Raw genomic sequence first — 57671 nt, 5'->3', positions numbered from 1 at the left:
GAATTAAGGCAATTAAAATTAATAAAAGTAGTATTACCATATCGACAACTCTTTCAATTACAACTGACCCAAAAGCCTTTTCGAAAGGAATTTTTTCATAATTTGATAAAAAACTAGCTCTAATGACCTCTCCAGACCTTGGGACACCTAAATTTGCTAAATAAGCAATAAAAACACATAAAACGGTATTTATTAATCTGGGATTATAGCCCATAGGTGAGAGTAAGAATCTCCAACGATAAGCCCTTGACAAATGGCTTAAAATAGCAAAAAACAAACCAAGCACAACAAACCTTAGATCAGCATTTTTAATTGATTGAATTATCATCTCTCTATCTCTATCAGTTGTTATACTGATTGACAGATAGATAAAAAATGCACCTAAAAGAAGAGGTAATACAACTTTTAAGAATGATTTAAAATTCATAAAGCGGTAAGTTATCTATAAGTCTTATTTTTCCAAGTTTAACTGCAATAAATGCTCTGACTTTATTTTCAGATTTATTTTCAGCATTTAATAGGTTTTTTTCATATCGAATATCAAAATAGTCTAATTTAAAATCATGATTGTTTGAAAATGAATTTTTTATTTTTTTTATTATGAATTTTGAACTTTCAACACCCCAAAGAGATTTAGCTATTTTTAATTGTTCGAATATAAATGAAGCTTTTTTTGTTTCATTTTTGGTTAAAAAGCTATTCCTAGAACTTAAAGCAAGTCCATTATTGTTTCTACAAGTTGAACAACCTACAATAGTTGAAGAGAGATTTTTTTGACCTACTAGTGATCTTATAATTTGTAACTGTTGAAAGTCTTTTTCTCCAAAATAGGCGTTTGTGGGTAAAAAAATAGTTAATAATTTTTCTACCACAGTCGCTACTCCTTGAAAATGTCCAACTCTAATTTTTCCTTCCATAACATTTTCAATACTCCCAAAACTATATGACGATGATTTAATAGACTTAGAATATAAGTCACTAGATTCTGGCGCATAAACTATAATTTTTTGAGATATATTTCTAATCATTTTAATATCACTGTCTAGAGTTTTAGGGTATTTTTTTAAATCATCAGAATGCTCAAATTGAGTTGGGTTTATAAAAATGGTAACAATTACTTGATCGTTTTCAGCTAACGCCCTTTCTATTAAAGAAGTATGACCCTGGTGTAAAGCTCCCATCGTGGGGACTAGTCCAAGGGTTGAATTTTGATCGATAAAAGCATTCAATGTTGAATACTGACGAAAAACATTCATTTTAGGAAAATAATAACGTCGCAAAATAGTAATATTTTCATTCATTCATTAGATTTTTTGTAATTTCGCAAGACTTATAAATCATCGGCCTATACTTTTTTTATGAAAGACAAGCGCGTACTTATTATTTCACCTGAAGTTGTTCCTTATTTACCTCAATCAGAGCAAGCAATAAATTCATTCAAAATCCCAAAGAGTATAAATGACAGTGGAGGACAGGTTAGAATTTTTATGCCTCGATACGGGCTTATAAATGAGAGACGTCATCAACTTCACGAAGTCATAAGATTGTCAGGAATGAATTTAGTTATAAACGACATGGACACTCCTTTAATAATAAAAGTTGCCTCTATTCCTAAAGAACGTATGCAGGTATACTTTATAGATAATGAAGATTATTTTAAAAGAAGAGCTGCTTTAAGAGACGCCAAAGGAAAATTATTCTCAGATAATGATGAAAGAATGATATTTTTCACCAAAGGTGTTCTTGAGACAGTCAAAAAGTTAAATTGGTCTCCAGATATTATTCATTTACAAGGATGGTTCACGTCACTATTTCCCTTGTATCTAAAAACTTATTTTAAGGATGATGCAATTTTTTCAGAAAGTAAGATAGTAAGTTCTATTTACCCAAAAGACTTCGATGGAGCTATATCAAAAAAGTTTAAACAAAAAGTAGAATTTGATGGTATTCCAGAAAATGAAATTTCTGAATTGTCAAAATCTACTTACACAAACTTAACAAAGCTATCTATAACTCACTCAGATGGTTTTGTGTTGCATGGTGATTCAATTGAAACAGAAATAATCGATGAGATTAAAAACAGTAAAAAACCATATTTAACTCAAATAGACGGTGAAGAAGAAAAATCATATGTAGATTTTTACACAAAAAACCTTAGTTAATTTAAAAATGCCTATAAAACCTTTTAGTTTAATTTTATTGTTAGTTTCATGTCTTTTTATGTCATGTGATCCAGAGTACCATAGTATAGGAACGAACCTTCTGATTGATCAAGTTTTCGAAACAGATATTTATAAGGCTCCCGTATTTACGTACCAGCAAAAGCTAAAAAAAATTCAAACAGATGGTTTGCCCCTTGGACAAATAGGAAAGATAAACCATACTTTTTATGGAGAATCAAAAGGAAGTATAACATCGCAACTGGTTATAAGCAATGATCCTTTTTTTGGAATTTACAGTCAGGATGTTGAAACCTCAGAGACCAGTGATTTGACTATAATACCTGAAAATGAAACCGTTACTTCGGTTTATTTAGAAATCCCATTTTACAGTAATCAGAATGATAAAGATAATGATGGTGTGATTGATAAATTAGATTTAGACCCACTAGACTCATCAAGTGATACTGATGGTGATGGATTGACTGATTTGTCAGAGAGCGCTGTTGGAACAAATCCTTTAAGTAGTGATAGTGATAATGACGGTATTTTAGATAATGAAGACACTGACAGTTCTAGTTATGATGCAGAAAATAGAATATATGATATTGACTCTGTTTATGGTAATTCAAATGCAAGGTTTACAATGAAAGTAAATGAGTTAACTTATTATCTTTCATCATTAGATCCTAATAATAACTTTGAGTCAATTCAACAGTTTTATTCAGACACAAACTATTATGATCAGGGGTTTTATTCTACAGAATTATTTAATGAAGAAATCGGGCTAAACTTTGAAGAGTTAAGGTTTAATTATATCGAAGATGATCCTTTAACAGAAGAGGTTGAGGACTCAACGACTGTTCAATATCGATTTTCTCCAAGAATTAGAGTAGAATTAGAACCTTCTTTTTTTCAAAAAAACATTATTAATGCTGAAGGAAGTTCCAAATTAAAAAACTTGGATAATTTTCAAAACCATATTAAAGGAATTATAATTAGTGCTGAAAACTTCACAGACGACTTGTATTTACTTTTAAATTTTAACGCTGCTGGTATTAAAATAAATTATGATTATGATTATTATGAAGGTTATGAAACATCAGATGCAGCAGATGATGAAATATTAAAAAAATCAACTAGTTATGACATAGCTCTAGGAGGAATTATTATAAACTCATTGGAGAAATCTGGATACGATCCAATAATATCAGATGCTATATTTCAAAGTAATTCAGGAACTCCTCAAGATAATTTAATTATTCAAGGAGGACAGTTTTATTCTAAAATAGATTTATTTGACTCATCAAACCTGAATGATAATGACGAACTACTCCAATTAAGAAATAAAAACTGGTTAATCAATGAAGCTAGTCTTGTTTTTTATGTTGACCCAAATCAACCCTTGCAAGTCAATGAAAATATATATCCTGAGAGATTATATCTATACAATTTAGATTCAGGACTACCCATTAACGATTTTCTTATTGACAATACCATAAACACATTATCAACCAATGCAGGGAAAAAAGTTTTTGGAGGCATGTTAGAGTATGACTCTGAAAATAAACCTTGGCGTTATAAATTTAGAATCACTGATCATATTAATAAAATCATTAGGAAGGACTCTGTAAACTCTTCATTAGCGCTTATATCTGGAGCTAATATTTCAGCCCTAGCTATTAAAAAGGCGGTTAATTCTAAAGATCAGCAAATTAAACTTCCAGCAACAGGAATTTTAAATCCTTTTGGAATTAAATTAATTGGGTCTCACCCAGAAGAAGCCTTAAAAGAAAAAAAGGTTGAATTAGAAATTTACTATACTAAGTATTAGCTTAAAGTATCACAAGTAAATTGTAGATAATCAATAACAAAACAATACCAATTAATCCTTGAATTAAAGTTGCAATCGTATGAGTTTTATATGCGGTTTTAACGTCTAAACCGCCCATTTGAGAGACTATCCAGAAGTACGAGTCATTAGCGTGTGATATTGTCATTGAACCAACACCAATTGCTAGAATTGCACCAACTTTACCGATTTCGTTTTCCAAACCAAAAACTGCAAGCATAGGTGCTATAATTGAAGCGGTAGTTATGATTGCTACAGTAGAAGACCCTTGAGCTGTTTTTAGAGTAGCTGCAATTAAAAAAGGAATTATAATTCCTAAAGAGGAAATGGAATTCATTTCTTTAAACCAGGAGACAACGTCTATGTTTTGAATTACACTACCTAATGCCCCTCCCATCCCAGTTATAGCAATGATAGGAATGGCTTGTTTAATTGAAGTAGTTAATAAATATTTAAGATTTGTTTTTTTTGAAATATATAATGAAATAACGACTCCAATAAAGAGAGCGAATATTGGAGAGCTCAAAAAACTAAACTTTGTGTTAATCAATGGTCTTAATGACATTAATAAAATTGGAACCCAAATAGGAGAACTTGCCAATTTAAAACTCAAAAAACTTTCTGATTGTGATTGACTTAATAGTGATTGTATATTTTCTTTAGAAAGAACATTACTTTTTTCAATAAAATTTTCAGAATAAAAAGCACCAACAAGCGCAAGAATTAAAGCTAAAATTCCTCCGCAAATAAAAAGTAAAAAAATATTTTCTAAATCTAAAGTAGCAGCAGCAGCTAAGGGGCCAGGGGTGGGGGGGACAAGAACATGTGGTGCAAATAGCCCAGTTGAAAGAGCAACAGTTAATGTAGTTTTAGAACTTTTACTTAATTCAGATAGTTTTTTGTTTAATGTTGAAAGAATAACAAAAGCAGCATCACAAAAGACTGGAATAGAAACAATAAAACCAGTTAAACTGACTACATATGTCAATGGAAGTTTTGAAAATTTTTTCAATATTCCTAATGAAATTACTGATGTGGCTCCACTTTTTTCAAGCGAAGTTCCTATTAGTGTTCCAAACAATATGAGTAGCCCTATTTTTTTTGAAGTTAAAGCAAATCCCTCAAAAATTTCAAACGTGATATTAATAAGTTTAATTTCCAGACAAACTCCTAAAAATAAAGATCCAATTAAAAGTACCAGTACAGGGTGCAATTTTAGAAAAGAAGTTCCAAGGATTATCCACGCAACAGTAAGCGTAATAAATAAAATTTCTATGTGCATTTTTGTTGACTTATATAATGTTTAATGGCTTTTTCAGTACTTTTTTTAATTAAATCATAAGCATTATCCATGGATTTTTTTAAAGTATAACTATCAGGTCTACAGGTCCATGCATTACTTATTCCAATAGCCTTACATTCTTCGGTTTTTAAACTAACCTTACCTGCAATGCATATTAATATTTTTTTATTTTTTTTTGCTAATACACCAACTTGGCCAACTAATTTACCAAAAGAACTTTGGTGATCTAAATGACCTTCTCCACTAATAATTAAATCTGTACTAGAAATATGAGATTCCAAATCAATTAATTTATCTAAAATTTCAAACCCACTTTTAATTTCAGCATTTATTAATCCATAAAGTCCAGCAGCAGCACCACCAGCAGCCCCGCCTCCTTTAATTTTTGATATATCTTTAGTTGTAGTTTTTTGAATAAGTTTTGCAAACTTGATTGATCCACGTTCAAGTTTTTCAACCATCTTAGTATTAGCTCCTTTTTGAGGAGAATAAGTTTTAGCAGCTCCATTTGGTCCTAACAATTTATTATTTACATCAACAGCTAAAATTATTTCACAGTTTTTAATTTTTGGATTTAGAGTATTAAAATTAATTTTTTCACAATTTAAAAGACCTTGTCCACCTCTTAATATTGGAAGAAAATTTTTATTTAATAATTTTCCACCAAGAGCCATGAATACTCCACTTCCAAGATCATGAGTGGAGCTTCCTCCAAGTCCAATATAAATTTTTTTACATCCATTTTTTAAGGCATAATCTATAAGAATTCCTGATCCAAAAGTACTTGTTTTCATAGGATTCATCTCTTTTTTACTAAGAGAGCTTAGTCCAGAGGCTTGAGATAGTTCAATCCAAGCTGTTTTATTTTTTTCCAACCAATAAATAGGGGCTTTTATTTTTAATCCTATAGAGTTTTCAGTATTAACATACTCAACTTCACCACCCCCAATTTGGTTTAGTAGGTCAATAGCTCCCTCGCCTCCATCAGAGAATGGAATTTTTTTTATAGAAGAATTGGGTAATATTTTTTTAACTCCATCATATATTGCATCTGAAACTTTAACTGACGAAAGACTTCCTTTGAATGAGTCTGGGATAACTAAAATATTCATTTATTCGAGGGTTATTTATATGATCAAATTTTATAAATTTAATAACATTTTTAAATTATGGAACCACAAAGATCAATTTTACAACACAACAGAAAAATTTTCTATAAAATATTGAACAGTTATACGTTGGATCAGCTAAATAATATTCCAGAGGGGTTTAATAATTCAATTTTCTGGAATTTAGCTCATTGTATTGTTGTTCAGCAAAGATTAATGTATTCGCTTTCAGGAAACAATATTCATATTGATCAAAAATGGGTAATCAATTATGACAAAGGGACTTTTCCTAAAATTCCAGCTACTGATAAAGACTTAGAAGAGATTAAAACTTTACTTTTTTCTACATTAGACTTTTTAGATGAGGACATCAAGAATTCTATATTTAAAAAATACTATTCTTTCACTACTTCAACAAATCAGGTGATTGATAGTTTTGAATCTGCCTTTACATTTGTCTTGTTTCATGACGGTATTCATCTTGGGAGTGTCTTGGCAATAAGAAAATTTGTCTAGCCTTTGAATATATTTTGAATTATTTTTGGAGCATGTTCTCTAGAGTTCTCTATAAACCATTTATTTGTTTTCAGCCCTCCACAAACTACACCAGCTAAATAAACTCCTTTCACATTTGACTCCATAGTTTTTTCATTATAAACGGGAGTTCTATATTCATCACTTTTAAAATTCACTCCTAAGTCTTCAAGAAGTTTAAAGTTAGGTTGATAGCCAGTCATGGCTAAAATAAAATCATTTTTAATGGAAAACTCTTTTTCTGGAGATCTAATTAAAATATCTTCTTCAGTTATTTTCTTAACATTGGAGTTGAAATACGCCTTTATGCTTCCTTCTTTAATTCGATTTATAATATCAGGTCTAGCCCAATATTTAACATTTTCTCCAATTTCTTTTTCTCGAATTATCATAGTAACACTTTTGGCCCCCTTTCTGTGAGTTTCAAGTGCAGCATCAACTGCTGAGTTTGCTGACCCTATAATTGCAAGATCCATTCCAAAATAAGGATGAGGTTCAGAATAATAGTGTTTTACCTTTTGAAGACTTTCTCCGGGAATATTTAACAAATAAGGAAAGTCATAAAACCCTGTAGCAATAATTACTGCTTTTGATGAATACTTGTTTTTCGAGGTAATAACATTAAAACCCACATTTGATTTTGTTATGCTAGATATTTCTTCATATAGATTTATTTTTAATTTCTTGGATGAGGCTACTCTTCGGTAATATTCAAGAGCTTCAGATCTAGTTGGCTTGGGCTGTTGAGAGATAAAAGGGATAGTTCCTATTTCAAGTCTGTCTGAAGTTGAAAAAAATGTCATATTTAAAGGGTAGTTAAATAATGAATTAACCAAAGTACCCTTTTCAATTATTATATAATTTAAACCTTCTTCTTGTGCGGAAATACCACAAGCTAATCCTATTGGGCCCGCGCCAATGATTATTAAATCTTTCATTTTTTAAAGTTACAAAGACTAAATATAACAATATTAATAGTTTTAATCTATTATATAAATTATATTAATAGTTTTAATCTATTTTATTAATATTATCTTAAGTTAATATTGACAAAATAAAGATCTATATAGTTTTTATTTATTAAAAATTATATTTTGATTGTTTTGTCTTATGTATAAACAAAAAATAGCTATAAAAACTGATAGTATGGCATATTTTAATCCTATAAAAGAAATGATAAACAGCATAAAAAGCCACCATAATGGGAGTAAAAACAGACCACAATATAATTTTATAGTGCTGTAATAAACTATATCTTCAAATTTTGATAGAATACTCTTTGTGATTAAAAGAACTGGAGCATTTAAAATATACCCAAGGCTCCCAAATATTTTTTCAAGTAATGTTAAAGATCTTGATATTTTAAATTCCTTTGATTCCTTAACCCGGTCCCTTATCTCATTAAAAGATTCATTTCCTTTCAAATTATTGATCACAGAACATTGATTTAAATAGCCTTCACTTTTATTTGGAAGCCACAAACATTTTTTCATTCTATCACATAAGAGGTCTCTTAGATTATTTATTTGTTTTACTTCTGAAAGACTTTCATCTAGATGATCTTTAACTAGGATAGGCTCTCCATAAACAAGATGTATAAAAGATAAAGGATTTCTCCGATTGCTATAATTAATTCCTATTGGTAAGATGTATATATTTTGTTTTGGATTTTTTTTCTGGGCAGTTAAAGCCAGCCTACTGCTTCCCTTTGAAATAGGCATTAAAAAATAATTCTCATGCTGTTTTCCTTCAGAAAAAACTTGAACAGGGTTACCTTTTCCTAAAAGCTCATAACATTTTTCAAAAATAGAATTATTGTTTTTTAAGCTAGCATATCCATCTCTAATTCTATATACGGGGATCATATTCATTGCCGTAAACAGCCAATGAAAAGACCCTCCAAAAACATCAGCGCGTGTTAAAGAAGTTATTGTTCTTCCGAAGTTTACACCAACTATAAAAGGATCAATAATACCATTTTGATGATTAGGAGATAATATTATACCGCCATTTTTAGGAATTTTATCTTTTCCGTAAACGGTAATTTTTTTAAAGTAAAAATAAAAACCAAATTGCATTATAGACCTCATAAATATGTAAATACTTTTTCTCATAGATCTATTTATAAATTAATTTTTATATTATTTCAAAAAGTCCAGCAGCACCCATTCCTCCTCCAATACACATTGTTGAAATAACATATTTTGCTCCTCTTCTTTTTCCTTCAATTAATGCATGACCTACCATTCTTGATCCAGACATTCCATAAGGATGTCCAATTGAAATACTTCCTCCATTTACATTTAATAGTTCTTCTGGAATACCTAGCTGGTCTCTGCAATATATAACTTGCACTGCAAAAGCTTCATTTAGCTCCCAAAGACCAATATCATCCATAGTAAGACCATGCTGTTTTAGTAATTTTGGAATTGCAAATATAGGTCCAATACCCATTTCATCAGGTGCGCATCCTGCTACTGAAATTCCTCTATATATACCTAAAGGTTTCAGATTGTTTTTAGCTGCTGTTTTCCCTTCCATGAGTAAACACGCAGATGCACCATCAGAAAGCTGACTCGCATTTCCTGCTGTAATATATCCATTTTCAATTACAGGCTTCAGGCTATTTAAGCCATCTATTGAGGTAGTAGGACGATTTCCTTGATCTTTATCTAGCGTAATAATTTCATAGGATGTTTCTCCAGTCTCTTTGTTGTAGACTGCCATTTCAGTTGTTGTTGGTACAATTTCATTTTGAAATTTTCCAGATTCTTGAGCTGCTGCAGTTTTCATCTGACTTTGTAATGCATATTCATCTTGTTTCTCTCTTGAAATATTATATCGCTCAGAAACAACTTCTGCAGTTTGAAGCATAGGCATATAAATACTTTTATGCTTCTTGACTAATTCCTCATCAATCATTCTGTTTGTATTCATAGTCTTATTCTGAACAAGACTTATTGATTCAAGACCTCCACCTATAACAGTATTCATCCCATCAACAATAATTTGTTTTGCAGCTGTAGCTATCGCCATCATTCCAGAGGAACATTGCCTGTCTATACTCATTCCGCTAACTGAATACGGGAGTCCTCCAGACAAAGCAGCTAACCTAGCAATATTTCCCCCAGTAGTTCCTTGTTGCATTGCACATCCCATTATTACATCATCAATTTCTTCAGGATTTATTCCTGCTTTTTCAACAGCATTTTTAATTGCGAATCCACCTAATTGTGGACCGTTAGTATTATTATATGCTCCTTTGTATGCTTTTCCAATAGGGGTTCTTGATGTTGAAACAATTACTGCCTCTCTCATAATTATTTTTATTTATTTAAATCGTTTAAAAACTCTTTGTACCCATCAATTCCTTTAGGAGTTAAGTATGGCGCTAAAAGACCATAACACGCTTTTAGTCCTTTATTTACAATATTTTCTTTTTCATGTTTGAAATGAGACTGAACATACCAAAAGTGACAAGTCATCCATATTTGATTGGAAAGTTCTTCATAAGTGCTCTCAACAATACCGGGTCCATGAACCATGTCGCCTTTTCCCACTCCAACATAAATCATATTCTTGAATAATTGAACCGCTTCATGTATTTGAAATTCCATTTCTTTATCAAGAGCCTTGTAAGATTTAAGAATATTGTGAGTGTCTAAGTAAAAAAATTTAAATTTATTTTCAAATTCTAAATAAATTCTAGCTACATCTAGGGGGGTCGAGTCATTAATAAGAAGTTTGTTCTCAGCTATTCTCTTATTTAAAGTAGATCTCATATATTCACAAACAAATAAGACTAAATCTTTTTTTGTTGGAAAATGATAATTAAAATTACTAAGGCTAATTTCTGAGGCTTTTGCAATTTCCTGATTTAGAACATGAAAAACACCTCGTTCATTAAACAGACCTATAGAGGTGAGTAAAATTTTTTTCTTAGTTTTATTTAATGAATTAAGCAAAATATAGCATTTATACTACTAAAATATTAAAAAAAACTGTATATCAGATACAATTTTTTAAAAATTTTCAATCTCCTTTCTATAAATCTAAAAATCAAACCTTATAAAGCCATCTAAAAGATTAAAAACTCTTTAATGTTTTAGGTTTTGGTGCTCAAGGAATTAAAGATGCTATTTTTCAACTTTTTATATTCTTTTATTTTAGTTAAGCTTTGGGGTTGGATACATCACTTAAAAGTTTAGCTCAATTATATAAAATCCTTATATTGTTAACCCCTAAGATATCCCTATGTGTTTTAGCATACTGATGGACAACATTACCTGCTTTATACAGGTGGAGGGTGGCAAGCAATAGGAATAGTAAAACTTAAATACCAACCAAAAAAATGACTGCACAAACACATTTTGATTTCAAATTTTATGAACTAGAAAAAACACAAAAAGACAAAACTTTTTTAAGGCAACCTTTTGGTGATCAATGGGAAGAATATACATGGGGAGAAACAGGACAGATGGCAAGAAAGTTAGCTACAGGAATTAAATCTCTTGGACTAAAGCCGAATGCTCACATAGGGTTAATTTCTAAGAACTGCAGAGAATGGGTTATTGCAGATTTAGCAATAATGATGGCAGGATATATTTCTGTTCCATTTTTTCCAACACTAACTGGAAAAGAATTGGGAGGACTTTTAGATTTTGGAGATGTAGATGCTTTATTTGTTGGTAAAATAGAAAATTGGGAGGATATAAAATCTTTTATTCCACAAGAAATGCCTGTTATTGCTTTTCCAACCTACAAAGATCATTCTTCAATTGATAGAGGACATTCATGGTTTGAATTCATAAATAAGCATGAACCGCTTTCAAGCCCCCATATACCAAAATTATCAGATACATGGTCAATAATCTTCACCTCTGGAACGACCGGAAAACCTAAGGGAGTAGTTTTATCCTATAGGGCAAATGAAGCAACTAAGATAATTTCAGAAAACACAAATCCTCTTAAGATTGATTATAATGGTAATAATCATTTCTTTTCATATCTACCCATGAATCATATTGCAGAAAGAATTGTTGTAGAATTTACTGCGTTTAGATTTGGAGGTACAATTTCTTTTGCAGAATCTCTGGATACCTTTGGAGCAAACCTAGGTTCTGTTCAGCCTACAGTCTTTTTTGCAGTCCCTAGAATTTGGACAAAATTTCAAATGGGAATATTAGGAAAGTTCTCACAAAAAAAGTTAAATATACTTTTAAGTATTCCACTTGTTAGATCGCTAATAAAAAAAGTTCTCACTAAAAAACTAGGCTTGAGTCGAGCAAGAGCAAAAGTGTCTGGAGCCGCCCCCATGCAAACCTCTCAAAGAAATTGGTATCGAGCTATCGGTATAAATATTGTAAACGGTTACGGTATGACCGAAAATTGTGCAATCAGTAATCAGCTAGCAGATGATGTTTGGGACAGGCCAGGTTCTGTTGGAATTCCTCAGGAAGGAGTTTCTATTAAAATTAATACTGAAAATGATGAAATTTTAATGCAAGGTACTTTCCTAATGGAGGGATATTACAAAGCTCCCGAGGCAACAAACGAATCTCTTATTGACGGTTGGCTTTACACAGGAGATCAGGGCTATGTTGATGATGACGGCTTTTTATTTATCACTGGAAGAGTTAAGGATAACTTTAAAACATCTAAAGGCAAATATATAGAGCCATTGCCTTTGGAGTATTATTTTGGAAAGTATAACGAATTCGAGCAAATGTGTATTGTAGGATTAGGAAATTCCCAGCCTATACTTTTAGTACACCTATCAGAAATAGGAAGTAAAACTGATAAGTCTGAATTTGAAAAATTATTTACTGAGGATTTGAAAAAGATTAATTCAGAACTGGAGTCGTATAAAAAAATATCGACTATTGTTATAGTTAAAGATCCATGGACTGTTGAGAATGGATTAGTTACTCCAACTTTAAAAGTTAAACGTCCTGCGATTGATAAAAAATATATGGAAAACTATTTGAAATGGGATGAAAATCCTTCTTCAATTGTATGGGAATAATTTGATTTTTTCATACTTAATTATAAGTAAATCTCATCAATTACTGAATTTGATGATTTAAAATTCAATGAATCACCAAAATTAATAGTTAAAAATACTGAATACCCATACAATGAAAAAACCGTGAAATCTAGAATTCAAATTGCTCAATTGGGGCAAGAGAGGATTTCCAATGGATTTGAAACAAATGATTCAAGTTGTTTGTTATGAAATTAAACATCATAATGGTTTCAATCCACCAGTAAAAACCACCATATTCATGCAATAAAATTGTCTAAATAAAGATTACACAGGCCACATGAAATAAAAGCACAAACTATTGTAATTCATTGAGTTAACGACCCTTTGACTCCAATTACACATGCGAAAAATCACTTAAAATTTCATTTGAACGCTAAAAAATACTATATTCGGGCAATGGGTCATGACATGTCAAGCCCAATATTAAAACCAATGATAAATAAAATACTTAATTTTTTATCGTAATTAAAAAATCAAACTTTATATAAATAAATCATGAAAACAACGTTTATTAAGACTTTATTAGCCTTTACCTTTTCATTAATTGCCCCTTTTGCTATTGCGCAAAACACAATAAATGGAACAGTAGTAGATAGCAATAACGACCCTATACCAGGTGTTAATATTGTAGTTCAAGGCACAAATCAAGGTGTAGTTTCTGACTTTGATGGAAATTATACAATTACAACCAGTCAAGCATTACCATTTAATTTAGTGATTAGTTCCGTAGGTTTTGGATCTCAAACTATAGAGGTTACTAGTGCTGATCAACAAGTTAATGTATCTATGGCCTCAGGGACTAAGTTGGATGAAATTGTCGTTTCTGCCTCTCGTAGACCAGAAAGTGTTCAAAACTCTCCTGCTTCTGTTTCAATATTAAGTTCTGCGGACATTCAAAACTCTCCTTATGTACAGGATCCAGTTGCTGGATTGGTTAATGTTCCTGGAGTTCAACTTCAGCAACAATCTGCAAACTCATTAAATTTAGAAATGAGAGCTGGTGCTGGAGTTTTTGGAACAGGTACATTCGTTATGATGGATTACAGATTTTTAGTATCACCATCTGCAGGAACATTTTTAACATATCAGTCTGGAATTTCTGGTCTTGATTTACAACAAATAGAAGTTGTAAGAGGTCCAGCGGGTGCTCTTTATGGACCAAATGTTACCTCAGGTATCGTTCACTTTATAACTAAAAGTGCGATTGATTATCCAGGAACTTCTGCTGAAATCTTTGCTGGAAGTCAAGCCAGAACAGGTGGAGCAATTAGACATGCTCAGTCAAATTCTAGTGGAACTTTTGGATGGAAAATAAATGCTAGATATGCTAAAGGAGATGAATTTAAATTAGATCCAGTTGCTGACGCAGGTGTGATTTCTGACCTTTTTAAAACTGTTAGTCAACCGGCTATTAAAGACGGAGTAGTAGATGGAAATTCAGCTGGAACGCTATTGTTAGGGGAGAGTGACTTAGACCCTGATGGAGATGGAAACCCACTTTTAAATGAATATTCTAATTATTCAGCAAATATTCATATGGAATTTCGTCCTAGTTCAACTACAACAGGATTCCTTGCCGCTGGTATGGCAAATGGAAATGGACTGTTTTTTAACGCACAGGGATACGGTCAAATTAATGGGAATGACTATTGGGCTCAAGCTCGTATAAATAGTGGAAGATGGTTTATGAATGCTTACTATAATACTAATGATGGTGGAGATGAAAAAAACCCAACTTTCTTATATGGAACAGGTTTTCGTCAAGTAGCGAAAAGAACAGCTTTAGAAGCACAGGTTCAATATAATTTTGAAATCCCTTCTTTAAATTCAAGTTTTATTGCTGGATTCGACTATCGTAATAATGGTTCTGATACTGCAAACACTCTTTACGGAAGAAATGAGGCTGATGATGATTTTCTGATAGCTGGGGCTTACCTTCAAGGAACTACTGATTTATCAGATCAACTTACACTGACTTACACAGGAAGGTACGACAAACTTAACTTTATAGACGAAGGAAAATTTGCTCCTAAAGTTGCACTTGTTTTCAAACCTGATCCAAGAAATTCATTTCGTGCTTCATATAGTGTAGCGACTTATGGTCCTTCTGCTCTTCAAACATTTATTGATTTTCCAGTTGCTATACTTTCACCTGGTGTGTATGATGTATGGTTATCGGGTCAAACTTCAGAACAAACTTTTGCTCCACCAGCACAACAGGTATTTGAACTTGCTGGATTAGGAATTAGCCTACCCGTTGCTACACCTGGACTGCCAAATGCAGTTATAACTGGGGGTGTTGGAGCTTTATCTGCTGCAGGAGCCGTAGGAGCTTTATCTGTTCCAAACGCTGCTTTAGGATATGATGGTTCTGCTTTAGCACCGTTTGCTCCTATTCTTGAAGGCTTTTTATCAGGTTATAATGCTGCTGGAGGCCCAGCGGGCGTGAATGGTACATTTAGAGGATTCAACTTATTTAACCCTTCCGAAACAATGGCATATGGAACTGATGCAGGAAAAGCACGTCTTGGAACAGTTGAAACGTGGGAAGTTGGTTATAAAGGATTAATAGAAGACAAATGGGCGGTTGGTTTAGATGTATACAGCTATAATCTAAATGGATTTACACAATTTACTGCACTTGCACCGACATTTGGTTTGACTGGTTTTGATTCAGCTGCCTATGGTGCTCAGGTCGGAGCTGATGTAGCTGCCGGAGTTACTGCTCCTGTTACAGCTGCACTTCTTCCTTTAGTAACTGCTGGAGTTACAGCTGCTGTAAACGGCGGAATAGTACAACAAGTAACAGCTGGATATCAGGCTGCAGCGACTCAACTAGCTGGTGCTGGTATTACTTTTGAAAGTCTTTCAGCTAATGGATTAGATGCCGCTACTGCGGCAGCTATTTCTGCATTAATTGGAGCGACTGTAGCTCCTATGCCAAATTTAGCAAATGCAATTGCAGGAACTCAAGCAAGTGTTGGCCCTGGATTGATTGCTGGTGGTATCGCTAGTGAGTTACCATCCCAGGTTGCCACTGTTGTTGGAGGCTTAGCTGGATTTGCTGGAGGAGCATACACAATAGGAGGTGACGGACTAGCTGCTTTAGGTGGTGGTGTGTTACAAGCAGATGGAACTTATTCTTTTCAAGCAATGGGATCTGTAGAATCAAATCGTGTTCCTGCTAATGATGGAATTACTCATGTTTCTGCTGGATATCGTTCTTATGATGATGCAGTAAGAAGTCATTACGGAGCAGATCTTTCGGTTGATTTTTCTGCTACTAAAAACTTAACACTTTGGGGTAATGCTTCATGGTTAAGTCAAAACGTTTGGACTCCAGGTGATTATGGAGATGATGGATTACTTTTTCCACAATTTTTAAATGCTCCATTATGGAAATATAGACTTGGCGCAAGACTAGTAGGAGATAATGGGTTTAGAGCAAGTATTTCATTCCAACATGATGATTCTTTTGAATCGAATCAAGGTTTTTTCGGTGGAACTACCGATGAGAAGAATCTGGTTGATTTTAGTATTGGAAAAAAAGTTGGACCAATTCAACTTGACATAGCTGCTACTAATTTATTCGATCAAAAATACAGAGCATTTCCAGGTATGCCAATTATTGAAAGAACAGTTGTCTTAAAAGCAGGGTTTAATTTCTAATTTAAAGACTATTGAATTTTAAAAATAAAGTCGTCTTTGTTACAGGCGCAGCAAAAGGAATAGAAAGAGCAACAGTCGTTGCTCTTTCTGCTTCTGGGCATAAGGTAATAGCTGCCGACATAGGCTCCGGTGCTTTAAAACACCGAATAGTATAAATAGCTAAGCTTTTAGCTACCAAGCTTTCAGATAAAGTTGCTTTTGAATGTTTACACAAATGTTTGGTGGATGTGGTTATATGGAAGAGTATCCAATCGCAAGAATGGGTCGTAATTCAGAATTAGGCCAAGTTCAGTTAGAAACCCTAGCTCTTCAAAACCTTGTGACTTTGTTATTGGAGTCGATGAAAAAGGAAAAATACTTTATAATCTTCAAGACTCAACAGGTCAAACAAATTGGCTAACTTCGGCTATTGAATATGGAGGTTCTTTATGGACGGGAAGTAATTTAAATAATGTAGTTGTAAAATATAATATTAATTAAAAATAAAAAATTAAATAACATGTACAGTTTAGAAGGTCAAATAGCTATTATTACTGGTGGAGCCAGAGGTATTGGCGAAGGAATTTGTGAAATTTTTTGTAAAGCTGGAGCAACTGTTGCTCTTTGGGATGTTCTTGATTCAGGTGAAGAAACTGCAAATCGAATATCCTCTAATGGGGGATCTATATTTTTTCAAAAAGTTGACATTACTAGTACTGAAAGTGTCGGTAGTGCTGTAGAAGAAATTATTTCAAAACACGGAAAAATAGACATCTTAATAAATAACGCAGGGGTTATTCGTGATCGTTCTTTTTTAAAAATGTCTTCTGAAGAGTGGAACACAGTAATCAACATAAACCTAAATGCTCTTTTTGTCACCACTCAAGCTGTTCTTCCTCACATGAGAGATGCAGGCTATGGAAGAATTATATCAGCTTCATCAATTAATGGATTTCAGGGAGCTTTTGGTCAAGCAAATTATGCAGCAACTAAAGCAGGTGTTTCTGGTTTTACAAGAGCTTTATGTAAAGAAGTAGGAAGATTTGGCGTAACCGTAAATGCTGTTGCTCCAGGGTTTATCAAATCTGTAATGTCAGATTCTATGCCAGAAGAAATTATTAAAGCTGGAATAGCTCAAATACCCGTTGGACGAATAGGAACACCCGAAGACATGGGTTATTCTTATTTATTTTTAGCTTCAAAAGAAGCATCGTTTATTAATGGAATTACTCTTCATGCAAATGGAGGAGCAATGCCAATGTAATCTTATATAATTATGAGCACAAGAAAATTATTTGAATTAAAAGGGAAAGTTGCCATTGTTACTGGTTCTAGTAAAGGAATTGGTCTAGCAATAGCTCGTGGTTTAGCAGAGTACGGAGCTAAAGTTGTATTAAGTAGTAGAGATCAAAATGCAGTAGAATCGGTCGCGCAGCAATTCAATAAAGAAGGATTTACTGCGATGGGCCAATCTTGTCATGTTGGTGATGAAGATCAGAGAAAAAATCTAGTTCAAAAAACGATTGATTCCTATGGTAAAATAGATATTTTAGTTAATAATGCAGCAATTAACCCTGTTTACGATTCTTTAGAAAACATGAGTAGTGAGGTATATGATAAAATGCTTAATGTCAATCTTAAATCTGTTTTTGATCTAAGTAATTTATGTTTTCCATATTTGAAAAAAGAAAAAAGCGGATCAATAATAAATATTGCAAGTGTTGAGGGCTTGAAGCCTAGTCTTGGATTGGGAATCTATAGTATTACTAAAGCAGCGGTTATAATGCTTACTCAAGTTCAGGCTAAAGAATGGGGAAAACATGGTGTTCGCTCAAATGCAATCTGTCCTGGATTAATAAAAACAAAATTTAGTTCAGCTTTATGGAAAAATGAAGCAATACTTAACCAAATCAAAAATCAACTTCCAGCGGGAAGAGTCGCTGAGCCTATTGAAATGAGTGGTTTAGCTGTTTATTTAGCTTCTTCAGCAGGAAGTTATTCAACGGGAGGGGTTTATAATGCTGATGGAGGTCATATGACAATTTAATAAAGATATTATGGAATCAAAAAACAACGATGCTTACAAATCCAAATTCAATTCTATTGATGAGTTAAAAAGTCAAGTAGGAAATGAACTGGGATTAACTGACTGGTATACAATGGATCAAGAAAAAATAAATATTTTTGCTGATGCAACAGGGGATCATCAATGGATACATATCGATAAGGAAAAAAGTGAAAAAGAGTCACCTTATAAGACAACCATAGCTCATGGATTTTTAATGCTATCAATGTGTTCTAAGATAATGTTTGATAGTTATGAGCTTAATAATGTTGGTATGGTTATTAATTATGGATTAGACAAAGTAAGGTTTACCAATGCAACTCCTTCTGGATCAAAATATAGAGGAAGAGTTTCATTAATGGAATTTGATGCAAATCCAAAGGGTGCTAAATATAAAATGAAAGTAATAATTGAACTTAAGGGACAGGAGAAGCCTGCTTGTATAGCAGAATTTTTAGCTTTAGCCTATAAAAAATAAATCATGAATAAAGCAGTATTATATAATATAGATGAGGGTGTTGCAGTAATCACATTAAATAGACCTGACCGATATAATGCAGTAAATCAAGACTTGGTTGACGGAATTTCTGAATCGTTAAATAAAGCAAAAGATGATGAATCTGTAAGAGCAATTGTTATGACTGGAGCAGGTAGAGGGTTTTGTGCAGGAGCTGATATGACTGTTTTTGGGGAGCAAGTAACTCCAGAACAAAGAAGAGATTATATAATTGCTCAATACCAACCCTTAATGAATCAATTCTTTAATCTCAACAAACCAATAATTGGGGCAATTAATGGAACTGCAGCAGGAGTTGGTGCTGCTTTTGCTCTAGCTTGTGACTTAAGAGTAATGAGTGATAAAAGTGCTATTTTATATGCTTTTGTTAATATAGGATTAGGTCCCGACGGTGGTGCAAGCTGGCTTCTTTCTAGACAAGTTGGATACAGTAAGGCCTTTGAAATTGCAATAAGTGGTAAAAAAATCATGGGGTCAGAATGTCTAGAGTTAGGCTTGACTAATAAAGTAGTTGAAAATGAAAAAATAGTAAATGAGGCTATAGACTGGGCTAAAGAATTAGCAAAGAGACCAACTTTAGCAATTGGAATAACAAAAGAAGATATCGTTCATTCAATGAATAATGATCTAGATAGTACTATTGCTTTTGAAGCTCAACGTCAAGTTTTGGCTTTTAAAAGTCACGATTTAAAAGAAGGTGTAACGGCTTTCATAGAAAAAAGAAAACCGAATTTTAAAGGAAAATAATTAAAAATATCAATGAATTTAGAAGAAATAAAATTAAAAATTACCAAATTCGTTAAAGATGAATTGTACCCATTAGAGCCTTGGATTTTAAACTGTGAATGGGATGAAAAACTCCCAAAACTTAATGAATTAAGAGATAAAGTAAAAGCTCAAGGACTATGGCTTCCTCAGATACCTAAGGATTATGGGGGACTAGGTTTAACTAACGCACAACATGGTGAGGTAAGTGAAATATTAGGTGCAAGCCCATATGGACATTATGTATTTAATTGTCAAGCGCCAGATGCAGGAAATATGGAAATTCTTATTGAATTTGGAACTAAAGAACAAAAAGAAAAATATTTAGAGCCATTATTAAAGGGTGAAACTCGGAGCTGCTTTGCTATGACTGAACCAGATTTTGCAGGCTCTAATCCAGTGAACATGGGAACCACTGCAGAGATAAAAGAAAATAATTATATAATAAATGGTCATAAATGGTTCACCTCAGGGTTTGATGGTGCTGAGTTTGCAATAGTAATGTTAGTATCAAATCCAGACTCTGACAACCCTCATAAAAAAGCAAGTCAAATTATTGTGCCAACAAAAACCGAAGGCTTGGAATTTGTAAGAAATATTCAAATAATGGGACATCCAGGAGGAGGATGGGAAAGCCACTCAGAAATTAAATTTCACAATGTAAAGGTTCCTTTAGCAAACGTTTTAGGGACTGATGGTGAAGGCTTTTCAATTGCCCAAAAAAGACTTGGTCCTGGAAGGATACATCACTGCATGAGATGGATAGGAATATGTGAGCGTTCTTTTGATTTAATGTGTAAAAGGGCATTATCACGTGAACTTGCACATGGAAAAAAATTAGCAGATAAGCAAACAATTCAAAATTGGATCTCTGAATGTAGAGCAGAAATTAATGCTGCTCGTTTATTAGTTCAGGACGCAGCCCATAAGATTGATATACAAGGGGCTTATAAAACAAGAAATGAAATTTCAATAATTAAATTTTACTGTGCTAATGTTCTTCAAAAAGTTATAGACTGTGCAATTCAAGTTCATGGAGCCAAAGGAATTACGGATGATACAATTTTAGCTTCTTATTATAGACATGAGAGGGCTGCTAGAATTTATGATGGTGCTGATGAAGTTCATAAGAGTAGATTAGCTAGACAAATCTTAAAAGAATATTCTGTCTAATAAAAAAATTAAAAAGAGTATTGTGTACAATTTAGATCAAGCTGGTAATGTTCGTAAAGATGAGTTAATTAACTTAGGTTCTTTAGAAGAGTATTTACGTAAAAACTTAAATAACAATTCAAACCTTGAGCTCTTGCAGTATCCGTCAGGATTCTCGAATCTGACTTACTTGATTAAAATGGGAGATCAAGAAATGGTTTTAAGAAGACCTCCTCATGGAGCAAATATAAAATCAGGACACGACATGCAACGCGAGTTTAAAATACTTAGTGCATTAAAAGACCATTTTAGTAAAACACCTCTTCCAATTATTTTTTGCGATGACAAAACTATTATCGGTAATGAATTTTACATTATGGAAAAAGTAAATGGAACTATTTTTAGAGGCTCACAGCCCAAATCTGATTGGCCAAAAACTAATTTAATACCAAGTTTAGTTAGCTCCTTTGTTAATACTTTTTCTGAGATTCACTCTTTAAAGATTCAAAAAATTGGACTTCAAGATTTTGGAAGACCGGAGGGTTATGTGATCAGGCAAGTTAAAGGGTGGATTAAACGATACAATAACGCAAAAACTCATGATTTTTCAGGTATAGATAAAACTATAAGTTGGTTATCAAAAAATATACCTGATAACTCAGAAGCTTGTCTTATTCATAATGATTTCAAATTTGACAACCTTATGTTTGAAATTGGCAATAAAGTAAAGGTGAATGCGGTTCTAGATTGGGAAATGGCAACCATAGGAGATCCTTTAATGGATTTGGGAACCAGTCTTGGTTACTGGATTCATGAAACAGACCCTGAAATGATCCAAAAGTTAAATTTAAACATTACGTATTTAAAAGGAATTCCATCCAGAGGAGAATTAGTTCACTTGTATGGAGAAAACTCTGGACGATCTGTTCAAAATGTTCTTTTTTATTTTGTTTTCGGACTATTTAAAATCGCAGGAATTATTCAACAAATTTATTATCGTTACCAAAAAGGATATACTAAAGACCCTAGGTTTAAAGAGCTTGATAAAGGGGTTGAGCTATTAGGAATAATGGCTTTTCAGGCAATTCAGAAAAGAAAAATTGATCGTTTATTTTAAAATATATTTATAAAAAACATGGAAACAACTACAAAGGTAGATTTAGGAAATTTTCGCTTAGAAACTAGAGCTTGGTTAGAAGAAAATTGTCCAATGAGCGCGAGAGAGCCGGTCAAAAGATCAAGTGACATGTACTGGGGAGGTAGAAATGCCAAGTTCACTAGTAAAGACCAAAAAATATGGTTTGAAAAAATGCTAGAAAAAAAATGGATAGTTCCTTATTGGGAGAAGAAATATGGTGGTGGCGGTTTAAGTCCTGAGGAAAATAATATTTTAACTCAAGAAATGGCAAGGTTAGGATGCCGAAAACCTCTTTTTAGTTTTGGAATAGCTATGTTGGGTCCAGCTCTTTTGAAGTTTGCTTCTGAAGAACAAAAACTAAATTATCTTCCTGAAATAGTAGAGGGTAAAATATGGTGGTGTCAAGGATATAGTGAGCCCAGCGCAGGAAGTGATTTAGCAGGCCTTCAAATGAAAGCTGAAGACAAGGGAGATCATTACTTGATAAACGGCTCTAAGGTTTGGACATCTTATGCAGATAATGCTGATTGGATTTTTTGTTTAGTTAGAACAAATACTGATGTACCCAAACATAATGGTATTAGTTTTATACTAATAGACATGTCAACACAAGGTGTAAGCGTTAGGCCCATTAAACTTATAAGTGGAAAATCTCCTTTTTGTGAAACATTTTTTGATAATGTTAAAGTTCCAAAATCTAATTTGGTAGGGACACTAAATGATGGATGGACAATAGCTAAGTACCTATTAACTCATGAAAGACAAATGATTGGTGGAGTTGGAGGAACCGAGATTAAAAAAGAAATAAGTAAAATTGCTATAGATCAACTTGGGTTGTCTTCAGGGCAATTAAATGACAGCTTCTTGAGGACTCAAATTGCGAAATTTGAAATGGATGAAAATATTTTTGAATTAACAATTCAAAGAATTGTGGATGAAGACAAATCAGGAAAACAGGCTGCCGCGTTATCGTCTTTTTTTAAATACTATGGGACAGAATTAAATGTAAAGCGAGAAGAATTATTGATACAGATAGGAGGGAACGACGCTCTATTGTGGGTCCCTAATGAAAATAATGATGCAAATGTAGCTAGAAAATTTTGCCGCTCTAAAGGAAATACAATTGAAGGAGGAACTTCAGAAATTCAACTTAATATTATTGCGAAACGAGTACTTAATCTACCATCTTAAATAAAACATTATGCCATTAACTTTAACAGAAGAGCAAAAAATGCTTAAAGAAGCTGCAAGTGAGTTTTTACTAACTAACTCTCCTATAGAAAGCTTTAGGGAACTTAGAGATAATAATTACCAGTCCTATGATCCAAAAGTTTGGGAAGGTTTTGTTGAAATGGGATGGACTGCTTTAACAATACCTGAAAATTATGGCGGTTTAGATTTTGGATATACAGGACTAGGCCAGATACTGGAAGAAACAGGTAAAACTCTAACTAAGTCTCCATTAATATCTTCAATTTTATTATCAGCAACTGCAATTAGACTATCAGACAATGAAACCCTTAAAGCTAAATGGCTTCCTGAGTTGATGAGCGGAAAAACACTTATGAGTTTGGCTCTTGATGAAAAATCATTTTTTGATCCAAATTCAGTTGAATCATCAGCATCGCTTTCTGGTGATAGTTTTATTATTAATGGAAAGAAAAGGATGGTAATAGACGCCTGTGATTCTGATTACCTAATCGTTGTTGCTAGTTTAGATGAATCGATTAGCCTTTTTCTTGTTGATTCAAAATCCAAAGGAATCGACATAAAAAACGATGTATTTATGGATGCTGGAAGCTATTCATCTATTTCATTTAATAATGTTAAAGTACCTGCTAAAAACCAGCTTGATATTGAAATAGAGGGTAAGGCCATTCTTAAATCTATACTTGATATTGGAGCAATAGGTCTTTCTTGTGAAATGTTAGGAAGTGTTCAGGCAGCATTTAATCAGACAATGGACTACATCAAAGAAAGAGAACAATTTGGAACTAAAATTGGCTCATATCAGGGATTACAACATAGAGCGGCACATCTTTTTTGTGAGATAGAGCTTTGTAAGTCTATTACTTTAAAGGCATTACAATCTATAGATGATGAGAATGAAAACCTTTCACAATATGCTCATTTAGCAAAAGCTAAACTAGGAGAAGTTTTAAAACTAACTTCAAATGAGGCAATTCAAATGCACGGAGGGATTGGAGTTACGGACGACGTTAATATTGGGTTTTACCTCAAAAGAGCAAGGGTTGTTCAACACCTTTTGGGGGATACAAATTATCATTTAGAGTGTATAGCAAAACAAAAAGGATACTGATTTCAAATTAATATTGAAAGCTTGTGAAAAACTAGATTTATTTTAAGCAAATAAAAATTTAAATTTTGTTAATCATTCTTATATTTGCACTCGAATTTATATTAGTTTGAATAACATCATTTTATCGATCACTTATGGCAATTAGCACTGGAAAAGTTTCACAAATTATCGGCCCCGTTGTCGACGTAGAGTTTTCGGGGGAAAACAACATACTTCCTAGAATTTATGATTCACTAGAAATTAAAAAGACCGATGATAGTATTTTAGTGCTTGAGGTTCAATCTCATATAGGAGAAAACACCGTTCGAACAGTTTCAATGGACTCAACAGATGGTCTTAGTAGAGGAACCGATGTAGTTGCAACAGGCAACCCTATTCAAATGCCTATAGGTGAAGAAATATATGGAAGATTGTTCAATGTGATTGGAGACGCAATCGATGGACTAGGAAATCTTCCTAAAACAGGAAAAGATGGACTTTCTATTCACAGAGAGGCTCCTGCTTTTGATGAACTATCTACTGCTACTGAAGTATTATTTACAGGAATTAAAGTAATTGATTTAATTGAGCCTTATGCAAAAGGCGGTAAAATTGGTTTATTTGGTGGAGCTGGTGTTGGAAAAACAGTTTTAATTCAAGAACTAATCAATAATATAGCTAAAGGTCATGGAGGATTATCGGTATTTGCTGGTGTTGGAGAAAGGACAAGAGAAGGTAATGATTTACTTAGAGAGATGCTTGAGTCAGGAATTATTAAGTATGGAGATGATTTTATGCGTTCTATGGAAGAAGGCGGTTGGGATCTTAAAAAAGTTGATAAATCTGTAATGAAAGAATCTAAGGCTACATTTGTTTTTGGGCAAATGAATGAGCCCCCTGGCGCAAGAGCTAGAGTTGCTTTATCTGGACTTACAATTGCTGAGTATTTCAGAGATGGAGCTGGAGATGGAAAAGGAAAAGATGTTTTATTTTTCGTTGACAATATTTTTAGATTTACCCAGGCAGGATCTGAAGTTTCAGCCCTATTAGGACGTATGCCATCCGCTGTGGGATATCAACCTACATTGGCAACTGAAATGGGAGCAATGCAAGAGCGAATTACTTCTACAAATAAAGGCTCTATTACTTCAGTTCAAGCAGTTTATGTGCCAGCCGATGATTTAACTGACCCTGCTCCAGCCACAACTTTTGCTCATTTAGATGCGACAACAGTACTCTCCAGAAAAATTTCTGAACTAGGAATATATCCCGCTGTTGATCCTCTCGATTCTACTTCTAGAATACTTACTGCTGATATTTTAGGTGACGAGCATTATGATTGCGCCCAACGTGTTAAAGAATTACTTCAACGCTACAAGGAGCTACAAGACATAATTGCAATTCTAGGAATGGAAGAGTTGTCAGAAGAAGACAAGCTAGCTGTTGGAAGAGCTAGAAGAGTTCAACGTTTTCTTTCTCAGCCATTTCATGTTGCAGAACAATTTACAGGAATCCCAGGAGTACTAGTTGACATTAAAGAAACCATTAAAGGGTTTAACATGATAATGGATGGAGAATTAGATCATCTTCCAGAGGCAGCCTTTAACCTTAAAGGTTCAATTGAAGATGCTATTGAAGCGGGTGAAAAAATGTTATCAGAATCATAATGTATTTAGAAATCATATCCCCTGAAGCCACACTTTTTAGCGGTGAAGTTCTTTCAGTATCTGTTCCAGGATTAAATGGATACTTTCAAATGCTAAATAATCACGCTCCTGTAGTTTCAAGTCTTAAAAGAGGAATTGTTACCATAGAGGGTGATCTTAAAATAAGTGATGAATTCAAAAATAAATTTGAAAAAATAGCAGGTAAAACTATTTTGAAAATTGAATCTGGAACCATTGAAATGAGTAAAAATAAACTTATTTTATTGTCAGACTAATTTAAAAAGTTTATTTGTTTTTCTCAAATTTGTTTAATTGATCGTATATTAAATTTGCCTCCCAACCCCTGTATTGTAGTGCTGAAATGAATTTTATTTTCCTTTTAGATAAGACACTCTCCTTTGATGATTTCCATATTTTTTCACTCAACAGATTTAATGTTTCTATGTATTGTACTTCGTCAATTTCTTGTAAGGCAATCTTAATGTTATAATCACTTATTTGATGTTGTTTTAATTGAAAAATAATTCTTTTTTTACCCCAATTTTTAATACGAAACTTTCCTCTAGCAAAGCTTTTTGCAAAACGACTTTCATTTAGATAATTATTTTGAATTAAATTGCCAACTATTTGATCAATTCCAATTTGAATAATATTAATTTTCTTTAGTTTTTCAACAACCTCTTTATGTGACCTTTCTTGATAAGCACAATAATTTTCTAATAATTTTTGAGCTTCATTAATTGAATATGATTTTTTTTCCACACCGTAAAGTTAATTCAAAAAAAAACCACCATAAACTAAATGTTTATAGTGGTTTTAAAACTATGTTCGAAGCGTTTTCTGGTTTTTATCCATAAAACTAAACTTCAAGTAGAGATATGCATCTCTAGGCACAACTCGTACCCATTTTTTATATTCAAAATACCATTTGAGTTGGATGGATGGAAACCCTTCTTTCAAATAGGCAGCAATAAATGGATGAACATGTAAAAAAACATGTTCACTTTTATATTGCTTATGCTTAACAATTTTGTTAAGTTCTGTGTTGATTTTATCTATTAAAACAATTGGAGCTTCTACTTCACCATTTATATTTGGGTTAGCTTCCCTTGTTTTAATTTTCATTTCTGGTCGCACTCTTTGACGAGTAATTTGAATAAGACCAAATCGACTAGGCGGTAAAATTTTATGCTTTGCCCTGTCTTGACTCATTTCCTCTTTTAAATGCTCAAATAACTTTTTACGATTCTGGATAGAAGACAAGTCTATGAAATCTACTACTATTATGCCTCCCATGTCTCGAAGCCTTAATTGGCGAGCGATTTCAGATGCGGCTATTATGTTAACGTCAAAAGCTGTATTTTCTTGACCCCTAGATTTACTAGAACGATTTCCACTATTTACGTCTATAACGTGAAGAGCTTCTGTATGTTCTATTACAAGATAAGCACCGCGTTGCATTGACACTGTTTGTCCAAAAGCAGTTTTAATTTGCCTTTCAACTCCATGTTTTTCAAAAATTGGAGTTATTTCAGTATACATTTTTACGATATCTTTTTTCTTAGGAGCAATACTTTGAACATAGTCTTTAACTTCATTATAAATTTCTGGTTCATCAATATGAATCCCAGTGAAACTATTATCAAAAATATCACGAAGAATAGAAGAAGAGCGATTGATTTCGCTCAAAACTTTAGTTGGATGTTTATCTATCTTTTGCAATTTGCTGCAAAGGTTTTTCCAACGGTAGAGTAATTGTTGTAGATCTGCATCTAGCTCAGCTACTTTTTGTCCTTGGGCTACAGTACGTATAATAATACCAAAACCTTTGGGCTGAATGCTTTGAACTAAGCGCTTGAGTCGACTTTTTTCTTTATTCTCTTCTATTTTTTGAGAAATTGATACTCGATCTGAAAAAGGCATAAGAACCATAAATCGGCCCGCTAAAGAAAGCTCTGAGCTAACGCGAGGGCCTTTTGTAGATATTGGTTCTTTTACTACCTGAACTAAGGTTGTATCCTGACTTTTTAAAATATCTTCGATGTTTCCATCTTTAGATATTTCATTTTCAAATCTAAATCTTTTAAGTAAATAATCTTTGTGTTTACCTGTAGTTATTTGTTTTATAAACTTTAATAAAGAAGGGAGTTTAGGTCCTAAATCGTGATAATGTAAAAAGCCATCTTTTTCATGACCGACATTTACAAAAGCAGCATTAAGTCCTGGAATAGGTTTTCTGATTTTAGCGATAAAAATATCACCTACAGAAAACTTGTTATCTTCAACTTCTTTGTTTAGCTCAATTAATTTTCCATCCTTGAGCAGGGCAAAATCAACAGCAGAGGAATTCGATCGGATAATCAGTTCTTTCTTCACTCTGATAATTTTTATAACTATAACTTTAAAGTTATAGTTGATTAAACAATAAATTTTAAGGTATTTAACCTGTGCTTTAGATTTTATCTAAAGCATTTCAATGAACGTGGGTTTAATTTTTTTGAGTGCAACACCGATATGCACTTAGGCTTTTTTATTTTTATGACGATTAGCTCTTCTACGTTTTTTTCGCTTATGAGTAGCAACCTTATGTCTTTTTCGTTTTTTACCGCTTGGCATATATGCTAGCTTTTAATTGTTATTAATTCAGTTATGATACAGCAACCTTAGCCTTAACTCCATTTACAAAAACTTTTGAAGGCTTAAAAGCAGGAATATTGTGCGCAGGTATTTTAACTGCTGTATTCTTTGATATATTACGTCCAGTTTTTTCTGCACGAGTTTTAATAATAAAACTACCAAAACCTCGCAAATAAACATTTTCTCCTTTTTCTAAAGAGCCCTTAACTTCAATCATAAACTTTTCAATAGTAGACTGTATGTCTGTCTTATCTATTCCTAGTTTATCTGAAATATTTGTTACGATATCAGCTTTAGTCATTATCTTGTGTTTTAGGTTATTAATTTCTTTAAAGGCTAGCAAATATATAAATTATTAACAATCTCTTAAGCATCTTTTTATATTTAAGTGAGTAGGGTATATTTGAAAGTATGATTTTTTCTCAAACATTAATGAATTGGTATGAAATAAACTCAAGAAACCTTCCTTGGAAAAAGACTAAAAACCCATATAATATATGGCTTTCTGAGATTATATTACAACAGACTAGAATTGAACAAGGACTTCCGTATTATATTAAGTTTATAAAAGCATTTCCTACAATTCATGATTTAGCAAAATCAAAAGAAGAAAATATATATAAATTGTGGCAAGGGCTGGGCTACTATTCAAGAGCACAAAACCTACATTTAACAGCCAAGCGTATAGTAAATGAGTATAATGGAGTTTTTCCAAACTCTCATGAAGAGTTAAAAACACTTAGGGGTATTGGGGACTATACGGCAAGCGCAATAGCATCGATATGTTTTGATCTTCCAGAAGCAGTTGTTGATGGAAATGTTTTTAGATTTCTCAGCAGGTTTTTTGGGATAAAAACTCCAATAAACTCAAAGAAGGGGTTTAATGTATTTAAAATAAAAGCAAATAAATTAATAAAAGGTCAATCTCCAGGAGATTTTAACCAAGCATTAATGGATTTTGGTTCAATTCAATGTAAGCCAAGATCTCCTAATTGTGAAGATTGTGTTTTTTCAACAAAATGCTACGCTCTAAAAAATAAAAAAGTAGAGCTTTATCCTGTTAAAACAAATAAGTTAAAAATTAAAACTCGATATTTTAATTATTTAGTATTTCATAACTCTAAAAATCAAACAGTTCTAGAGCAAATAAATTTAAAGGGTATTTGGCATAAATTATATCAGTTCCCAATGATAGAATCTGAAGAAATACTTAAAGAACCTACAGGTGAATTTCAAAAAATAATTGCTAAATATTCGAATGAAACCGCAATAATAATTAATCCAATATTTGAAACACCTATTAAACACAAATTGAGTCATCAAAAATTAATCATTCAGTTTTGGAAAGTTAAGCTGTCCAATAATTCAATTCTTCCAATAGAAAAAAAAAAAGTGTTTTCATTTCCAGTTCCAATTGTAATTGAAAAATTTATGACACAATTTTATAAGACGCTCACTTGATTTTTTATCTTTGAACAGATTGAATTTATAAAATCATTATTATGAGTGGCACTTTAAATAAAGTTATGTTGATTGGGCATCTAGGAGATGATGTTAAAATGCATTATTTTGATGGAGGAGGCTGCGTAGGCAGATTTCCTCTCGCAACAAATGAAAGTTATACAAATAAAGCTACAGGAGAAAAGGTTTCACAAACAGAATGGCATAATATAATTGTAAGAAATAAGGCTGCTGAGGTTTGTGAAAAGTATATTGGAAAAGGAGATAAAATTTTTATTGAAGGTAAACTTAAAACAAGAAAATGGCAGGATCAGGAGGGAAAAGATAGATATAGTACTGAAATTGTCGTTAATGAGTTTACTTTTTTATCGGGAAAAGGTGATGTAGCTTCTCAAAAAACAGAAACACCAAATTCAAATCATGAAGTTAGTGATTCTGAAAAAGAAGAGGATTTACCTTTTTAAAAAATCATATTCCTAAATAATTTATGAACGTTTTCATTATTATTCAACTTCTCTTATTACTGATATTACTGACTATTTCAGCGTTAATATCAGGATCTGAAATTGCCTTTTTTTCGCTGAGTAATTCAGAAATAGAAAATAATTTTGATGAAAATGATAAAAAAGCTAAAATAATTAAAGACCTTCTTAAAAAACCAAAACGACTTTTAGCTACAATTTTGATTACAAATAATTTTATAAATATTGCAATAGTTTTAATTTTTGCAAACTTGAGTAGGCTTTTTTTTAAAGGAGTTTATAATCCAATCTTCACTTTAATTGTTGAAATTGGATTCATAACCATGACAATTCTTCTTTTTGGAGAAATTTTACCAAAAGTATATGCTAACCGTAATGCTCTCAGGTTTGCAAAATTAATGTCACAACCAATAAAAATATTAGACTCATATATTCTTTTTTTCTTGACGTCCCCTATGAGTAAAATGACTCATTTTTTAGAAAATAAATTTGGAAATCAAAATGAAAATTTCTCTGTTGATCAATTATCCCAAGCATTAGAATTAACATCAGATAAAGAGACAACAAAAGAAGAACAAAAAATCCTTCAAGAAATCGTGAATTTTGGAAATACTGACACAAAAGAAGTAATGTGTCCACGAATAGATGTCTTTGCATTATCTAAAAAGGAGACTTTGAAAGAGATAATACCAAAAATAATAGACAAAGGGTTTTCAAGAATACCAATTTTCTCAGATCACCTTGATAAAGTTGAAGGAATTTTATACGTTAAAGATCTTTTGCCCCATTTCAACAATTTTGACTTTAATTGGACTAAGCTATTAAAAAAACCATTTTATGTTCCTGAAAACAAAAAACTAGATGATTTATTGACTGAATTTCAGCAGAAAAAAATTCATTTAGCTATTGTTGTTGATGAGTACGGAGGAACTGCAGGACTTATAACTCTTGAAGATATTCTTGAAGAAATAGTTGGAGACATCAGCGATGAGTTTGATGAGTTGTCATTAAGCTATTCTCAGATTGATAAATACAACTATGTTTTTGATGGCAAAACAAGTTTAAAAGATTTTTATAAAGCACTTGAATTAAAGGACACTAACGCGTTTGATAAAATTCGTGCTGAGGCTGAAACACTGGCAGGTTTTTTACTGGAAGCTACACAAATCATACCTAAGCCTGGACAAAAATTTAAACTTGATGGATATGTTTTTGTAATAGAAACTATTGAGAACAAAAGAATTCAGCAAATTAAAGTAACTATTCCAAAAGATTAATGATTAGATATATTTTACTAATTATGGGATTAATTATAAGCTGTTCAGAAGTTGAGCAACCTAAACCAAGAGGGAAGCTATCTCTTAATTATCCAAAACCTGATTACAACAAAAATGATTTAGTAGCACCATTTAATTATGAGTACAATTCATATGCAAGAATAATAAATGTTCCAAAAGGACAAAATTTATTTTACCCAAGATTAAAAGCGACGCTATATCTTTCATATTCACCGATCAAAAACAATCTAGATTCACTTTTAAACGATGCTTATAAATTACCGTCAAAACACTTAAGAAAGGCAAAAGAAATCCCCGAAAGGATATTCATCAATAAAGAAAAAAAAGTCTATGGAACAATGTTTAATGTTGTAGGTGATGCAGCTTCTCAAATTCAATTTTTTCTAACGGATAGTAGTTACAATTTTTTAATAGGCTCATTATACTTTTATGCTAAGCCAAATTATGATTCAATATTACCTGCAGTAAAATATATTGAAAGAGATATTATTAAATTAATTGAAACGCTTGAGTGGAATTAGAAAGCTCAAAAAAAATCTTAAAAAATTTCTAAGTACATTTATATGAAAATCAATAATTTTTTATGAAAAACCTTATATTTCTGTTAATTAGCCTTAATTGTTTAAGCGTTTTCTCTCAAAAAATATATATGGACATTTTATCATCTATAGACGATAAAAAAATGAAATATGAAACTACTGCTAAATCAATATGGAATTTGGCTGAAATAGGTTTTCAAGAAAATGAAAGCAGTGCAATTCTTCAAGAAATTTTAAAAGAAGAAGGGTTTGTCATTGTAAATGGAGTGGCTGGAATACCAACAGCTTTTGAAGCTACGTTTGGAAAAGGCTCCCCTGAAATAGCGATTCTAGGAGAATATGATGCTTTACCCGGTTTGTCTCAGCAAGCAACCCCATATAAGATGTCAAGTAACGGTAAGGCTGGGCACGCCTGTGGACATCATCTTTTTGGCACAGCATCTGCTGCTGCTGCAATAGCTATAAAAAATTATATAGTTAAAAATAAAAAAAGTGGTACGATAAAGTTTTTTGGTTGTCCAGCTGAAGAAGGTGGTTCTGGAAAAGTCTATATGACAAGAGCAGGTTTATTTAATAATTCTGATATTGCTCTTCATTGGCACCCTTCATCTATAAATGGTGCAAGTCCAAAACCTGCTTTAGCAAATAAATCAGCCAAATTTAGATTTTATGGAATTGCTGCTCATGCTGCAGCTGCCCCAGAAAAAGGAAGATCTGCTCTGGATGCAATTGAAGCAATGAATTCTATGGTGAATATGATGCGTGAGCATGTAGATCAAAGCACCAGAATACATTATGTAATCACTAAAGGGGGTGAAGCTCCAAATGTAGTCCCAGACTTTGCAGAAGTATACTATTATTCAAGACACACCAGAAGGGATGAGGTTATTAAGGTTTTTGATCGAATTGTAAATGCTGCTAAAGGAGCTGCTTTGGGAACAGGAACAACTATGGATTATGAAATGATTGGAGGAGTCCACGAACTTCTTCATATAGAGTCACTACAAAAACAAGTTCATAAAAATTTAGAAAAAATAGGAGGATATAATTACTCTAAAGAAGAGAAAAACTTTGCTGAAAAAATATCAGAAAGCTTGGGTTTAAAACTGAATACAGAATATGTAGAGGGAGTTCAACCCTATAATTCTTCAATTGAAGCTAAAGGATCTGGATCAACTGACGTAGGAGATGTTAGTTTTGCATTACCTACAGTTGGGTTTAATGCTGCCACGTGGGTTCCTGGAACGCCGGCACATAGCTGGCAGGCAGTTGCAGCTGGAGGAACAAGTATCGGAATTAAAGGAATGTTAACTGCTGCCAAAACTTTAGCGCTGACTGGAATGCAACTGATAGACAACCCTAAATTAATAGCTAATGCAAAAAAAGAATTTATTTTAAAACGAGGGAAAGACTTTATATATACACCTTTAATAGGCGATCGAAAGCCAGCATTAAATTATAGAAACTAATGACTTATAAATTAAATATTTTATTTTTATTTTTCGCACAAGTCCTTTTTGGACAGGTCTATCAATGGAGCATTAATGATTCTGATTTGACAACTACATTCAAAGTTCAAATGGATTCAAATTATTTGATAGAAACTGTTTACCAAGATAATCCATCTAAATTTATAAGTACTCGAGGTGGATTTTACGAAACAAAAAATAATTTATTAATTGTTAAGCTAGAGTTTAATTCGAATTATAATAATGATAGCATCACTAATTTAGAATACGTTCTTCCTGAAAAAGCAAAAATAGTTACAAGTTCAAAATTAGAGCTAGATGGAAAATGGTTAATGGCAGGGAGGGTTAATGCTGAAGGTGAAGAGAGAAGAAGAGATATAAGTCGTGCAAGAAAAACTTTAAAATTTTTAACAAATGGTTTTTTTCAATGGACAGCATTTAATACTGAAACATTTCAATTTTTTGGATGTGGAGGAGGGCAATATTCCGCTAAAGAAGGAAATTATAAAGAGTCGATAGTCTACTTTTCAAGAGACAATACTAGATCTGGCCAAACACTTTCATTTAAATATGATCAAAAAGATAATGATTGGCATCATACTGGATTTAGCAGTAAAGGAAAGCCTTTACATGAGATATGGACCTTAAGAAAAAAAGAATAGTGGAAACAGTAAGCGAGCTTTTAAAAATTTTACGATTAAAAAGAATAAGTGAAACAAAGTTTGTAGGCCAAAATTATCCTGCTTCCTGGGGACGAGTTTTTGGAGGTCAAATTTTGGCACAATCCCTTCATGCAGCTTATCAAACAGTTCCAAATACAAGAATTGCTCACTCTCTACACGGATATTTTATTTTAATGGGAGATATTAATTTACCAGTAGAATATGAAGTTGATAAAATTCGTGATGGAAATAGTTTTACAACAAGAAGGGTAGTTGCTTATCAAAATGGAAAAGCAATTTTTAATATGGCAGCATCTTTTCAAAAAGAGGAAAATGGAGTTGATCATCAGATTGATGCGCCAAACATTTTACCTCCTGAAGTACTCAGAAGTGATATGCAACAGGTGGAAAGTATAAAGCATAAAAATCCAAATTATTATAAAAGTTTAAAAAAGGCTCAACTCAAAATGTTTGATATTAGGCCAGTAGAGATAATGTCTCATATAGAAACAAAAAATACTATTCCTTATAGTCATGTTTGGTTAAAAACAAAAGAAAAGAATCAAATAAGCTTACCTGAAAAACAGCAATTACTAGCATTTTCTTCTGATATAAATTTAATTGCTACTGCAACAAAACCTCACAGAGAAAAAATTAATCAAAAACCAGTTTTTATTGCAAGTATTGACCATGCAATGTGGTTTCATAGAGATTTTGAAATTGACGATTGGTTATTGTATGCAATGGATAGTCCAAGTGCATCATCAGCTAGAGGATTTACTAGAGGTAGTATTTTTTCAAAATCAGGAACTTTGATTGCATCAGTAACTCAAGAAGGCTTGATTCGAATTAAAAGATAAAATAAATTATATTTAAGTTGTGAAAAACAATGACTACTCATATAGACCCTTACCCCATTTTCTTACTATTTCAAAAAGTAAAATTGAAGGAATAGGAGTTTTTGCAAAGGAGAATATTGACAAAGGAACTGACCTTGGAATGTCTCATGTTTTTGACTCTAGATTTCCAGATGGATATATTCGTTTGTCATTAGGAGGGTTTATAAATCATCATGAGATCCCAAATTGTAAAGCGGAAATATATAATAATGATTCCGAGATAGGATTGGTTAGACACATAAGATTAATTACTGCAAAAAAAATAAAAAAAGGGGATGAGTTAACTGTAAGATATATTATTAATATTTTGGATAATCCTAATTGGGAATTTGAGTATGAAGTTTCTCAATAAAAATCCGTGCACGATTTTAATTTAAAAAAAAGTACACGGATTAACAAAATCAATTAAACATTAAATGATAAAGCCTATTAAGACCTTAAAGATAAATATCAAAGTGTTAAGAAAACCCCAAGAGAGGGTTAAAGTCTAGTTAAAAAAATAGTGATGTTGAAAAAAATTATAATTCTTGGACTTCTATTTTTTATTGGATGTCAATCTAGTAAAAATGAAAACTATTTAAATGGCAAAGAATTTTTCTTAAATTTTGACAATGTTCTTTCTTCTGAAGGGTACGCTAAAACAATATATTTTTATAAAGACAAAAAAGGATTATGGAGAAATCATGAAGATGCCTTAGTTAATGTTAACATTCCATATAAAGATAATTTTTTTTCATATAGTAATTTTTTTCTGAATAAGAATAAGGGAAATGAAAAAGGAACTAATTCTAGGTATATTTCTAAATATAAAAATGGGGTTCAAATTAATGAATATTATGAGCTGGATAATATTGTTGTAAGTTCAATCTCATATTCTAACCCTATTTATATTATTTTTTTAAATCAGAACAGAGTCGTGTATAAAAGCGAGTTGTACTCTTCTGAAGGAATTCTAATAAAAGGATCTAACAAAGATTTTTTACAACAAATTAGAAGAGTAATAGATTGACCTTTAGACCTATAAATCATATTCTCTTTTTAATATTGAAATATGTCTTTTTAACCGTTCAACATCAAATTCTATCGTTCCATTATACACCCCCCTTATGTGTCCATTATGGTCAACCAAAATAAAGTTTTCCGTGTGAATAAATTCTGATTTATTTTGATTTTTATAATAGTTTTCATCAGCAAAATATCCATTTCTTGCCAGATCATATATTTTATCTTTGTCACCAGTTAATAGGTTCCATTTTGAAGAATCAATTTTATTAGCTATTGAGTAGTTTTTCAACTGCTCTACTTTATCAACCCAGGGCATAACAGAAAAAGAAACTAATCTAATATTAGAATCGGACTTATAATATTCTTGAATACTATGCATGTTTTTGGTTAGTTTAGGACAAATACCTGGACAGGTTGTAAAAAAGAAATCTGCTATTTGAATTTTCCCATTATAATGTTCATTAGTTATAGTTTTATCATTTTGATTTTTAAATGAAAATGAAGGTATTTTATGGCCTTTAGAGGTCCAATCTGGAGTTAATTCGGGAGTATTGAAATATGGCAAATAGTTTGCCTTTATATTTTTTTCATTTTGTTTATTATCAGGCTTACAATTAAACACAAAACAAAACAAAAATAATAATGAGTATATACGCATGATCTAATTATTTTTCAATTCAAGAGAAGAAACTCCTTCACATTTTTTTAAGCCAATAAGCCCATATCTTTCTCCATTAACTACAAAATAATTTGCTCTTATTGAGCCATCATTTCTCCATAATTTTTGAGTCCCACTTTCCATTCCGTTTTCATAATTAAATGATTTATAAACATTTCCAGAATTAAACCACTCATTAGCTGGGCCATTGTGCTCACCCTTTTGATTAAAAAAGTATTTAAATTTAAGGTTTCCATTTCTCCAATAACCTAAATGTTCATTTATTTTTTTACTTTTTGAATACCATCTAAGAGATGCTTCTGCTCCAGACTCATACCAGTATTTTTCATGACCATGTTTTAATCCATTTAAGTATTGGATCTCAGATTTTATTTTTCGAGTATTATAAAATTCAGTTAAATGTCCTGAAAAAGTTTTTGCCTTATAGAATAAAACACCATTATCTGTCGATAGATTTGGGTCATTTAAGTCAATAATTAATACTGTATTCTTGCAAGAGAATAAAATTAAAATTAAAAAGTTTTTTAAAAATCTCACTTAATTAGAAATGTTGCCTGGCGTCCCGTAAAATCCACTTCCATTGACATAAGGATCATCGCTGGTTACGTGATAATGGTAAATTCCTGCTGGAAAATCATTAGTTGGACTAATATGCCCATGGTATAAGTCTAAGTCTGAACTTGATAATATTTGACCGTTTTCTAAAGGCCCATAAACTGGAAATCCATCTGCTAGAATTCCCAAAAAAGCATCTTGACCAAATCGATCAGTTAAATATTTTGGCTCTATATGGTAATGATATGCACCCTGAGGTTGTGGATGTCCTAACCACTGATCAAAACTATTTATCTCTCTTGTCAAAGGCTGATCAGGGCCTGCATATTGATTGTAAAAAACAACACCATTTCTAGACACTCCCATTGCTCCGAGTGGGGTTGGGCTATGATTAGATGCTTCAGAAGGAAAAAGAGGCATAGAGAGAGTTATATTTTGAGATAAAATCCTGTTTGGATTTAAATTAAAATCTGGATTTGAACCGGTATAATTCTCATGTAATGGATTGCTTTCATTCCAATATGGACTAGAATGATCTGGAAGATCATCAGTTGTGAAAACAACTCTATTAGATGAGGTTTGATAGCTTAAACCACTACCCACAAATTTTGAAAGAACAGGAGTTATATCATAATTTGAAGAATTATTTTCTTCATATGATTCTTCATCTGAATTTGAACAATTAGAAAACAAACAAGTTATAAGAAAAAAGGAAAAATATTTTATTTGAGTAAAAGATAAATTCATTATTTTAGATTTTAATAAAGTAAATATAATGTTGAGCTTTTTAACCCCCTTTATTTTAACTTTTATTTATAAAAATATTTAAAATTCAATTCGCAAGGGTTTATTAATATCATACTCTATTTAAAATAAAATAAAATATCATGACATCATCTACGCCTATTGTGCCCTCTTTAATTGGGAATTCTTGGAAATTAATAAATACTGAAAAATATACAAATGTTTTTAATCCTGCAACTGGTAATATCATTGCTAAAACACCTATGTGTGACTCTATGTTAGTTTCAAGAGCAATTGAATCATCAAAAAAAGCATTTGTAAGTTGGTCAAATGAACCTGCAACAAAGCGTGCTGGCATCATGCATAATTATAGAAGCCTTATTAAGGAAAACTTTGAAGACATTGCTAAGTTAATCTCAACTGAAAATGGTAAGACTATGGCGGAAGCTAGGGGAGATATTCAAAGAGGTTTTGAAGTTGTTGAATTTGCTTGTGGAATTGCAGAACATCAAAAAGGAGAATCTCTTTCTCAAGTATCAGAAAATATTGACGCATTAAGTATAAGAGAACCTCTTGGAGTATGCGCAGGAATAAGCCCATTTAATTTTCCAGCAATGGTTCCTATGTGGATGTTTCCTATTGCTTTGGCCTGTGGAAATACTTTTATTTTAAAGCCCAGTGAAAAGGTTCCTTTAACAGCAGTTAAATTAGTCGAACTACTTCAAGAGGCTGAATTACCTGAAGGAGTTATGAATTTAATACATGGAGGAAAAGAAGCTGTAGACACCCTATGCACTCACCCTGATATATCTGCTATTAGTTTTGTTGGATCTTCATCAATAGCAAAGTATGTTTATGCGCTCGGTAGTCAAAATGGTAAACGGGTTCAAGCTGGGGGTGCTGCAAAAAACGCTTTAGTTGTAATGCCAGATGCTGAGCCAGAAGCTACTTTAAGAGCCGTAATGAGTGCTTCTTTTGGTTGCGCAGGTCAGAGATGTATGGCTGGATCTCTTCTAGTAGGAGTAGGCGATATTGGAAAATCATTAAAAGATAAAATGCTAGCAGCAATGGATGATTTAAAGGTTGGTGACCCGTTACTTGATTTAGAGACCAATATGGGACCTGTAATTGATAAAAACTCACAAGAAAGAATAGCTGGAGTGATTGACAAAGTTTCCAAAGAAGCTGAGCTTGTTAGAGATGGAAGAAATCTTTTAAATAATAAAGGTTTTTTTGTGGGTCCAACTCTTTTTACTGACGTTACTCCTAAAACAACAATTTTTAAACATGAAGTTTTTGGCCCTGTACTATCAATGATGAACCCTAAAAATCTTGAACAAGCTATATCTTGGATTAATGAGTTAAATTATGGAAATGGCGCTAGTATATTTACTCAAAGTGGAGCAGCAGCCAAAGAGTTTAGGTCAAATGTTAAATGTGGAATGATTGGAATTAATGTTGGAGTTCCAGCGCCAATGTCAATGTTTCCATTTTCTGGCTGGAATGATTCCTTTTATGGAGATTTACACATGCAAGGAAATGAAGGAGTACAATTTTACACAAGACAAAAAGTAACCCTTACCAGGTGGGATAATACCTATGAAAATAAATCTGGCTGGTAAGAATGATATATAACTTTTGGAGCCCGTGCTAGAAATCAACTATGACTTAGAAGGCATCCTAAATTGAATAATAATTGAGGAAATTATTGTAATTAATCCAATTAAAATTATTGAAAAGTTAACACCAAAAAAATCTGCCGTAATACCTGAAATTATTGCTCCAATGGCATAACCTAAGTCTCTCCAAAGTCTGAAGGCGCCAATGCTTTCTGCTCTTTGTAGGGGCGAAGATTCTTCAGCAATTACAGTTAAAAAAGTTGGATATACTATTGCGGTTCCTATACCTAAGAGTATACTCAATGAAAGAAGTAGTATAAAGTCACTTATAAACGGCAAGAATAGAATAGAAATACCCTGCACAAACATTCCCCAAAATAACATCTTTTTTTTTGAATAAAAATCAGACATTTTACCAGTAAATAGTTGACCAATACCCCAAAATGTTGGATAAGCAGCTGCAATTAAGCCAATTTGTTCTGTATCAAGATTGATTGATAGTAAAAGAATTGGAAGTAAACCCCATATCATTCCATCGTTGAGATTATTCACTAATCCAGCTTGAGTAACAGAGCTAAGTGTTTTGTTTTTAAATGTTGTTTCCATAAACACATTTTCAAAAGAACTCGATTTGCTTATTTTTGATTCAATTTTAATAAATGATTTGGTTTCTTTGACAAATAAAATTGTCATTAAAAGTCCTGATATAGCAACGACTGTTCCAATATAAAAAGGATAAGGAGTTATTCCATACTTGTTAGCAATATAGCCACTTAAATAAGCTGTTATTCCTACGGCTAAATATCCTGAAAATTCATTTAAACCCATTGCAAATCCTCGATCCTTTTCACCTACTAGATCTATCTTCATGTTAACTGTACTGCTCCATGTAAGTCCTTGATTTATTCCTAATAAAATATTTGCAAAAATTACCCAACCCCAAAAATTCGCATTTATTAAAATTACAGGAACTGGTATTGCAAAAAGCCATCCAATAATTAATAATTTTTTTCTCCCCAATGAGTTGGCCAATTTACCAAAAGCATAATTTGTGAGTGCTTTAGTTATACCAAAAGCTATTATAAAAGATAGAATAGCTGATTTTGATGATATATTAAAATTTTCGGATGCAAACTGAGGGATAATAGTTCTTTCAATCCCAACCATTCCTCCAACAAAAGCATTAATAACTACTAATAAAATAAATTGAGTTAAGTTTTCCTTTAGGCCTTGTCTTTCTGTTTTATTAGTCAAAATCGAGATTTATATCTTTTAAATTTTAAGTTCAATTCTTGCAATAATGAAAACCCAATAACATATAAACACTCTTCATCATTATCAAAATTATAATGGAATAAAACCGGTTATGTAATAACCAATTTCATCATCTGCTATCATTTCGACCATATCAAAAAACGAATCTTTTGGATAACCATACCTTGAGTCATATTCAACTCCAAATGAGAAAGGGTCTTTGTAAATTCGTCTTTCAATTTCGTTAAATAAATCATTTACGGTTAAAGGCCATCCCTCATAGCCCCATTCTTCATTACCAGCTACTGATTCAATTTCGCCTTCATTCACTGTAACTAAAAAGGGGTCAAAAAACACACAAAAACAGCTAACACTAAAGCTCATTGAATAAGAGGTGGTATTTGAATCCAGCCACTTCTTTTTATTTAAATTAAGCTCTTCTATGGCTGAGCATATTTTTTCAGAGTATTCACACTCTATTAAAGTTTCATCTTTTGAACAAGAAAGTATGAAAAAACAAAAAAAAAGGGTTGAAATAATTCTCATAATGCAAACAATGTTTAATTAAATCATTTTTTGATATTTTTCATCAAGATTGTTATTGATTTTATCAGTTCTCCAGTTGGATTATGAGCTATATATCGCATTTTACTTTTAGTTCCTAGTGCTTTCATTTTAGAATGAATATGAAATTTTGTGCAAAAGTAAAGCTAACCTTTTAAATAATCATAGATAAATGATCATTTTTTTATTTGTGAAATCAGTTATTTTTTTTAGAGAATAATTTCTTTTTATCAATAGGCTTTCTAATAGACTTTAAAGTAGTAGTTCTTGCTTTTTTTAAGGAACCAGATTTCTTAGCACCCCTATTTGTTAGAGTGTTATTTATAGCGCTTGGATAAGTAGATTTTTTTGTTTTAGTCGACTTAGAGTGAGAATTAACTGAATTTATTACTTTGGACTTAGATGAGTTAACTCTGGTGACTGCTCTTTTATCTGGTTTTAAACTTGACCATGATGGATTATCATCTGATTTTACTATTTTCCAATTTTTAGAATAAAACTTTTCAGACTTATCGGTTTTAGATTTTTGAGCGAATGAAATGCTTACTGAAAACAGTAAAAGGACGATAAATGCGCTAATTTTTTTCATTGCTCAGTGTTTTATAACTATCTAATATAATTAATTTAAAAGATTTAAAAAATTATAATGGTAGAATTTATTTTTTTAGTGAAATAGGATTTGCTAAATCAGAAGTCACATATGCATCTGGATTAACTTCTTTTATAGTTTTAATTACATCTTTTCTTTTCCTTCTTGGAATAATACTCCAACAAATTCTAACCTCTCCGTCTCTTCCTTCACCATTTATGACAGTTACAAGATATCCTTTTTCTCTCAAGGCAAATGCTATGCTTGGTGAATCTATAGAAGAAAAAACTCTAATAACAATATTTCCTACTCCAATTATGTTTTCAAGATAAGACCCAAGAAAAGTTCCTGAAGCGAATCCTAGCGCATATCCAACTATTAAAATGGGATCATCAACATCTCTTACTACTTTTGATACTGCTATCACCCATATTCCAGACTCCACTAATCCAATTAAAGCAGCATAAAACGATTTGTTTTTACTAACAAGTAAAGCTCTTATTGTACCAAGACTTTGATCGGCTAATCTTAGAAAAAAAATAGATATAGCCGATATTAAAATTTCCATGAATCTTTAATTAATGTAAATAGCTCCAATGCCATTTTTTTGGCAATCTACATTAAATTGAATGATTTGTGGTTTTATTATATTGTTTGCTTGATATTTATATTTATTCCATTTTTTATTTAGTTCAATCCGTTTATTTTTAGCTCCATTTGTAACTCTGGGCAACTCACTATCTACCGCGTTTATTAAAGTCAAATAGTGCGCAGTGAAGCCGTTTTCAAAGTTTTCAACATCATCATAAGCCTTGGAAAGCCTTTGAACCATTATTTTGTCCCATTTTTTTAACTCTAAAACTAAATTTTCAGCTTTTTCAGAAAGCTCTTTTTCACCATTTGATTTTAAAACTAAATTTAAAAGATTTAATTGATTTTCAATTTTATGAAAATCATTTGTCATATTAGTCATTTCATTATATGTTTTTTCAACTCCCGACATAAAGACTTCATATGATTTATAATCTTTTACTGAAACTGATTTCATAGGATTATTAACTATTTGAGATTTAATTTCAAAGTTTTTATCTAAATACGATAGTGAAACTTTATAGCTTCCTGGAATTGCTTTGTGTCCCCTAAAACTCCCTTCAATATAGGCTTCAGGAATTCCTTTTAATAAAGAATATCTCAAATCCCAAACAAACCTATTAATACCTTTATTTGATGATAAAATATTTTTTTTGGGCGGTCCCCCCTCATAATCAACATAAGTGGAGTCTGAAATTGAGCTAAATGTGTTTACTATTTTACCATTTAAATCTGAAATAGTAAGTTTCACTTCTTCGCTATTTTGAAGCTTAGGTAAGTTATAATAAAACACCATTCCACTAGCTGGATTAACTCCTTGTAATAAATCTGTTCCAGTAGCAGAATTATTATTCATAGAACTATACCAATTCGGGACAAGTGTTTTTTGAGTATTAAACAACTTGCCTTCAGAATTTTTAGAATCATATTGTCTAAGTAAATTAAGATCATCAAGAATCCAAAAAGCTCTTCCTTGAGTTGCCACTACAAGATCACTGCCTTTTACTTTCATGTCAGTAATAGGAACTACAGGCAAGTTTAAACTTAACTTGGACCAATTAACTCCTCCGTTCCAAGAAACATATAAACCGTTTTGAGTACCAGCATATAGTAAATTCTTTCGAGAAACATCTTCTCTAATTACCCTTGTGAAATCACCCATTAAAATTCCTTTAGAAATATTCTTCCATGTTTCACCATAATTATTAGATTTATATATAGAAGGAGTATGGTCATTAAATTTATAACGAGTAGCTGCTATATATACAGTTGCAGGATCATGAGGAGAAACCTCAATTGCATTGATCAATGTTTCATTTAGACCTTTAGGAGTAATGTTTTTCCATGTCTCTCCATTGTCTCTTGTAATATGAACAAAACCATCATCGCTCCCTGTATAAATTAATCCAGCTTCATGGGTTGATTCATTCACATAGCTTAATGTGCCATAATTCTCTGCTCCAACAGCCTCTACAGTGTATGGGCCCCCTCCTTTCCCTTGTTTTTGATCTTGGTTTCTAGTTAAATCTGGAGATATTACGTCCCAAGAAATACCATCATCTTTGGTTCTAAGCAAGTATTGAGCTCCATGATAATAAGTGTTAACTTCATGCTCAGATTTAATAATAGGGGCATTCCAATTAAACAAATATTTCATATCTCTTGCAGCTAAGCCTAGATATAAATTTGGCTCAATCATGATCTTTGTACTTTGCTTTGATTCAGTATCTAGCATTTCTATTGATCCTAAATAGCTTCCACCCACAGCCTTTATTGGGTTGTCAGGATCAAAAGCTATAAAGGCACTTTCTCCTCCAGCAGAAGCAGTCCAATCTTGTTCATTTATGCCTCCAGAGCCAATTCCAATGCTTGCAATTTTCACAGAGCTATTATCTTGTTGCCCTCCGTATACATTGTAGGGAAATAAATTATCTGTTATTACCCTGTAAAACTGTCCAGTAGGCATATTGTCAATCCTAGACCAGTTTTTTCCTCCATCAAAAGTTATTTCAGAACCCCCATCATTCGAAATGAGCATATTTTTAGAGTTCTCAGGGTTAATCCACAAATCATGATAATCTCCATGATGTGTCTCTACTTCTTCCCAATCAACACCTCCATTAATGGACTTATAAGTGGAGGCACTTAATACATACACAACATTTTCATTATTTGGATCAAGAGCTAATTCAATATAATACCAGGCTCTTTGGAGTAGTCGGTGGTCATTAGTAATTCTACTCCATGAATCCCCCCCATCTTTTGAAAGAAATAACCCCCCTTTTTCTTTTTCTGAATCACTTTCAATTAATGAATACACCCAATTTGAATTTGCAGGAGAAACAGCTATTGCCATTTTTCCTTTTTCTTTTGGAATACCATTTTCTATTTTCTTCCATGTTTCACCAGCATCAATAGATTTATATAATCCACTGCCTGGCCCTCCACTTATCACTTTCCATGGAGTTCTCATATGATCCCACATTGCAGCATATAAAACATTGGGATGATTAATATCTATAGATAATTCACTTGCCCCAGTAGAGGAATTTATATACAAAACATTTTTCCAAGATTTCCCTCCATCCTTTGATTTGTATATCCCTCTTTCATTTGATTTACCATGTAATGCTCCTTGAGCCGCGACCCATAAAATATTTGGATTTTCAGGGTGTATTTGTATTCTAGAAATATGTTGTGTTTTTTTTAAACCAATATTTGTCCAGGTCAAGCCTGCGTCTATTGATTTATAAACACCGTCACCATGAGCAGTCATTACGCCTCTGGGAGCATGTTCACCCATGCCAACGTAAACTATGTTTGGATTACTAATTGACACAGAGATTGCACCAACTGATCCAGATGAAAAGAATCCATCAGATATATTCCTCCAATGTTGTCCTGCATCATTTGTTTTCCAGACCCCACCTCCGGTTGTGGTCATATAATATGTTAGAGGGTCTCCATTTACTCCAGAACCAGCATTAGATCTTCCACCTCTAAAAGGGCCAATATTTCTGAATTTGAGAGTGTTGAATATTGAGTCTAAAGTTTGGCTTTGAGAGGTCAAAGAACAAAGTGTAAATAGTAATACAAAAACGTGATTTTTCATGGCATGAATATTTAGTGGATATAAATTAAAAAACACTATTAAAAACAGAAGGTAACTATAATATATTTTAACATTAATATTTTTATTATCTTAATAAAAAAACAAATTAAATGAAAAAAATATTTACTCTAATAGTAGTATTTTTTTGTTTTCAGTTAACAGCTCAAGATGAAGAAAATAACACAAATGAAATTGAATTTTCTGAGGAAGAACAATCTGTAAAAAGAATATCTTTAGGTTTAAAATTAGGTGTTCCAAATATGGCTTCAGGAACATTTGAGTATGTTCTTCCTGTTTTAAATAATCGAATTGCACCCTATATTAATTATGGTGCATATGATCTGAAAGTGGACATGACAGAAATTGACCTCTCTTATTCAGAATTTGGCGCCAAATATTATTTTAATGAAAAAGGAAAAGGTTTTTATGCAGGTTTAGGAATTTCTAGCTTTTCTTCCTCTCTCGTTTATAATGATGTAAGTTTAAGTGGAGGAATGACTGGTACAGGATCAGTGGATTTAAATATTGATACTACAATATTAAAAATTGGAGTAAAAACTGGAGGAACACTTTATTTTAGTTTTGAATTAGGATATGGATTTGGAACGATTCCTGACTCCTTAACTTTTAATGCAACTTCTGGGTCAGTATCAGAGTCTGTAACAGAAGAAATACCAAGTATACCTGGAATTGGAGCTGGAGGAATTGTAGTAGGTAATATTGGGCTTGGAATCTCATTTTAAAACTTACTATTAAATTAAAAAGAAAACCACGGCTTTAAAAAGGTAAATTATTTAGATCTACATTTCCTCCTGAGATTATTATTCCCAGTTTTTTAGCTTTAAAAAAATCTTTATTTTTTAAAACTGCAGCTAAAGGAAGAGCGCATGAGGGTTCACATATTATTTTCAACCTTTCCCAAATAATTTTCATGGATTCAATTATTTCATTTTCAGTAATTCTAATTATTGAATGGACTTCTTTTTGAATTATTGGAAAATTTTTATCCCCCAACTGAGTTTTAAGTCCATCTGCGATTGTATTGGTGGTTTTGTTAGTTTCAATTTTACCGCTTTTTAAAGAACGATAAGCATCGTCAGCTTCAAAGGGCTCAGCTCCAATAACTTTACAATTTTTACCAAAATATTTTGCAGCTATTGCACTTCCCGCAATAAGACCACCTCCGCCAACAGGAGTAAGGATATATTCTAGATCATCATATTCATGTAATAGCTCTTTACAAGCAGTTCCTTGTCCAAGAATTACGTTATTATCATTCGAAGGATGAATAAAAGTAGCACCTTTTGATTGTTCAATTTCTCTAGCAGCAATCTCTCTTGCTTTTAGATTTGGCTCACATTCAATCAGCTCTCCCTTATAACCTTTTACAGCAGTTTTTTTTATTTCTGTTGCATTAGAGGGCATAACTATATATGCTTTTATACCGATACTACTTGCCGCTAAAGAAAGAGCCTGAGCAAAGTTTCCTGAAGAATGGGTGACAACACCTCTTTTTTTCTGATTTTCGGTAAGTTGTAAAATAGCATTAGCAGCACCTCTCATTTTAAAAGCTCCCATTTTTTGAAAATTGTCACACTTAAAATAAAGATCAGCACCAGCCATTTTATTTATTTGAGTAGATTTAAGAATGGGGGTGTTATGAATAAAAGGTTTTATCCTATCGTGACAATTTAATAGATCTGATTTATTCATTCAACTTTTTATTTAATATCAATTTCTTGATTGAGTTTGATATTTCTTGAAGAAGCACCTATTAAAATGGAATAGTCACCTTTCTCTAAACTCCAGTCATTAAATTCCTCACTCCAATAGGATAGATCAGAAATAGGGATATTAAAATTCATTTTAATAGTTTCTCCAAGATCCAACAATTTTGTTTTTGAAAATTCTTTTAATTCTTTTATTGGACGATCAATCTTAGAATTATTTTTTGAGATATACACTTGAACAATTTCTTTACCTTTTTGATTCCCAATATTTTTGACATTTAAAGACATCTTAATTGTATCTATTTTTTTAATTATTTTAAGGTCAGAATATTCAAAATCTGTATAAGAAAGTCCGTATCCAAAGGGATATGATACTTCTATATTGTTTTTGTCAAAATGTCGATATCCAACATAGATCCCTTCTTTATAAAGAGTATAATCTTTATTTTTAATTTTTTCCTCCTCAGCCTTTTCTTCACTAATAAGCCCAGATATTACATCTGATAAATTTAGTTGCTCTCCATCCATAGGAAAATTTAATGAAGATTTATGGTCATTTATATCATTTGGAAAAGTCATTGGTAGCTTACCACTTGGATTTATTTTTCCAGTTAAAATATCTACCACAGAATTACCACCTTCTTGTCCACCTTGCCAGGCCAATAAAATGGCATCTGGTAAATCTTTCCAGGAAGCAGTTTCGATTACTCCCCCAATATTGAGAATAACAACCACTTTTTTTCCTAAGGAATGATAAACTTTACAAGTATTTAGTATCATCTCTTTTTCTGTTTTAGAAAGTAAAAAATCACCTTCAACTTTTCTGTCAGCTGTTTCTCCACTATTTCTTCCAATCGTTATAATTGCTATATCTGCTGTTTTACTTGTTTTTTCAATTAACTCAATAGGATACTCTAAATCCATAGGAATTGGAGGATTCATAATTGTCATAGCTGTTTCTATTGCTCCACCACCTTTTTGTTTTTTATTCGGATTGTTTTGAATTTTTTTTTCATAATGATTTAAAGCGATTTCATTTAGGATAAAGCCTTTATCTTTTAAAGCTTCGTCTAATGCAACAGTGTAGGCTTCATCAACATCGCCAGAACCTGTTCCCCCAGAAATAAAGTCATAAGAAGTAGCTCCTATAAGGGCAATATTAATAACATTATTCATTGGAAGGGTCTCATTGTTTTTAAGCAATATCATTCCTTCAGCAGCAGCTTTTCCTGAGATAATAGCATGGTTTTTTAGATCTGGATTGTCATCATATTTATAATTTTGCATTTTTCTAGACTTGAAAATAAGTTCTAAAATTCGTTTAACAGATGCATCAATATTTATTAAAGGCAGACTTCCATCTTCAGCAGATTTTTTTAATTCGTTCCAACTATTTTTTGTTCCAGGTTCAATTAAATCATTCCCTGCATTTATAATTGCCGTAGCACTTTTTCCTCCGAACCAGTCTGTCATAACAACGCCATCAAAACCCCATTCATTTTTTAAAACATCTGTTAAAAGCCTTTTGTTTTCAGGCGCATATGTACCATTAATTTTGTTGTAGGAAGTCATTATTGTCCATGGTTGAGACTTCTTCACAATAATTTCAAATCCTTTTAAATAGATTTCTCTTAAAGCTCTTTCAGAAACTATAGCGTCATTAATGTTTCTGGATGTTTCTTGATTATTGGCAACAAAATGTTTTGGGGATGTTCCGACTCCGTTAGACTCTATTCCATTAATCATCGCAGCTCCTATATGTCCTGTTAAAAAAGGGTCTTCTGAATAATATTCAAAATTTCTACCACATAGTGGATGCCTATGAATATTAACTCCAGGACCTAATATAACATCAATTCCATAACTTAGAGCTTCATTTCCCATTGCAAATCCAACATTTTGAACTAAATCTTTATCCCAGCTAGAGGCAAGTAATGTAGCGATTGGAAATGCAGTGCAATAGTACTTTTTCTTATCATTTTCTCTTGTCGAAAGTATTCGAAGTCCAGCAGGTCCGTCAGATAAATAGATTTCTGGAATACCTAATCTTGACGTGGAAACAATAGTCCCTACAGCACCAGGTATTCCATCAGGGGACATTCCAATTCCTGAACTCATTCCTGAGCCTTTGAGCATACGAACTTTTTCCTCTTTCGTTAATTTTGAAAGCAAATCAGAAACTCTTAGTTCAATGGGTTTTCTATCATCTTCGTAGATGTCTAACTGTTTGTTTCCATTTCGATCTAAAAACTTATATCCATTTATATTTAATTCTATAATTTCATATTGATTTGTATCAAAATTTTTATCAAAATCAAGCAAGTTTGCTTTTAAATACAGTAGTCCACCTCCAACAGATATTGACACGATTACAATAATTAAGAGCAAAATTTTTACTATATTTTTAATTATTTTTTTCATAATATAAATGTAAGGAAGAATTAAATATTTTTAAATGAAAAGAGAGGCATTATTCTCCAAGGATAAAAAATTAAGATACACACTTGGTAGATTTTGGAATGACTCAAATGATAATAGTTCTTATTCTTTAGTATACAGTTTTCAAGTTGAGAATTAATTCTTTTTAAAATCTACTTATTTACATATAAATAAAAAAAGCCTTTACTTTTAGTAAAGGCTTTTTTTATTGAAATATTTTGAAATTATTGTTTTTCCTGATACTTATAATAACCTTCTACAGGAATCATTAAGTGATCATACCCTGTCCCTTCAAACATAATGTAAGGAGCGCCAGAGTTAAAATCAGTAGTTTGTCCCTTTAAAGAAGCAGGATCTTTTGGCATTAACATTAAGTGGGCGCCAGATTCAATCCATTGACCTTCAGCTGCATCCTCTTTTTTCAAAGTTAATTGTTTAGTGTTGTCTTCACCCATGTCTCCATGAAGCATCCACATCCATCCATCACTATCCATTTCAGGGGTTTCCCCAGACATAAAAGCCATTGCCCATTTCATAGCTTGACCATCCATAACCATTGGCATTGCTTCGTGCGGATCTTTCCACCCATTTTCAGGATCAGACATTCCTCTTGGATTTCCAGCCATTGCAGTCCAGCCGTTTGTACCTTCTCTTAAAACAGTTTTCCCGTCAGAATCAATAACTGTACAGTTTGCAGCTATAAATGATGGAGCACCAGTACTTAAAGCCCATATTTTCCATTCAGTAGAAGTATGTGGACCTTCAGGCTCCCCATTGGTATTTTCTTGTTCAACAACTTCTGGTTCAGGTGCTTTTTGAACAGCATCATTGCAAGCAGAGATTGAAAAAGCAAAAAGTAGTAATAATATTTTTTTCATTTTTTGTTTTTTTAGAATTTTATTTTAATATACAAATCTAAGACTTTATTTCAATTTCAAAAAGAGAAACCGAAGCATTCTGATAATGATCTGGAAGGTTTTCAGATACAGATAACTGGGTTAGGCCTAAAAATTTAAAGCCACAATTTGTATAATGTTTTATTAGTTTTTTATTGTGACCAACGGTATCTAATCGAATATATTTTTTGTCATTTTTTAGAGCGTATTCTTTAGCCCATTCTACGACTTTTAAAGCAAAATTATTACCTCTATGGTCTTTGTGTGTTGCAAGTCGATGAATATAAATTGATTTTGAATTATTTTTTTCTCCCCAAATGTATGGATCATCAAATGTTACCGCCCAAACACAAACAATTTGATTTTTGATGATTAACTTAAATTGTCTTTTTTCAATGATTTCATTTTTCACCATTTCTTTATCAAACTCTGGCCAAATATCTATAACTCTTTGTTTTTGATATTCAGTAGCAACTTTATACATTTCAAAAATGAAATCAATGTCAATTAATTCGCTATTTTTAATGTCCATAATATTCAATAATTAATATTTGGTTAAAATAATAAAATGATTGGTATAAACACCATAATGAAATTCATGACATTAATTTTTTTGTCCTATTCTTTGAGTGCTCAAAGAGGAACAACGGGGCAAGAAGTTTTTGCCAATCGATTTCCTAAAGATGTAGAAGCAACTTCAAACTCTTCACTTTTAATTTCAAATGAAACAGATCATGATATCATTGCACTAATAAGAGGTCAATACAATGAATACCTTAGGCATATTTATATAAGAACAGGAGACGAATGGGTGTTTGAAGACATGCCAATAACCAGATTCTATGTTCAATTTAAGGCTAGAGAATTTTATTTTGAAGATCTTAAAAGAACTGTTGTGAATTTTGGGGAAAAACATTCTTTCTATTTTTTTTATGACCCTCAACAACAAGAAGATTATAAGACAATAACTGAGGAAGAATTTTTTAAGTGGTAATTTAATGTATGCTTTTAATTAAAATATTTATATGAATGATTCTTATGTATTAGTAACCGGTGCTTCCTCAGGAATAGGACTTGAAATTTCAAAATGTTTTGCCAAAAGGGGGTTTAACTTAATTTTGACAGCAAGATCAAAAGACAAACTAAATGATATATCTGAGCAGATTAAATCAAAATATAATGTAAACGTTGATTTTATTTCATGCGATTTGAGTGACAAGAACTCACCATTTAAAATTTTTGATTACTGTAGTTCAAAAAATTATGAGGTATCAATCTTAGTTAACAATGCGGGGTTTGCCAATCCTGATAGATTTCATGAGACTTCGATGGATGATGAAGAAAAGTTTATTCGAGTTCTAGGAACATCTGTAATTAGCCTTACTAAAGTTTTTATAAAAAAAATGCTTCAGAAAAAACATGGAAGAATAATGATTATTTCATCCGTAGCCGCTTTTGCGCCTCCTTCTTCTATTCAATCTCTTTATGGTCCAATTAAAACATTTATGAATCGATTTAGTGAAGGTTTAAATTTGAGCTATAATCGTAAAGGAATTACTTCAACAGCTGTATGTCCTGGATATACAGTGACAAATTTTCACACAGCTAGTGGGGTTCAAGATGAGATGGATAGGGTTCCAACTTTTATGAAAAAAGATGCAAAAAGAATTGCTGAGGAAGCAGTAGAAGCAACTCTTAAAGGAAAGAGTCTGTGTGTTCCAACAAAAACATGGAAAGTCATTGTTTTCTTAATAAAATTATTGCCCTCTTCTGTTTTTTCTATGGTTAATAAAGCTATGGCTCCAGGACGATATGAAAAGTAAACGGACTTAGTTTTTTAAACCTAAAAAAACATTAACCCCCTTTGAAACTGGGTTTCCAGACGTTCTTCTAAAGCTAATAACTTGTCCAGTATGATAAATTGCATCAGAGATAGGGCCATTAATTAAGTTCCATATAGGAAATGAAGACTGACCGGATTCTCTTTGGAAAATAATTTTCATATTTTCAACATCATTTGAATTTGCAGATAAAAATTTTTCACTTGCCATCTCTAATTCAATTAGAGTTTCTTTTCTTAAATCCTCAAAACTTTCAGGCATTGTTTTTAATGGACGAACATTAGGAGTAGAGCTTCCAGTATTATTTATAGTCCGAGCTAACCCATAAATATGTCCAAGAGTTTCGTAGCTTGATTGAGCATCCTTAGACGGTCTATATGATAGATCCTTAGTTGTTAAACCTTCAGTTGCCCAATAATATCTAAAACCAACCCCTTGAATCATCCTGGCAGTAATTGTAGAAGAAGAAATTTCTTTTGGAGCTTCAGGGATTTTAGAAAATGGAAGTTTATTCTGGGAGTAGGAATTATTCATAAAAATTAAAAAAAAAAGAGTAAGATTATATTTTATATCCATTTGATTTAGTCTAGTTTTTTATATTCGGAACTAATCAGCAATACGACATTTTGAAGGGCTTGAAGATAATTTTCAAGATCATTGATTCTCAATTCTAACATAGACGCTTTTACTTTTAGAAGATTTTTTAGTTTTTGATCCCGAAGTTTATTAAAAGTCTCATTATTACTTATGTCATAATTGTATTTGTTTTGAGTATTCAATAACCAACTAGCAATTAAATCAGTATTATTTTTTGTTGCAAGAGCCATCCCATTTACTCTTTCTTGTTGTTTGGTGTAGATTGACTCAATTTCTTTTCTAAGTTTTTTATTTTTTATTTCTAATAATTTACCAGAATTAAGCATGGATTTAAAAAACACTCTTTCGGGTTCCCAAGCATTCCATGATACTAGAAGTAGAAACAAAGACTCTTCATTATATTTTTTTACATAGGAGATCTTACCATCAATATTAAAGTTATGGATGAAGGGATTGTTGCTGTGAATATCAAAAATATCTTTTGGAGAAATAGTTTTAAAATTCTTAATCATCTCATTATTAAGATAATTCATGTTTTTAACTTGTTTCAAGTGTTCTTTTGTATATTCAATATTAGATACCATTTCTTCTCCAAGAGTTATTACCGCATCATTCAAAACACTTTTTTCACTAGCTGCCTCCCTATAATTTTCAACAGAGAATGAGGCGAAAATGCTAATAAAAATAACCAAACCGTCAATAATTAATTTCCTCATAAAGCTTAAATTTTATACAATTTACAGTTTATTTATTTCTTTCCCAAGAAGGTTTTCTAGCTGCTTCTGAACTTAATTTATATCCTAAATAAATTTCAATATTATTTCCATTTAACATTGAATTTTTTGGTCTCATCTCATATCCAACTCCAAAATCTAAATTTTTAAAACCTTTAAATAAAGTTTGAAAACTAGTGTTTTCATTACTTGAAACACCGACTCCAAAAGAAAGATTATCTCCTACATTTAAATTGGAAAGTATTACCATTTGGTTATTAATATCCTTTGCAATACTGTAAATTAATGATGGACTAAAACTTATACTTTCAGTTATGTTTATATCAAAACCAAAGGAAGTATAGATTTGACCATTATCAATTGCCTGAGAAACTATTCCATTTTCTTCTTCATAACGGTTAGATTTTAGTAAGTTATTCATTGATAAAGCTATAAAGTAGTTTTTTCCTTTATAATAAGCACCTAAACCCACTATTGGATTTGAATAATTTTTCACCATACTAAGAGCAGAATTACTTTCTGGCGTGATTCTTTCAATGGAGTTTATATCTATATTATTAAAAAACATTCCTCCTTTTATTCCTAGATTTAAATAGCTGTCATTAGAAAACTGAAGTCGATAACTATAATCAATAGTTGCTGCACCGTGCGATTCAATATTTACTTTTTCATTTTGAACACTGATTCCCCATGAAGCGTTTCTATTAACATTAGAGTTATAAATCATTGACTGAAGACTAGGCCCACCTTCAACACCAATCATGGAGGTCTTATAATTTAACCCTACTAAAGATCCTTCAACACCTGTTGCAGCGGGATTAATTACACTCATGTTTTGTTTGAAAAACAAATAATAGGGCTGCTGTTGGCCAAAGATATTCTGGCCAATTAAAAAGAGGAAAATGATTAAAAACCTTTTAGATATGTTATTTATTTTTTTCGTTTTAATATTTTTAATAGGTTAAGAAAATCCATCCGTCTAATCTTTCTCCATCAGCTTTAATAATCACATAGTAATAGCTTCCAGCAGGAAGGAGTTGACCATCCTGATGCAACCCTCCCCATTGATTATCATAGTTTTGACTTGTAAAAACTGTGTTTCCATTTTTATCAAAAACGCTTACCATAGTTCCTGGATGATCATTAATATTTGTAATTATCCATTTAGATTCTAAGGAATTTGTATTGGGAGTTAATAGTTTTGAAACATTAAACTGTGTTGAAACAACAACTTCAGAAACACAGTCTCCCCATGAAGGTTTATTTCCTGTAACCAGAGGTGAATTCGTTGAAAAGTTTAAAGGTTCTGCTATAATATTGGTTACACACCACGATGATAAATCTTGATTAAATGAAGACGCCTCCCAAAGCATTCCAAACATATTGGATACGTTTGAAGTATCCCAATTTCCAATGTCTTGATTGAAAACAGTAGCTCCATTAAACATTTCACTCATATCTGTGACATTAGAGGTATTCCAACTTCCAATGTTTTGATTGAATGCAGTTGCTTGTAAAAACATATTTTGCATTGTTGTCACATTAGAGGTGTTCCAAGCATTGATGTCTTGGTCAAATGCAAAAGAAGAATTAAACATTAACTCCATTGTAATAACATTAGAAGTGTTCCAAACACTAATATCTTGATTAAAAGCAACGGCTTCAGCAAACATTCCACTCATATCAATGACATTAGAAGTGTCCCAATTTCCAATATTTTGATTGAATGATATTTTTTCAACAAATAAAGAAGACATATTTGTTACACGAGATGTACAAACACAGGTAACATCTTCATTATTTTCAACCATAGCTCTTAGGAGAACTTGATCTACAACAGTATATTCTTTACCATCAACTAATCCTTTTTCACCAATATTGGCTTCTGGACATCGAATTGTAATTCCATTGTTATCCAAATAGATGTTGGGACTAATTATTGACCCACAACTTTCTCCCCAAGAAGGTTTATTACTTTCAATTAAAAGGGAGTTCTTTGAAAAATCAATTGGCTCAGGAGTTATTCCACTTACACACCAGCTAGATATATCCTTGTTAAAGGCAGAAGCACCATTAAACATACTATCCATATCAGTCACACTTGAAGTATTCCAACTTCCAATATCCTGATCAAATACTATAGCTCCATTGAACATCGCATCCATTGTCCTAACATTAGACGTGGTCCAGTTTCCGATATTCTTATTAAATATTGAAGCTCCAAAAAACATTTCTTTCATATCTACTGCAGCTGAAGTATCCCAACCACCAATATCTTGATTAAACCCTACAGCTCCTCGAAACACTTGAATCATGTCCGTAACATTTGAAGTATTCCAGCTTCCTATGTCTTGATTGAAAGAGATGGCTCCTTCAAACATACCATACATATTGGTTAGGCTAGAAATATTCCAACTACCTATGTTTTGATTGAAAGAGGTGGCTCCTTCAAACATTTGTCTCATAGCTGTAACATTTGAAGTATTCCATGCTCCAATATCTTGATCAAAACTGGAAGCATCCTTAAACATAGCTTCCATAATTGTGACATTTGAAGTATCCCAACTTGAAATATTTTGATTAAAATTATTAGTATTACTGAATAGTCCTCTCATATTAGTTATACTTGAAGTATCCCAGCCACTTATATCTTGATCAAAACTTGAAGCTCCACTAAACATCGAACTAATATTTGTAACATTAGAAATATTCCAACCTCCTATGTCTTGATTAAATGATGATGCATCAACAAACATTGCCTTTATATTAGTCGTACTTGAAGTATTCCAAGACCCTATATTTTGGTTAAAAACAGAGGCTCCACCAAACATATAGCTTAAATCTGTTGCACTTGAAACATCCCAACTTGATAAAACTTGATTGAAAGATGTTGCCCGATAAAACATTTCAGTCATTATTACCATATTTGAAGTATCCCAACTTCCGATATCTTGATTAAACACCACATTTTCTTCAAATAATTCACTAGTATTAGTAACTAAAGAGGTGCAAACACAAGTC

General features: G+C 32.1%; 57 protein-coding genes (1 of these 57 running past the window's edge). 30 read left to right on the top strand and 27 right to left on the bottom strand.

Annotated features, from left to right (window positions below):
- Both AC34EU_RS01975 and panC read right to left on the bottom strand, forming a co-directional pair.
- On the bottom strand, nucleotides 1-427 hold the 5' portion of the coding sequence (locus AC34EU_RS01975; protein ID WP_487533765.1) for a lysylphosphatidylglycerol synthase transmembrane domain-containing protein. The gene continues 539 nt to the left of window position 1, outside the view; the window shows 427 of its 966 coding nt (coding positions 1-427); the start codon lies at nucleotides 425-427; its stop codon lies beyond the left edge, outside the window.
- Nucleotides 417-1301 carry a pantoate--beta-alanine ligase gene (gene panC / locus AC34EU_RS01970; RefSeq protein ID WP_487533766.1) on the bottom strand — a complete coding sequence of 295 codons (885 nt, stop codon included), beginning with the start codon at nucleotides 1299-1301 and terminating at the stop codon, nucleotides 417-419. The genes AC34EU_RS01975 and panC overlap by 11 nt, the downstream gene beginning before the upstream one ends.
- Before the next feature lie 57 nt (nucleotides 1302-1358).
- Between panC and AC34EU_RS01965 the strand changes: the two genes are divergently transcribed.
- Both AC34EU_RS01965 and AC34EU_RS01960 read left to right on the top strand, forming a co-directional pair.
- Complete coding sequence (locus tag AC34EU_RS01965) at nucleotides 1359-2162, top strand: glycogen/starch synthase (RefSeq protein WP_487533767.1); 804 nt, start codon at nucleotides 1359-1361, stop codon at nucleotides 2160-2162.
- Nucleotides 2163-2169: 7 nt separating this feature from the next.
- Nucleotides 2170-3993 carry a DUF4270 domain-containing protein gene (locus AC34EU_RS01960; RefSeq protein ID WP_487533768.1) on the top strand — a complete coding sequence of 608 codons (1824 nt, stop codon included), beginning with the start codon at nucleotides 2170-2172 and terminating at the stop codon, nucleotides 3991-3993.
- 1 nt (nucleotide 3994) lies between these two features.
- On the opposite strand, the gene AC34EU_RS01955 is transcribed toward AC34EU_RS01960, so the two are convergent.
- Together AC34EU_RS01955 and AC34EU_RS01950 are read right to left on the bottom strand one after the other, a co-directional pair.
- The gene (locus AC34EU_RS01955; protein ID WP_487533769.1) at nucleotides 3995-5293 is read right to left on the bottom strand and encodes a GntP family permease; all 1299 of its coding nucleotides are present in this window, start codon (nucleotides 5291-5293) and stop codon (nucleotides 3995-3997) included.
- Nucleotides 5284-6426, bottom strand: a complete 1143-nt coding sequence (locus AC34EU_RS01950) for a glycerate kinase family protein (protein WP_487533770.1) — start codon at nucleotides 6424-6426, stop codon at nucleotides 5284-5286. Before AC34EU_RS01950 ends, AC34EU_RS01955 begins: the two co-directional genes overlap by 10 nt.
- Nucleotides 6427-6483: 57 nt before the next feature.
- On the opposite strand from AC34EU_RS01950, the gene AC34EU_RS01945 reads away from it, so the two are divergent.
- Complete coding sequence (locus tag AC34EU_RS01945) at nucleotides 6484-6939, top strand: DinB family protein (RefSeq protein ID WP_487533771.1); 456 nt, start codon at nucleotides 6484-6486, stop codon at nucleotides 6937-6939.
- On the opposite strand, the gene AC34EU_RS01940 is transcribed toward AC34EU_RS01945, so the two are convergent.
- The 4 genes from AC34EU_RS01940 to AC34EU_RS01925 form a co-directional block, all read right to left on the bottom strand.
- A complete protein-coding gene (locus tag AC34EU_RS01940) occupies nucleotides 6936-7895 on the bottom strand; it encodes a YpdA family putative bacillithiol disulfide reductase (RefSeq protein WP_487533772.1) in 960 nt (319 codons plus the stop codon). The genes AC34EU_RS01945 and AC34EU_RS01940 overlap by 4 nt on opposite strands.
- A 135-nt stretch (nucleotides 7896-8030) precedes the next feature.
- Nucleotides 8031-9071, bottom strand: coding sequence for a 1-acyl-sn-glycerol-3-phosphate acyltransferase (locus AC34EU_RS01935; RefSeq protein ID WP_487533773.1), 1041 nt, complete (start codon nucleotides 9069-9071; stop codon nucleotides 8031-8033).
- A 22-nt stretch (nucleotides 9072-9093) separates the two neighbouring features.
- Nucleotides 9094-10275, bottom strand: a complete 1182-nt coding sequence (locus AC34EU_RS01930; protein ID WP_487533774.1) for an acetyl-CoA C-acyltransferase — start codon at nucleotides 10273-10275, stop codon at nucleotides 9094-9096.
- An 8-nt stretch (nucleotides 10276-10283) separates the two neighbouring features.
- Nucleotides 10284-10922 carry a TetR/AcrR family transcriptional regulator gene (locus AC34EU_RS01925; protein WP_487533775.1) on the bottom strand — a complete coding sequence of 213 codons (639 nt, stop codon included), beginning with the start codon at nucleotides 10920-10922 and terminating at the stop codon, nucleotides 10284-10286.
- 386 nt (nucleotides 10923-11308) lie between these two features.
- Between AC34EU_RS01925 and AC34EU_RS01920 the strand changes: the two genes are divergently transcribed.
- The 13 genes from AC34EU_RS01920 (at nucleotide 11309) to AC34EU_RS01860 (ending at nucleotide 26529) form a co-directional block, all read left to right on the top strand.
- A complete protein-coding gene (locus tag AC34EU_RS01920; RefSeq protein WP_489666557.1) occupies nucleotides 11309-12982 on the top strand; it encodes an AMP-binding protein in 1674 nt (557 codons plus the stop codon).
- Nucleotides 12983-13498: 516 nt separating this feature from the next.
- Nucleotides 13499-16672, top strand: a complete 3174-nt coding sequence (locus AC34EU_RS01915; RefSeq protein WP_489696012.1) for a TonB-dependent receptor — start codon at nucleotides 13499-13501, stop codon at nucleotides 16670-16672.
- A 202-nt stretch (nucleotides 16673-16874) separates the two neighbouring features.
- Complete coding sequence (locus tag AC34EU_RS01910; RefSeq protein WP_487533778.1) at nucleotides 16875-17072, top strand: hypothetical protein; 198 nt, start codon at nucleotides 16875-16877, stop codon at nucleotides 17070-17072.
- 99 nt (nucleotides 17073-17171) lie between these two features.
- Nucleotides 17172-17915: a 3-oxoacyl-ACP reductase FabG gene (gene fabG, locus AC34EU_RS01905; protein ID WP_487533779.1), complete on the top strand. Its 744-nt coding sequence runs from the start codon at nucleotides 17172-17174 to the stop codon at nucleotides 17913-17915.
- A 12-nt stretch (nucleotides 17916-17927) separates the two neighbouring features.
- Nucleotides 17928-18698: an SDR family NAD(P)-dependent oxidoreductase gene (locus AC34EU_RS01900; protein ID WP_487533780.1), complete on the top strand. Its 771-nt coding sequence runs from the start codon at nucleotides 17928-17930 to the stop codon at nucleotides 18696-18698.
- A gap of 10 nt (nucleotides 18699-18708) precedes the next feature.
- Nucleotides 18709-19194, top strand: coding sequence for a MaoC family dehydratase (locus AC34EU_RS01895; RefSeq protein ID WP_487533781.1), 486 nt, complete (start codon nucleotides 18709-18711; stop codon nucleotides 19192-19194).
- A 3-nt stretch (nucleotides 19195-19197) separates the two neighbouring features.
- Nucleotides 19198-19980 carry an enoyl-CoA hydratase/isomerase family protein gene (locus tag AC34EU_RS01890; RefSeq protein WP_487533782.1) on the top strand — a complete coding sequence of 261 codons (783 nt, stop codon included), beginning with the start codon at nucleotides 19198-19200 and terminating at the stop codon, nucleotides 19978-19980.
- Between the two features lie 12 nt (nucleotides 19981-19992).
- Nucleotides 19993-21171, top strand: a complete 1179-nt coding sequence (locus AC34EU_RS01885; RefSeq protein ID WP_487533783.1) for an acyl-CoA dehydrogenase family protein — start codon at nucleotides 19993-19995, stop codon at nucleotides 21169-21171.
- Between the two features lie 22 nt (nucleotides 21172-21193).
- A complete protein-coding gene (locus AC34EU_RS01880) occupies nucleotides 21194-22267 on the top strand; it encodes a phosphotransferase family protein (RefSeq protein ID WP_487533784.1) in 1074 nt (357 codons plus the stop codon).
- Between the two features lie 18 nt (nucleotides 22268-22285).
- Nucleotides 22286-23479, top strand: coding sequence for an acyl-CoA dehydrogenase family protein (locus AC34EU_RS01875; protein WP_487533785.1), 1194 nt, complete (start codon nucleotides 22286-22288; stop codon nucleotides 23477-23479).
- 10 nt (nucleotides 23480-23489) lie between these two features.
- On the top strand, nucleotides 23490-24608 hold the full coding sequence (locus tag AC34EU_RS01870) for an acyl-CoA dehydrogenase family protein (protein ID WP_487533786.1): 1119 nt from the start codon (nucleotides 23490-23492) through the stop codon (nucleotides 24606-24608).
- Between the two features lie 134 nt (nucleotides 24609-24742).
- Nucleotides 24743-26254 (top strand): F0F1 ATP synthase subunit beta, encoded by a 1512-nt coding sequence (gene atpD, locus AC34EU_RS01865; RefSeq protein ID WP_487533787.1) that lies wholly within the window; start codon nucleotides 24743-24745, stop codon nucleotides 26252-26254.
- Nucleotides 26254-26529 (top strand): FoF1 ATP synthase subunit delta/epsilon, encoded by a 276-nt coding sequence (locus AC34EU_RS01860; protein ID WP_487533788.1) that lies wholly within the window; start codon nucleotides 26254-26256, stop codon nucleotides 26527-26529. The genes atpD and AC34EU_RS01860 overlap by 1 nt, the downstream gene beginning before the upstream one ends.
- A gap of 10 nt (nucleotides 26530-26539) precedes the next feature.
- Here AC34EU_RS01860 and AC34EU_RS01855 read toward each other — a convergent pair whose 3' ends face one another.
- The 3 genes from AC34EU_RS01855 to AC34EU_RS01845 all read right to left on the bottom strand — a co-directional run bounded on the left by AC34EU_RS01855 (nucleotide 26540) and on the right by AC34EU_RS01845 (nucleotide 29192).
- Nucleotides 26540-27016 carry a regulatory protein RecX gene (locus AC34EU_RS01855; RefSeq protein ID WP_487533789.1) on the bottom strand — a complete coding sequence of 159 codons (477 nt, stop codon included), beginning with the start codon at nucleotides 27014-27016 and terminating at the stop codon, nucleotides 26540-26542.
- Between the two features lie 60 nt (nucleotides 27017-27076).
- Nucleotides 27077-28630, bottom strand: a complete 1554-nt coding sequence (locus AC34EU_RS01850) for an Rne/Rng family ribonuclease (protein WP_487533790.1) — start codon at nucleotides 28628-28630, stop codon at nucleotides 27077-27079.
- A 271-nt stretch (nucleotides 28631-28901) separates the two neighbouring features.
- Complete coding sequence (locus tag AC34EU_RS01845) at nucleotides 28902-29192, bottom strand: HU family DNA-binding protein (protein ID WP_487533791.1); 291 nt, start codon at nucleotides 29190-29192, stop codon at nucleotides 28902-28904.
- 110 nt (nucleotides 29193-29302) lie between these two features.
- Here AC34EU_RS01845 and mutY point away from each other — a divergent pair, with 110 nt between their 5' ends.
- The 9 genes from mutY to AC34EU_RS01800 all read left to right on the top strand — a co-directional run bounded on the left by mutY (nucleotide 29303) and on the right by AC34EU_RS01800 (nucleotide 36710).
- Entirely contained in the window at nucleotides 29303-30352 is a 1050-nt protein-coding gene (gene mutY, locus AC34EU_RS01840) for an A/G-specific adenine glycosylase (RefSeq protein WP_487533792.1), read from the top strand.
- Nucleotides 30353-30393: 41 nt separating this feature from the next.
- Nucleotides 30394-30816, top strand: coding sequence for a single-stranded DNA-binding protein (locus AC34EU_RS01835; protein WP_487533793.1), 423 nt, complete (start codon nucleotides 30394-30396; stop codon nucleotides 30814-30816).
- A 23-nt stretch (nucleotides 30817-30839) separates the two neighbouring features.
- Nucleotides 30840-32111 carry a gliding motility-associated protein GldE gene (gene gldE / locus AC34EU_RS01830; protein ID WP_487533794.1) on the top strand — a complete coding sequence of 424 codons (1272 nt, stop codon included), beginning with the start codon at nucleotides 30840-30842 and terminating at the stop codon, nucleotides 32109-32111.
- On the top strand, nucleotides 32111-32653 hold the full coding sequence (gene gldD / locus AC34EU_RS01825; RefSeq protein WP_487533795.1) for a gliding motility lipoprotein GldD: 543 nt from the start codon (nucleotides 32111-32113) through the stop codon (nucleotides 32651-32653). The genes gldE and gldD overlap by 1 nt, the downstream gene beginning before the upstream one ends.
- A 62-nt stretch (nucleotides 32654-32715) precedes the next feature.
- Complete coding sequence (locus AC34EU_RS01820) at nucleotides 32716-34140, top strand: amidohydrolase (RefSeq protein WP_487533796.1); 1425 nt, start codon at nucleotides 32716-32718, stop codon at nucleotides 34138-34140.
- Nucleotides 34140-34802 carry a hypothetical protein gene (locus AC34EU_RS01815; RefSeq protein ID WP_487533797.1) on the top strand — a complete coding sequence of 221 codons (663 nt, stop codon included), beginning with the start codon at nucleotides 34140-34142 and terminating at the stop codon, nucleotides 34800-34802. Before AC34EU_RS01820 ends, AC34EU_RS01815 begins: the two co-directional genes overlap by 1 nt.
- Nucleotides 34802-35662, top strand: a complete 861-nt coding sequence (locus tag AC34EU_RS01810) for an acyl-CoA thioesterase (RefSeq protein WP_487533798.1) — start codon at nucleotides 34802-34804, stop codon at nucleotides 35660-35662. The genes AC34EU_RS01815 and AC34EU_RS01810 overlap by 1 nt, the downstream gene beginning before the upstream one ends.
- A gap of 19 nt (nucleotides 35663-35681) precedes the next feature.
- Nucleotides 35682-36053, top strand: a complete 372-nt coding sequence (locus AC34EU_RS01805; RefSeq protein WP_487533799.1) for an SET domain-containing protein — start codon at nucleotides 35682-35684, stop codon at nucleotides 36051-36053.
- A 153-nt stretch (nucleotides 36054-36206) separates the two neighbouring features.
- Entirely contained in the window at nucleotides 36207-36710 is a 504-nt protein-coding gene (locus tag AC34EU_RS01800; RefSeq protein ID WP_489696011.1) for a hypothetical protein, read from the top strand.
- Nucleotides 36711-36719: 9 nt separating this feature from the next.
- Here the strand turns inward: AC34EU_RS01800 and AC34EU_RS01795 are convergent, their stop codons facing one another.
- Genes AC34EU_RS01795 through AC34EU_RS01785 form a run of 3 tightly spaced genes read right to left on the bottom strand, consistent with a single transcriptional unit; the run spans nucleotide 36720 to nucleotide 38687 of the window.
- On the bottom strand, nucleotides 36720-37364 hold the full coding sequence (locus AC34EU_RS01795) for an SCO family protein (RefSeq protein WP_487533801.1): 645 nt from the start codon (nucleotides 37362-37364) through the stop codon (nucleotides 36720-36722).
- A gap of 3 nt (nucleotides 37365-37367) precedes the next feature.
- Nucleotides 37368-37922 (bottom strand): toxin-antitoxin system YwqK family antitoxin, encoded by a 555-nt coding sequence (locus tag AC34EU_RS01790; RefSeq protein WP_487533802.1) that lies wholly within the window; start codon nucleotides 37920-37922, stop codon nucleotides 37368-37370.
- Nucleotides 37923-38687, bottom strand: a complete 765-nt coding sequence (locus tag AC34EU_RS01785; RefSeq protein ID WP_487533803.1) for a YHYH protein — start codon at nucleotides 38685-38687, stop codon at nucleotides 37923-37925.
- 140 nt (nucleotides 38688-38827) lie between these two features.
- Here AC34EU_RS01785 and AC34EU_RS01780 point away from each other — a divergent pair, with 140 nt between their 5' ends.
- Nucleotides 38828-40306, top strand: coding sequence for a CoA-acylating methylmalonate-semialdehyde dehydrogenase (locus AC34EU_RS01780; protein WP_489696010.1), 1479 nt, complete (start codon nucleotides 38828-38830; stop codon nucleotides 40304-40306).
- Nucleotides 40307-40345: 39 nt separating this feature from the next.
- Here AC34EU_RS01780 and AC34EU_RS01775 read toward each other — a convergent pair whose 3' ends face one another.
- The 5 genes from AC34EU_RS01775 to AC34EU_RS01755 form a co-directional block, all read right to left on the bottom strand.
- Nucleotides 40346-41557, bottom strand: a complete 1212-nt coding sequence (locus tag AC34EU_RS01775; protein WP_487533805.1) for an MFS transporter — start codon at nucleotides 41555-41557, stop codon at nucleotides 40346-40348.
- 90 nt (nucleotides 41558-41647) lie between these two features.
- Nucleotides 41648-42103, bottom strand: a complete 456-nt coding sequence (locus AC34EU_RS01770) for a DUF6174 domain-containing protein (RefSeq protein ID WP_487533806.1) — start codon at nucleotides 42101-42103, stop codon at nucleotides 41648-41650.
- A 214-nt stretch (nucleotides 42104-42317) separates the two neighbouring features.
- Nucleotides 42318-42710 carry a hypothetical protein gene (locus tag AC34EU_RS01765; RefSeq protein WP_487533807.1) on the bottom strand — a complete coding sequence of 131 codons (393 nt, stop codon included), beginning with the start codon at nucleotides 42708-42710 and terminating at the stop codon, nucleotides 42318-42320.
- Nucleotides 42711-42777: 67 nt separating this feature from the next.
- Complete coding sequence (locus AC34EU_RS01760; protein ID WP_487533808.1) at nucleotides 42778-43278, bottom strand: DUF2179 domain-containing protein; 501 nt, start codon at nucleotides 43276-43278, stop codon at nucleotides 42778-42780.
- A gap of 6 nt (nucleotides 43279-43284) precedes the next feature.
- Entirely contained in the window at nucleotides 43285-46413 is a 3129-nt protein-coding gene (locus AC34EU_RS01755; protein WP_489696009.1) for a WD40/YVTN/BNR-like repeat-containing protein, read from the bottom strand.
- A 110-nt stretch (nucleotides 46414-46523) separates the two neighbouring features.
- On the opposite strand from AC34EU_RS01755, the gene AC34EU_RS01750 reads away from it, so the two are divergent.
- Entirely contained in the window at nucleotides 46524-47156 is a 633-nt protein-coding gene (locus AC34EU_RS01750) for a hypothetical protein (RefSeq protein WP_487533810.1), read from the top strand.
- Between the two features lie 34 nt (nucleotides 47157-47190).
- Here the strand turns inward: AC34EU_RS01750 and AC34EU_RS01745 are convergent, their stop codons facing one another.
- Nucleotides 47191-48126 carry a pyridoxal-phosphate dependent enzyme gene (locus AC34EU_RS01745; protein ID WP_487533811.1) on the bottom strand — a complete coding sequence of 312 codons (936 nt, stop codon included), beginning with the start codon at nucleotides 48124-48126 and terminating at the stop codon, nucleotides 47191-47193.
- Between the two features lie 8 nt (nucleotides 48127-48134).
- The gene (locus AC34EU_RS01740; RefSeq protein ID WP_489696008.1) at nucleotides 48135-50564 is read right to left on the bottom strand and encodes a glycoside hydrolase family 3 C-terminal domain-containing protein; all 2430 of its coding nucleotides are present in this window, start codon (nucleotides 50562-50564) and stop codon (nucleotides 48135-48137) included.
- 34 nt (nucleotides 50565-50598) lie between these two features.
- Here AC34EU_RS01740 and AC34EU_RS01735 point away from each other — a divergent pair, with 34 nt between their 5' ends.
- The gene (locus AC34EU_RS01735) at nucleotides 50599-50721 is read left to right on the top strand and encodes a hypothetical protein (protein ID WP_487533813.1); all 123 of its coding nucleotides are present in this window, start codon (nucleotides 50599-50601) and stop codon (nucleotides 50719-50721) included.
- An 85-nt stretch (nucleotides 50722-50806) separates the two neighbouring features.
- Here the strand turns inward: AC34EU_RS01735 and AC34EU_RS01730 are convergent, their stop codons facing one another.
- Nucleotides 50807-51460, bottom strand: a complete 654-nt coding sequence (locus tag AC34EU_RS01730; protein WP_487533814.1) for a hypothetical protein — start codon at nucleotides 51458-51460, stop codon at nucleotides 50807-50809.
- A gap of 37 nt (nucleotides 51461-51497) precedes the next feature.
- Nucleotides 51498-52010, bottom strand: a complete 513-nt coding sequence (locus AC34EU_RS01725) for a GNAT family N-acetyltransferase (RefSeq protein ID WP_489696007.1) — start codon at nucleotides 52008-52010, stop codon at nucleotides 51498-51500.
- Nucleotides 52011-52046: 36 nt separating this feature from the next.
- On the opposite strand from AC34EU_RS01725, the gene AC34EU_RS01720 reads away from it, so the two are divergent.
- Together AC34EU_RS01720 and AC34EU_RS01715 are read left to right on the top strand one after the other, a co-directional pair.
- On the top strand, nucleotides 52047-52472 hold the full coding sequence (locus AC34EU_RS01720) for a hypothetical protein (protein ID WP_487533816.1): 426 nt from the start codon (nucleotides 52047-52049) through the stop codon (nucleotides 52470-52472).
- Nucleotides 52473-52503: 31 nt separating this feature from the next.
- A complete protein-coding gene (locus AC34EU_RS01715) occupies nucleotides 52504-53301 on the top strand; it encodes an SDR family NAD(P)-dependent oxidoreductase (protein ID WP_487533817.1) in 798 nt (265 codons plus the stop codon).
- Between the two features lie 6 nt (nucleotides 53302-53307).
- On the opposite strand, the gene AC34EU_RS01710 is transcribed toward AC34EU_RS01715, so the two are convergent.
- The 4 genes from AC34EU_RS01710 to AC34EU_RS01695 form a co-directional block, all read right to left on the bottom strand.
- On the bottom strand, nucleotides 53308-53853 hold the full coding sequence (locus tag AC34EU_RS01710; RefSeq protein ID WP_487533818.1) for a DinB family protein: 546 nt from the start codon (nucleotides 53851-53853) through the stop codon (nucleotides 53308-53310).
- A gap of 47 nt (nucleotides 53854-53900) precedes the next feature.
- A complete protein-coding gene (locus tag AC34EU_RS01705; protein WP_487533819.1) occupies nucleotides 53901-54632 on the bottom strand; it encodes a hypothetical protein in 732 nt (243 codons plus the stop codon).
- Between the two features lie 28 nt (nucleotides 54633-54660).
- Complete coding sequence (locus tag AC34EU_RS01700) at nucleotides 54661-55554, bottom strand: PorP/SprF family type IX secretion system membrane protein (protein WP_489696019.1); 894 nt, start codon at nucleotides 55552-55554, stop codon at nucleotides 54661-54663.
- A 49-nt stretch (nucleotides 55555-55603) separates the two neighbouring features.
- The coding region (locus tag AC34EU_RS01695; RefSeq protein WP_487533820.1) for a BspA family leucine-rich repeat surface protein at nucleotides 55604-57671 on the bottom strand (2068 nt) is incomplete at its 5' end.

This window comes from Candidatus Marivariicella framensis (assembly GCF_982709265.1).
This window is presented reverse-complemented; position numbering and strand designations above follow the sequence as displayed.

Bases quoted from the DNA above. Each gene is read 5' to 3' on its own strand.
- gldD (WP_487533795.1), top strand. From the start codon at position 32,111: ATGATTAGATATATTTTACTAATTATGGGATTAATTATAAGCTGTTCA.
- AC34EU_RS01835 (WP_487533793.1), top strand. From the start codon at position 30,394: ATGAGTGGCACTTTAAATAAAGTTATGTTGATTGGGCATCTAGGAGAT.
- AC34EU_RS01895 (WP_487533781.1), top strand. From the start codon at position 18,709: ATGGAATCAAAAAACAACGATGCTTACAAATCCAAATTCAATTCTATT.
- AC34EU_RS01860 (WP_487533788.1), top strand. From the start codon at position 26,254: ATGTATTTAGAAATCATATCCCCTGAAGCCACACTTTTTAGCGGTGAA.
- AC34EU_RS01820 (WP_487533796.1), top strand. From the start codon at position 32,716: ATGAAAAACCTTATATTTCTGTTAATTAGCCTTAATTGTTTAAGCGTT.
- AC34EU_RS01755 (WP_489696009.1), bottom strand. From the start codon at position 46,413: ATGAAAAATCACGTTTTTGTATTACTATTTACACTTTGTTCTTTGACC.
- AC34EU_RS01795 (WP_487533801.1), bottom strand. From the start codon at position 37,364: ATGCGTATATACTCATTATTATTTTTGTTTTGTTTTGTGTTTAATTGT.
- AC34EU_RS01765 (WP_487533807.1), bottom strand. From the start codon at position 42,710: ATGAAAAAAATTAGCGCATTTATCGTCCTTTTACTGTTTTCAGTAAGC.
- AC34EU_RS01930 (WP_487533774.1), bottom strand. From the start codon at position 10,275: ATGAGAGAGGCAGTAATTGTTTCAACATCAAGAACCCCTATTGGAAAA.
- AC34EU_RS01735 (WP_487533813.1), top strand. From the start codon at position 50,599: ATGAAAAGAGAGGCATTATTCTCCAAGGATAAAAAATTAAGATACACA.
- AC34EU_RS01885 (WP_487533783.1), top strand. From the start codon at position 19,993: ATGAATTTAGAAGAAATAAAATTAAAAATTACCAAATTCGTTAAAGAT.
- fabG (WP_487533779.1), top strand. From the start codon at position 17,172: ATGTACAGTTTAGAAGGTCAAATAGCTATTATTACTGGTGGAGCCAGA.
- AC34EU_RS01730 (WP_487533814.1), bottom strand. From the start codon at position 51,460: ATGAAAAAAATATTATTACTACTTTTTGCTTTTTCAATCTCTGCTTGC.
- AC34EU_RS01935 (WP_487533773.1), bottom strand. From the start codon at position 9,071: ATGAGAAAAAGTATTTACATATTTATGAGGTCTATAATGCAATTTGGT.
- AC34EU_RS01965 (WP_487533767.1), top strand. From the start codon at position 1,359: ATGAAAGACAAGCGCGTACTTATTATTTCACCTGAAGTTGTTCCTTAT.
- AC34EU_RS01710 (WP_487533818.1), bottom strand. From the start codon at position 53,853: ATGAATAATTCCTACTCCCAGAATAAACTTCCATTTTCTAAAATCCCT.
- AC34EU_RS01740 (WP_489696008.1), bottom strand. From the start codon at position 50,564: ATGAAAAAAATAATTAAAAATATAGTAAAAATTTTGCTCTTAATTATT.
- AC34EU_RS01945 (WP_487533771.1), top strand. From the start codon at position 6,484: ATGGAACCACAAAGATCAATTTTACAACACAACAGAAAAATTTTCTAT.
- AC34EU_RS01725 (WP_489696007.1), bottom strand. From the start codon at position 52,010: ATGGACATTAAAAATAGCGAATTAATTGACATTGATTTCATTTTTGAA.
- AC34EU_RS01950 (WP_487533770.1), bottom strand. From the start codon at position 6,426: ATGAATATTTTAGTTATCCCAGACTCATTCAAAGGAAGTCTTTCGTCA.
- panC (WP_487533766.1), bottom strand. From the start codon at position 1,301: ATGAATGAAAATATTACTATTTTGCGACGTTATTATTTTCCTAAAATG.
- AC34EU_RS01960 (WP_487533768.1), top strand. From the start codon at position 2,170: ATGCCTATAAAACCTTTTAGTTTAATTTTATTGTTAGTTTCATGTCTT.
- AC34EU_RS01770 (WP_487533806.1), bottom strand. From the start codon at position 42,103: ATGAGAATTATTTCAACCCTTTTTTTTTGTTTTTTCATACTTTCTTGT.
- AC34EU_RS01870 (WP_487533786.1), top strand. From the start codon at position 23,490: ATGCCATTAACTTTAACAGAAGAGCAAAAAATGCTTAAAGAAGCTGCA.
- AC34EU_RS01910 (WP_487533778.1), top strand. From the start codon at position 16,875: ATGTTTACACAAATGTTTGGTGGATGTGGTTATATGGAAGAGTATCCA.
- AC34EU_RS01745 (WP_487533811.1), bottom strand. From the start codon at position 48,126: ATGAATAAATCAGATCTATTAAATTGTCACGATAGGATAAAACCTTTT.
- AC34EU_RS01900 (WP_487533780.1), top strand. From the start codon at position 17,928: ATGAGCACAAGAAAATTATTTGAATTAAAAGGGAAAGTTGCCATTGTT.
- AC34EU_RS01875 (WP_487533785.1), top strand. From the start codon at position 22,286: ATGGAAACAACTACAAAGGTAGATTTAGGAAATTTTCGCTTAGAAACT.
- AC34EU_RS01845 (WP_487533791.1), bottom strand. From the start codon at position 29,192: ATGACTAAAGCTGATATCGTAACAAATATTTCAGATAAACTAGGAATA.
- AC34EU_RS01890 (WP_487533782.1), top strand. From the start codon at position 19,198: ATGAATAAAGCAGTATTATATAATATAGATGAGGGTGTTGCAGTAATC.
- AC34EU_RS01720 (WP_487533816.1), top strand. From the start codon at position 52,047: ATGATTGGTATAAACACCATAATGAAATTCATGACATTAATTTTTTTG.
- AC34EU_RS01715 (WP_487533817.1), top strand. From the start codon at position 52,504: ATGAATGATTCTTATGTATTAGTAACCGGTGCTTCCTCAGGAATAGGA.
- AC34EU_RS01920 (WP_489666557.1), top strand. From the start codon at position 11,309: ATGACTGCACAAACACATTTTGATTTCAAATTTTATGAACTAGAAAAA.
- gldE (WP_487533794.1), top strand. From the start codon at position 30,840: ATGAACGTTTTCATTATTATTCAACTTCTCTTATTACTGATATTACTG.
- AC34EU_RS01915 (WP_489696012.1), top strand. From the start codon at position 13,499: ATGAAAACAACGTTTATTAAGACTTTATTAGCCTTTACCTTTTCATTA.
- atpD (WP_487533787.1), top strand. From the start codon at position 24,743: ATGGCAATTAGCACTGGAAAAGTTTCACAAATTATCGGCCCCGTTGTC.
- AC34EU_RS01780 (WP_489696010.1), top strand. From the start codon at position 38,828: ATGACATCATCTACGCCTATTGTGCCCTCTTTAATTGGGAATTCTTGG.
- AC34EU_RS01800 (WP_489696011.1), top strand. From the start codon at position 36,207: ATGTTGAAAAAAATTATAATTCTTGGACTTCTATTTTTTATTGGATGT.
- AC34EU_RS01760 (WP_487533808.1), bottom strand. From the start codon at position 43,278: ATGGAAATTTTAATATCGGCTATATCTATTTTTTTTCTAAGATTAGCC.
- mutY (WP_487533792.1), top strand. From the start codon at position 29,303: ATGATTTTTTCTCAAACATTAATGAATTGGTATGAAATAAACTCAAGA.
- AC34EU_RS01705 (WP_487533819.1), bottom strand. From the start codon at position 54,632: ATGAGGAAATTAATTATTGACGGTTTGGTTATTTTTATTAGCATTTTC.
- AC34EU_RS01955 (WP_487533769.1), bottom strand. From the start codon at position 5,293: ATGCACATAGAAATTTTATTTATTACGCTTACTGTTGCGTGGATAATC.
- AC34EU_RS01785 (WP_487533803.1), bottom strand. From the start codon at position 38,687: ATGAATTTATCTTTTACTCAAATAAAATATTTTTCCTTTTTTCTTATA.
- AC34EU_RS01940 (WP_487533772.1), bottom strand. From the start codon at position 7,895: ATGAAAGATTTAATAATCATTGGCGCGGGCCCAATAGGATTAGCTTGT.
- AC34EU_RS01750 (WP_487533810.1), top strand. From the start codon at position 46,524: ATGAAAAAAATATTTACTCTAATAGTAGTATTTTTTTGTTTTCAGTTA.
- AC34EU_RS01815 (WP_487533797.1), top strand. From the start codon at position 34,140: ATGACTTATAAATTAAATATTTTATTTTTATTTTTCGCACAAGTCCTT.